46 protein-coding genes and 1 pseudogene (1 of these 47 running past the window's edge) are annotated in these 57,671 nt (G+C 58.9%); 14 read left to right on the top strand and 33 right to left on the bottom strand.

Annotated elements, in window-relative coordinates:
* Both GHO41_RS10025 and GHO41_RS10020 read left to right on the top strand, forming a co-directional pair.
* On the top strand, positions 1-166 hold the final stretch of the coding sequence (locus GHO41_RS10025) for a biopolymer transporter ExbD (RefSeq protein ID WP_048372930.1). The gene continues 236 nt to the left of window position 1, outside the view; only the last 166 of its 402 coding nucleotides appear in the window; the start codon falls outside the window, past its left edge; the stop codon is at positions 164-166.
* A gap of 225 nt (positions 167-391) precedes the next feature.
* The gene (locus GHO41_RS10020; protein WP_153433465.1) at positions 392-1,792 is read left to right on the top strand and encodes a metallophosphoesterase family protein; all 1,401 of its coding nucleotides are present in this window, start codon (positions 392-394) and stop codon (positions 1,790-1,792) included.
* A gap of 83 nt (positions 1,793-1,875) precedes the next feature.
* Here GHO41_RS10020 and garD read toward each other — a convergent pair whose 3' ends face one another.
* The 3 genes from garD to GHO41_RS10005 all read right to left on the bottom strand — a co-directional run bounded on the left by garD (position 1,876) and on the right by GHO41_RS10005 (position 5,211).
* Positions 1,876-3,429, bottom strand: coding sequence for a galactarate dehydratase (garD, locus tag GHO41_RS10015; protein WP_153433464.1), 1,554 nt, complete (start codon positions 3,427-3,429; stop codon positions 1,876-1,878).
* 60 nt (positions 3,430-3,489) lie between these two features.
* Positions 3,490-4,401 (bottom strand): 5-dehydro-4-deoxyglucarate dehydratase, encoded by a 912-nt coding sequence (gene kdgD / locus GHO41_RS10010; protein ID WP_153391155.1) that lies wholly within the window; start codon positions 4,399-4,401, stop codon positions 3,490-3,492.
* A 327-nt stretch (positions 4,402-4,728) separates the two neighbouring features.
* Positions 4,729-5,211: an Lrp/AsnC family transcriptional regulator gene (locus GHO41_RS10005; protein WP_048372938.1), complete on the bottom strand. Its 483-nt coding sequence runs from the start codon at positions 5,209-5,211 to the stop codon at positions 4,729-4,731.
* Positions 5,212-5,347: 136 nt separating this feature from the next.
* Here GHO41_RS10005 and GHO41_RS10000 point away from each other — a divergent pair, with 136 nt between their 5' ends.
* Together GHO41_RS10000 and GHO41_RS09995 are read left to right on the top strand one after the other, a co-directional pair.
* A complete protein-coding gene (locus GHO41_RS10000; protein WP_048372939.1) occupies positions 5,348-5,974 on the top strand; it encodes a LysE family translocator in 627 nt (208 codons plus the stop codon).
* A 134-nt stretch (positions 5,975-6,108) separates the two neighbouring features.
* Positions 6,109-9,285 (top strand): autotransporter domain-containing protein, encoded by a 3,177-nt coding sequence (locus tag GHO41_RS09995; protein WP_153433463.1) that lies wholly within the window; start codon positions 6,109-6,111, stop codon positions 9,283-9,285.
* Here the strand turns inward: GHO41_RS09995 and GHO41_RS30310 are convergent.
* Positions 9,282-9,908: a hypothetical protein gene (locus GHO41_RS30310; RefSeq protein ID WP_256678719.1), complete on the bottom strand. Its 627-nt coding sequence runs from the start codon at positions 9,906-9,908 to the stop codon at positions 9,282-9,284. The genes GHO41_RS09995 and GHO41_RS30310 overlap by 4 nt on opposite strands.
* Positions 9,909-10,384: 476 nt before the next feature.
* Complete coding sequence (locus GHO41_RS09985; RefSeq protein WP_153433462.1) at positions 10,385-10,702, bottom strand: hypothetical protein; 318 nt, start codon at positions 10,700-10,702, stop codon at positions 10,385-10,387.
* Between the two features lie 63 nt (positions 10,703-10,765).
* Here GHO41_RS09985 and GHO41_RS09980 point away from each other — a divergent pair, with 63 nt between their 5' ends.
* Complete coding sequence (locus GHO41_RS09980) at positions 10,766-10,924, top strand: DUF2790 domain-containing protein (protein ID WP_153427880.1); 159 nt, start codon at positions 10,766-10,768, stop codon at positions 10,922-10,924.
* Positions 10,925-11,046: 122 nt separating this feature from the next.
* On the opposite strand, the gene GHO41_RS09975 is transcribed toward GHO41_RS09980, so the two are convergent.
* From GHO41_RS09975 to GHO41_RS09915, 13 genes are all read right to left on the bottom strand, one after another.
* Entirely contained in the window at positions 11,047-11,787 is a 741-nt protein-coding gene (locus GHO41_RS09975) for a hypothetical protein (protein WP_256678718.1), read from the bottom strand.
* 389 nt (positions 11,788-12,176) lie between these two features.
* Entirely contained in the window at positions 12,177-13,052 is an 876-nt protein-coding gene (locus GHO41_RS30305) for a hypothetical protein (protein ID WP_256678717.1), read from the bottom strand.
* 2 nt (positions 13,053-13,054) lie between these two features.
* The gene (locus GHO41_RS09970) at positions 13,055-15,817 is read right to left on the bottom strand and encodes a toxin VasX (protein WP_256678716.1); all 2,763 of its coding nucleotides are present in this window, start codon (positions 15,815-15,817) and stop codon (positions 13,055-13,057) included.
* Positions 15,817-16,713, bottom strand: a complete 897-nt coding sequence (locus GHO41_RS09965; RefSeq protein WP_153433460.1) for a DUF4123 domain-containing protein — start codon at positions 16,711-16,713, stop codon at positions 15,817-15,819. The genes GHO41_RS09970 and GHO41_RS09965 overlap by 1 nt, the downstream gene beginning before the upstream one ends.
* Positions 16,714-16,785: 72 nt before the next feature.
* Positions 16,786-17,298: an Hcp family type VI secretion system effector gene (locus GHO41_RS09960; RefSeq protein ID WP_048372946.1), complete on the bottom strand. Its 513-nt coding sequence runs from the start codon at positions 17,296-17,298 to the stop codon at positions 16,786-16,788.
* Between the two features lie 472 nt (positions 17,299-17,770).
* Complete coding sequence (locus GHO41_RS09955; protein WP_153433459.1) at positions 17,771-18,349, bottom strand: TerD family protein; 579 nt, start codon at positions 18,347-18,349, stop codon at positions 17,771-17,773.
* 112 nt (positions 18,350-18,461) lie between these two features.
* Positions 18,462-19,496, bottom strand: coding sequence for a TerC/Alx family metal homeostasis membrane protein (locus tag GHO41_RS09950; protein ID WP_153433458.1), 1,035 nt, complete (start codon positions 19,494-19,496; stop codon positions 18,462-18,464).
* A gap of 50 nt (positions 19,497-19,546) precedes the next feature.
* Positions 19,547-20,719 (bottom strand): TerD family protein, encoded by a 1,173-nt coding sequence (locus GHO41_RS09945; RefSeq protein ID WP_153391159.1) that lies wholly within the window; start codon positions 20,717-20,719, stop codon positions 19,547-19,549.
* A 192-nt stretch (positions 20,720-20,911) separates the two neighbouring features.
* Entirely contained in the window at positions 20,912-21,586 is a 675-nt protein-coding gene (locus tag GHO41_RS09935; protein ID WP_048372951.1) for an HAD family hydrolase, read from the bottom strand.
* A 9-nt stretch (positions 21,587-21,595) separates the two neighbouring features.
* Positions 21,596-22,543 (bottom strand): HpcH/HpaI aldolase/citrate lyase family protein, encoded by a 948-nt coding sequence (locus GHO41_RS09930; protein WP_153433457.1) that lies wholly within the window; start codon positions 22,541-22,543, stop codon positions 21,596-21,598.
* Complete coding sequence (locus GHO41_RS09925) at positions 22,543-23,637, bottom strand: cysteine protease StiP domain-containing protein (protein ID WP_153433456.1); 1,095 nt, start codon at positions 23,635-23,637, stop codon at positions 22,543-22,545. The genes GHO41_RS09930 and GHO41_RS09925 overlap by 1 nt, the downstream gene beginning before the upstream one ends.
* Complete coding sequence (locus GHO41_RS09920) at positions 23,630-24,388, bottom strand: trehalose phosphatase (RefSeq protein WP_153433455.1); 759 nt, start codon at positions 24,386-24,388, stop codon at positions 23,630-23,632. The genes GHO41_RS09925 and GHO41_RS09920 overlap by 8 nt, the downstream gene beginning before the upstream one ends.
* Positions 24,378-25,514, bottom strand: a complete 1,137-nt coding sequence (locus tag GHO41_RS09915) for a phosphoribosyltransferase domain-containing protein (RefSeq protein WP_153330103.1) — start codon at positions 25,512-25,514, stop codon at positions 24,378-24,380. The genes GHO41_RS09920 and GHO41_RS09915 overlap by 11 nt, the downstream gene beginning before the upstream one ends.
* A gap of 265 nt (positions 25,515-25,779) precedes the next feature.
* Here GHO41_RS09915 and GHO41_RS09910 point away from each other — a divergent pair, with 265 nt between their 5' ends.
* The 3 genes from GHO41_RS09910 (at position 25,780) to GHO41_RS09900 (ending at position 29,304) form a co-directional block, all read left to right on the top strand.
* Entirely contained in the window at positions 25,780-27,075 is a 1,296-nt protein-coding gene (locus GHO41_RS09910; protein WP_153428381.1) for a carbohydrate porin, read from the top strand.
* A gap of 170 nt (positions 27,076-27,245) precedes the next feature.
* A complete protein-coding gene (locus GHO41_RS09905; RefSeq protein WP_153433454.1) occupies positions 27,246-28,712 on the top strand; it encodes a glycosyltransferase family 39 protein in 1,467 nt (488 codons plus the stop codon).
* Positions 28,713-28,803: 91 nt separating this feature from the next.
* Complete coding sequence (locus GHO41_RS09900; RefSeq protein WP_048372966.1) at positions 28,804-29,304, top strand: hypothetical protein; 501 nt, start codon at positions 28,804-28,806, stop codon at positions 29,302-29,304.
* 91 nt (positions 29,305-29,395) lie between these two features.
* Here the strand turns inward: GHO41_RS09900 and GHO41_RS09895 are convergent, their stop codons facing one another.
* Entirely contained in the window at positions 29,396-30,118 is a 723-nt protein-coding gene (locus tag GHO41_RS09895; RefSeq protein WP_371928890.1) for a histidine phosphatase family protein, read from the bottom strand.
* A gap of 368 nt (positions 30,119-30,486) precedes the next feature.
* Between GHO41_RS09895 and GHO41_RS30710 the strand changes: the two are divergent.
* Both GHO41_RS30710 and GHO41_RS30705 read left to right on the top strand, forming a co-directional pair.
* A pseudogene (locus GHO41_RS30710) lies at positions 30,487-31,554 on the top strand (methyl-accepting chemotaxis protein); the annotation flags it as partial.
* Positions 31,546-32,409: a methyl-accepting chemotaxis protein gene (locus GHO41_RS30705; protein ID WP_371928891.1), complete on the top strand. Its 864-nt coding sequence runs from the start codon at positions 31,546-31,548 to the stop codon at positions 32,407-32,409. The pseudogene GHO41_RS30710 and the gene GHO41_RS30705, both read left to right, overlap by 9 nt.
* 36 nt (positions 32,410-32,445) lie before the next feature.
* On the opposite strand, the gene GHO41_RS09885 is transcribed toward GHO41_RS30705, so the two are convergent.
* The 6 genes from GHO41_RS09885 to GHO41_RS09860 all read right to left on the bottom strand — a co-directional run bounded on the left by GHO41_RS09885 (position 32,446) and on the right by GHO41_RS09860 (position 39,064).
* Complete coding sequence (locus GHO41_RS09885; RefSeq protein ID WP_153391168.1) at positions 32,446-33,891, bottom strand: SulP family inorganic anion transporter; 1,446 nt, start codon at positions 33,889-33,891, stop codon at positions 32,446-32,448.
* A gap of 159 nt (positions 33,892-34,050) precedes the next feature.
* Positions 34,051-35,718 (bottom strand): gamma-glutamyltransferase, encoded by a 1,668-nt coding sequence (gene ggt / locus GHO41_RS09880; protein ID WP_048372986.1) that lies wholly within the window; start codon positions 35,716-35,718, stop codon positions 34,051-34,053.
* Positions 35,719-35,871: 153 nt separating this feature from the next.
* Positions 35,872-36,141 (bottom strand): hypothetical protein, encoded by a 270-nt coding sequence (locus GHO41_RS09875; protein ID WP_048391257.1) that lies wholly within the window; start codon positions 36,139-36,141, stop codon positions 35,872-35,874.
* A gap of 357 nt (positions 36,142-36,498) precedes the next feature.
* Positions 36,499-37,410: a LysR substrate-binding domain-containing protein gene (locus tag GHO41_RS09870; RefSeq protein ID WP_371928889.1), complete on the bottom strand. Its 912-nt coding sequence runs from the start codon at positions 37,408-37,410 to the stop codon at positions 36,499-36,501.
* 133 nt (positions 37,411-37,543) lie between these two features.
* Complete coding sequence (locus GHO41_RS09865) at positions 37,544-38,128, bottom strand: NAD(P)H-dependent oxidoreductase (protein WP_153374791.1); 585 nt, start codon at positions 38,126-38,128, stop codon at positions 37,544-37,546.
* A 171-nt stretch (positions 38,129-38,299) separates the two neighbouring features.
* Positions 38,300-39,064, bottom strand: a complete 765-nt coding sequence (locus GHO41_RS09860; RefSeq protein WP_153391170.1) for a sulfite exporter TauE/SafE family protein — start codon at positions 39,062-39,064, stop codon at positions 38,300-38,302.
* Positions 39,065-39,246: 182 nt separating this feature from the next.
* On the opposite strand from GHO41_RS09860, the gene GHO41_RS09855 reads away from it, so the two are divergent.
* The 3 genes from GHO41_RS09855 to GHO41_RS09845 all read left to right on the top strand — a co-directional run bounded on the left by GHO41_RS09855 (position 39,247) and on the right by GHO41_RS09845 (position 42,183).
* Positions 39,247-40,131, top strand: coding sequence for a LysR family transcriptional regulator (locus tag GHO41_RS09855; RefSeq protein ID WP_048372994.1), 885 nt, complete (start codon positions 39,247-39,249; stop codon positions 40,129-40,131).
* A gap of 139 nt (positions 40,132-40,270) precedes the next feature.
* A complete protein-coding gene (locus GHO41_RS09850; RefSeq protein ID WP_048372995.1) occupies positions 40,271-41,674 on the top strand; it encodes an amino acid permease in 1,404 nt (467 codons plus the stop codon).
* 164 nt (positions 41,675-41,838) lie between these two features.
* On the top strand, positions 41,839-42,183 hold the full coding sequence (locus tag GHO41_RS09845) for a cupin domain-containing protein (RefSeq protein ID WP_019410498.1): 345 nt from the start codon (positions 41,839-41,841) through the stop codon (positions 42,181-42,183).
* A 53-nt stretch (positions 42,184-42,236) separates the two neighbouring features.
* Here GHO41_RS09845 and mmsB read toward each other — a convergent pair whose 3' ends face one another.
* Together mmsB and GHO41_RS09835 are read right to left on the bottom strand one after the other, a co-directional pair.
* The gene (gene mmsB / locus GHO41_RS09840) at positions 42,237-43,124 is read right to left on the bottom strand and encodes a 3-hydroxyisobutyrate dehydrogenase (RefSeq protein ID WP_153433451.1); all 888 of its coding nucleotides are present in this window, start codon (positions 43,122-43,124) and stop codon (positions 42,237-42,239) included.
* A gap of 10 nt (positions 43,125-43,134) precedes the next feature.
* On the bottom strand, positions 43,135-44,649 hold the full coding sequence (locus GHO41_RS09835) for a CoA-acylating methylmalonate-semialdehyde dehydrogenase (RefSeq protein WP_048391240.1): 1,515 nt from the start codon (positions 44,647-44,649) through the stop codon (positions 43,135-43,137).
* 129 nt (positions 44,650-44,778) lie between these two features.
* Here GHO41_RS09835 and GHO41_RS09830 point away from each other — a divergent pair, with 129 nt between their 5' ends.
* On the top strand, positions 44,779-45,726 hold the full coding sequence (locus GHO41_RS09830; protein WP_153338177.1) for a LysR family transcriptional regulator: 948 nt from the start codon (positions 44,779-44,781) through the stop codon (positions 45,724-45,726).
* A 63-nt stretch (positions 45,727-45,789) separates the two neighbouring features.
* On the opposite strand, the gene GHO41_RS09825 is transcribed toward GHO41_RS09830, so the two are convergent.
* The 6 genes from GHO41_RS09825 to recC all read right to left on the bottom strand — a co-directional run bounded on the left by GHO41_RS09825 (position 45,790) and on the right by recC (position 57,480).
* Positions 45,790-46,296 (bottom strand): OmpA family protein, encoded by a 507-nt coding sequence (locus GHO41_RS09825; RefSeq protein ID WP_153332114.1) that lies wholly within the window; start codon positions 46,294-46,296, stop codon positions 45,790-45,792.
* 5 nt (positions 46,297-46,301) lie between these two features.
* Positions 46,302-47,573 carry a diguanylate cyclase domain-containing protein gene (locus GHO41_RS09820; protein WP_153433450.1) on the bottom strand — a complete coding sequence of 424 codons (1,272 nt, stop codon included), beginning with the start codon at positions 47,571-47,573 and terminating at the stop codon, positions 46,302-46,304.
* Positions 47,570-48,145, bottom strand: coding sequence for a YfiR family protein (locus GHO41_RS09815; protein WP_153433449.1), 576 nt, complete (start codon positions 48,143-48,145; stop codon positions 47,570-47,572). Before GHO41_RS09815 ends, GHO41_RS09820 begins: the two co-directional genes overlap by 4 nt.
* Before the next feature lie 115 nt (positions 48,146-48,260).
* Positions 48,261-50,345, bottom strand: coding sequence for an exodeoxyribonuclease V subunit alpha (recD, locus tag GHO41_RS09810; RefSeq protein ID WP_153433448.1), 2,085 nt, complete (start codon positions 50,343-50,345; stop codon positions 48,261-48,263).
* On the bottom strand, positions 50,342-54,031 hold the full coding sequence (gene recB, locus GHO41_RS09805; protein WP_153433447.1) for an exodeoxyribonuclease V subunit beta: 3,690 nt from the start codon (positions 54,029-54,031) through the stop codon (positions 50,342-50,344). The genes recD and recB overlap by 4 nt, the downstream gene beginning before the upstream one ends.
* Positions 54,031-57,480: an exodeoxyribonuclease V subunit gamma gene (gene recC, locus GHO41_RS09800; protein ID WP_153433446.1), complete on the bottom strand. Its 3,450-nt coding sequence runs from the start codon at positions 57,478-57,480 to the stop codon at positions 54,031-54,033. Before recC ends, recB begins: the two co-directional genes overlap by 1 nt.
* Positions 57,481-57,671 lie beyond the last annotated feature (191 nt).

Raw genomic sequence — 57,671 nt, 5'->3', positions numbered from 1 at the left:
ACCAGACCTGCTGGAAGTCAGCCTGCAAGATGCCAAGGCGAAAAACCCGGATGTGCGCGTGCAGTTGCAGGCCGACAACGGGGTGAGCTACGGCGAAGTGGCCAAGCTCATGGCCTCGATTGAAAAGGCCGGCATTACCAAGCTGGCGGTGATCACGGCCAAATAAACAGGGGTTGCCTCGCGATCTTTTAGGGACCAAAAGATCGCGGGCACGCTCGCTCCTGCCAATGGGCTTGATCTTAAATGACCCGCCGGAGCTCAACGTTTAATCCTCCCCTGCTTTAAAGCACAAAAAAGCCGGTGAAAACCGAGCTAAATCGACCCCCGACCGTCATCCCGATGTCACGCAGCTTTGTTTCCTTGGGCGCATTTCGCCACTCAAGGAGGCTCCATGATTCGTCCAACGCTGCTCGCCCTCGCGCTGTTTTCTGTGATCAACAGTGCAGCGGCCAGCCCCGCGTCACCCCTGCCCCATTCACCCGGTACACCCTATGCCGCCAGCGGTCTGGCGGACCGGATTGTGCTGACGCCGGGGGCCAATCCTGCGCGGGAAATGGCCGTGACCTTTCGCACCGACACTCATCAGCAAGCCAGCCAATTGCAACTGGCGGTCGCCCTCGACGGCCCGCAACTGGCCAAGGCTGCTAATACGCTGGAAGGGACTCAACTGAGCCTGGACACTGAAAACGGTCCGGCCCTTTACCACCAGGTGCGCCTGCACGATTTACAGCCAGACACCGCCTACGTGTACCGGGTCAAAGGTGCTGAAGGCTGGAGCGAGTGGCTGCAGTTTCGTACTGCTGCCGAGACGTTCAAGCCATTCAGTTTTATCTACATGGGCGATGTGCAAAACGACATTCTGTCACTGGCCTCGCGCAGCATTCGCCAGGCCCTGAGAAGTGTGGCCAACCCTGCGCTGATCGTGCATGCCGGGGATCTGGTGTCGCAACGCGATGACCTGGTGCATGACGACCAATGGGGCGAGTGGAACCAGGCCGGTGGCTATAACTACGGGATGATCCCGCAGGTGGTGGCCATCGGAAACCACGAATACCTGGACGGGACACACCCTGATGGCAGTGAAAGCCGCACCCTGAGCCCGCACTGGAATCGTCAGTTCGCGCTGCCGGACAACGGCGTGCCGGGCTTGAAGAACACCACGTATGTGATGGATTACCAGGGCGTGCGTTTTATCGTGCTGGATGGCACAGCGGCCCTCGACATGGGCACCTTGGCCGAGCAAACAACATGGCTTGAGAACAGCCTGAAAAACAGCCCGGCGCGCTGGAATATTGTGGTCAACCATCAGCCCGTTTTCACCTGCGCCCGCCCCGAAGACACCGAACCATTGAAGGCCGCCTGGAAGCCGTTATTTGAGCGCTACAAGGTGGATCTGGTGCTGCAAGGCCATGACCATTGCTACAGCCGCGTGACCAGCGAAGCCGGGCGTGCGGCCTCCCGCGCCGACCGTGCCAGCGGCAAGGTGCAGGGCCCGGTGTACATGGTCTCGGTGGCGGGGTCGAAGATGTACGGGCTCAATGACCGGGCGCACCTGCAACCGGACCGCAGCGCTGAAGAAACCCAGTTGTATCAGACCATCGACGTGCAGGACTCACGCCTTGAAGTGCGCAGCTACACCGCCGCGGGCAAGCTGTATGACGCGTTTGACCTGGAGCGAGATGCGCAAAACCGTAACCACCTGAGCGAGCCAGTAAAGTCCCTGCCTGCTGAACGGGCCTGCACCGGCACGGCGGGCCCGGATGGTTACCCGTGCAGTTCGCGGGGTAAGTAAACCCCTTCACTTGTCTCGCGATCTTTTGAATGTTTAAAAGATCGCGAGGCAAGCTCGCTCCTACAGTGGGTGATGCGTTGGATTCAGGTAATGGGCGCCGGGTTGAACAGGGTGAGGTCGTTGTGCAGTTTGTGCTGTTCGGCCCAGGTGTGTTTTTTGCCGCTGGCCACGTCCAGGTAATAGTGGAACAACTCCCAACCCAGCTCCTCGATGCTCGCCCGCCCGGTGGCGATGCGCCCGGCGTCGATGTCGATCAGGTCCGGCCAGCGCTGCGCCAGCTCGGTGCGGGTCGAGACTTTCACCACTGGCGCCATGGCCAGACCATACGGAGTGCCACGGCCGGTGGTGAACACGTGCAAGTTCATTCCGGCCGCCAGTTGCAAGGTGCCGCAAACAAAGTCACTGGCCGGGGTGGCACAAAAAATAAGTCCTTTGTGGATAAAGCGTTCGCCTGGGCCGAGCACGCCGTTGATCGCACTGCTGCCGGACTTGACGATAGAACCCAGCGACTTTTCGACAATATTCGACAACCCGCCTTTTTTGTTGCCCGGCGTGGTGTTGGCGCTGCGGTCAGCCTCGCCTTTGGCCAGGTAACGGTCGTACCAGTCCATTTCACGCACCAGTTCCTGGGCAACCGCCTGGCTTTGCGCCCGCGAGGTCAGCAGGTAAATCGCATCGCGCACTTCGGTGACTTCAGAAAACATCACCGTCGCCCCGGCCCGCAACAGCAGGTCCGACGCGTAGCCCAATGCCGGGTTGGCGGTGATCCCGGAGAACGCGTCGCTGCCGCCGCATTGCATGCCGAGGATCAGTTCGCTGGCCGGCACTGTTTCGCGGCGACGCTGATCGAGCTTCTGCAAGCGGGTTTCGGCCAACGCCATGATCTGTTCAATCATTTCGGTAAAGCCGTGGCTCGCCTCCTGCAAGCGGTATAACCACGGCTCGCTGAGGTCCACCGAAGGGTCGTTGTCGTGCATCACCTGCCCGGCCTGAAGTTTTTCGCAGCCCAGACTGATGACCAGCGCTTCGCCGCCCAGGTTGGGGTTGCGCGCCAGATTGCGCACGGTACGAATCGGGATGTAAGCGTCGGTGGCACTGATCGCCACGCCGCAACCGTAGCTGTGGGTTAGCGCCACCACGTCATCGACGTTCGGGTAATGCGGCAGCAGTTCGTCACGGATGCGCTTGACCGCATGGTTCAGCACCCCGGTCACGCACTGCACGGTGGTGGTGATGCCCAAAATATTGCGCGTGCCCACGGTGCCGTCGGCGTTGCGATAACCCTCGAACGTAAACCCTTCAAGGGGCGCCTGTGCGGCCGGTACCTCGGTGGCCAGCGGCAGGCTGTCTAGCGGTGGCGCGGTGGGCATGCGCAGTTGGTCTTCATTGACCCAACGCCCCCGCGCAATCGGCTGCAAGGCGTAGCCAATGGTTTGCCCATAGCGAATCACTTCGCCGCCCTGGGGTATATCGACCAGCGTGACCTTATGGCTTTGCGGCACAAAGTCCAGAGTCACCAGGCCATCCGCCAGCTCGGTACCGGCAGGCACACCCTGGTCATTCACCACCACGGCCACGTTATCCCGCGCATGCAGGCGGATGGTGCGCGGCGAGTCGGCATGTTCAATCAACGTCATAAGCCCGCTCCTTGGTTTTACGCAAAAGGCCGCTGATTGCTCAGCGGCCTTGGGCATTGTTTATTGCGGGCCTTGCTTGTCGATCAAGGCGGCCAGCGCTTCGTATTCTTCCGGCAACAAATCAGTCAGCGGAGCGCGCACCGGGCCTGCGCTGTGGCCAGAAATGGTCGCCCCGGCCTTGACGATGCTCACGGCGTAGCCCGCTTTGCGGTTGCGGATGTCCAGGTACGGCAGAAAGAAGTCGTCGATGAGTTTGCCCACGGTGTCGTGATCTTCGCGGGCAATGGCGTGGTAGAACTCCATCGCGGTTTTCGGGATGAAGTTGAACACCGCCGAAGAGTAAACCGGCACGCCCAGCGCTCTGTAAGCCGCGGCGTAGACTTCTGCCGTCGGCAAACCGCCGAGGTAGCTGAAGCGATCACCAAGGCGACGGCGGATCGAGACCATCAGTTCGATGTCGCCCAGGCCGTCCTTGTAGCCGATCAGATTCGGGCAACGTTCTGCCAGACGCTCCAGCAGCGGTGCGGTCAAACGGCAGACGTTACGGTTGTAGACCACCACACCGATGTTCACCGACTTGCACACCGCCTCGACGTGGGCGGCAACACCGTCCTGGCTGGCTTCGGTCAGGTAGTGCGGCAACAACAGCAGCCCTTTGGCGCCCAGGCGCTCGGCTTCTTGCGCGTATTCGATGGCCTGACGGGTAGAACCGCCGACACCGGCCAGAATCGGCACGCTGGTGGCGCAGGTATCGACCGCAGTTTTGATCACTTGCGAGTATTCGCTGGCCGCCAGAGAGAAAAACTCACCGGTGCCGCCTGCCGCGAACAAGGCAGACGCGCCATACGGGGCCAGCCATTCCAGGCGCTTGATGTAGCCCTCACGGTGAAAATCACCCTGAGCATTGAAATCGGTGAGCGGAAAAGACAGCAGGCCAGACGAGAGGATGGACTTCAGTTCTTGTGGATTCATTATTCGAACACCCTGGGACGTGTTGTGGGGATAAGGATGGCAGCACTTAGCTTTGTCGTACGTCATCGTACAACTATTAACATTATCGTCAATCCCTCTTATTGAAATCACGCCCACAGAGGCGCCTTGGCCGCTCAATAGCCATAGGCCAAGGGCCGTATTAGAGCGGTCAAACGCTGGATGAAATAAATATCAGAAAGGCTAAATCTGCGGATTTAAGTGCGTACAGCGATGATAGCGCTTTGCGGTCCCGCGCAGATTCGTGCCTCGTGAGTGCCAACCGGGCATGCCATTAAACAAGCCGCGATGTTGTACGATCACAACGCCTCATCCCTTGGGGCCTTTGACCGGATACGCCATAAACGGCTTGATTTCCTTGAGCACAAACATGCTTTGCATCTCTTTGATCCCGGTCAGGCGCCGGATGACCGACATGGCAAAGTCGGCAAAGGTGTCCAGGTCCCGCGAGACCACTTGCAGCAGAAAATCCGCATCGCCGCCAATGCTGTAGCAGGCCACCACGTCTTCAAGGGCCATGACCTCCTGCTCAAACTTGCGCGCTTCGACTTCGCTGTGGCGGTCAATGGTGACCCGCACAAACACAAGCACGCCGAGGCCGATCTTGCGTCTGTCCAGCACCGCGCGATAGCCCTGGATGACCTTGTGCTCTTCCAGTTGTCGTACCCGCCGCCAGCAAGGCGAAGCCGACATGCCGATACCATCGGCCAGGGTCTGATTGGTGGTGCGCCCATCCTGCTGCAAGGCGGCAAGAATTTTGGCGTCAATGGCGCTCAAGCTCTGTTCGGTCATAAATACCCCGTGGATTATTTTCAGGGGTAAATTTTACCCCAATTCAGCCAACCGGCAACCGAAACAGACCAATTTATCCAGCGCCTGCGGGATATGCTTATTGACACACACCCTCAGCCAAGGATGAATCCGGATCATGCTCGAACTCTCTCAAGCACTGACATACACCGCCGCACTGGGCGTCGCCGCGGCCATACCGGGCCCCGGCATGGCCGCTCTGGTTGCACGCAGCGTAAGTGGCGGCGCCCTGCCCGGCTTCAGTTTATTGTCTGGATTGATCCTGGGCGACCTGGTGTATTTGTCCTTCGCGGTGTTTGGCCTGAGCCTGATCGCCCACTACTTCGACGCTTTGTTTGTCTTGGTGCGAGCGTGTGCGGCAGTTTACCTGGGCTATCTGGCCTGGCAGTTCTGGTGGGCGAAACCGCAGCCGGTGGTGCTAGGTCGGCCGATCAACAAGCGCGAGCTGTTCAGCGCCTGGCTGTCCGGCCTGACCATCACGCTGGGCAACCCGAAAACCATCGCGTTCTACCTGGCGCTGTTGCCGCTGGTCATCAATCTGGAGTCGGTGTCGCTGCACACGTGGGGCGTCGTGCTGGTGCCGTTGACCATCGCGGTGCTGTTTATCGTCGGCGGTCTGTTTGTGCTGGGCGCGGTGCGCATCCGCCACTTGCTCGCCAGCCCGCGCGCTCAACACTACCTGTTTAGAGGCGCGGCGTTGATGATGCTGGGTGCAGCGCTGGCCATGCTGGCGCAGAATCTGTAAGAAGCGCCCTGAATAATCGTTTTGCCCTACGACACTCCCGGACCTCTCTCCCGGCCAACCCCGCCGCGTCCGATACGCATCCTGTTGCAGATTGCCCACGCTACGCAGCGTCAGCAATCACGCAAAGGATCCCCATGTCGAACGTACCGCAATCTCGGCGGCGAGCACTGCCGAGCGCCTGCTCATTGCCCGCGAACACCCTCACCCTGGGCCTGTTGGCGGGCTTATGGACGCTGCCAGCACACGGTCTTGCCTATCACGAACAAGGCCGCCTGCACGACGCCGCCAGTTGGCACAGCCAGGAATTCACTCAGGATTGGGGCCTGCAAGCCATCGGTGCAGACGCCGCCTATGCGCGCGGGCTAAGTGGCCGCGGGGTGAATCTGGGTATTTTCGACTCCGGTGTCGACCTTCGCCACGGTGAGTTCGCAGGCAAAGACCATCGTGCTACCCGTTTGGCAGACCCCGGTTGCACCCGTGAGAAGCTGCCCACCGAGCTAGCTGATGGCTGCTTTTTCAGCAACGGGGATCGTGCCCAGGTCGTTTATAACGACCTGCCGCCAGACGTATTGGAGGCGCTGCACTACCTGGTTTCCATTGGCGATCTTTCAAGCGATGACTTGAACGATTACCTCGACATGGCCGGCATCGAATATGAAGCGCACGGCACCCATGTGGCGGGCACAATGCTGGCTAATCGCGATGGCGTGGGCACACACGGCGTGGCCTATGGTGCCGCGCTGAACACGGTGCGGATTTTCAGCAACACCTATAACTTTCTTCCTCCCGTGTACAAAAAAACCCAGAGCATTGAACCGGGCCATTTCGACACATCCACGCCCACCTATAAGCAAATGCACGCGCAGAACGTACGCGCGATTAACCATAGCTGGAACCTCTCTGACCGCTTCGCCGACCTTGATCAACTGACGGCAGCGCTGGCAAAACACCGTGCAGGCGTCGGACGCTCCGTGGCTCAGGGCTCGCTGGATTTCGGCCTGCTCCAGGTCTGGGCGGCCGGTAATACAAGCTCGCCAAACCTCTCACCTGAACAAGCCCCCATGGCGGGTGTTCTCGCGACGCTACCGCTGGCCATTGCGGGCCTTGAGCCGTACTGGCTGAGCGTGGTTAATGTGGACAAAAACCTGACCCTTTCACCCGGCTCATTTCGCTGTGGCTACAGCATGGACTGGTGCGTAGCAGCCCCCGGGACCGCTATTGCTTCGTCGGTAGTCAGCGGCGAAATTGACGCCAACAAGTGGTACGACGAAGACGGCGAGGTCAATGGCTTTGAAGTGACAGGCGACCGGCCTGTTTTTGGTTATGAAACCTGGTCGGGTACCTCCATGGCCGCCCCGCATGTGACGGGCGCGCTGGGGTTGTTGATGGAGCGCTTCCCGTACCTGGACAACCCGCAAATCCGTGATGTGTTGCTGACAACCGCTCAAGACCTCGGCGCGCCCGGTGTCGATGAGGTCTATGGCTGGGGGCTGATCGACCTGAAAAAGGCCATTGACGGGCCGGGGCAACTGCGGGTCGACACCCACGTACAGATGGACCGTCGCGCAGGCGGCGCCGTGGTCTGGCAGGGTGGTGCCTGGGACGATTGGCGCAATGATATCGGCGGCCCGGGGCGGCTGAACAAAGACGGTGTCGGCTGGCTGCGCCTGAGCGGCAATAACCGTTTTGCCGGTGCGACCCTCAACCAGGGCATTCTGGAATTCGACGGCACCAACCACCTCACCCGCGACATCACGGTTGAAGGCGGATTGCTGCGGCTCAATGGCGCCTTGCATGGTTCTGCGCTCAACGTTAACGGCGGCATCGCGCAGATCAACGGCCAGGTGACCGACGCCACGACCTGGGTCGGTGCGGCCGGTTTGCTCAGTGGTGACGGCGAACTATCCCACACCCACGTGCAGGGCACGCTCATGCCGGGCAGCGAACACCGGGCCTTGACGGTAAACGGCGATTACCAGCAACAGGCCGGCTCAACCTTGATCGCCCGTCCCGGCTTAAACCCTGGCCTGCCTGCGCTACAAGTCACGGGCACGGCCCATTTGCAAGGCGGTACATTGCGTTTGGCGCCTGCGCCGAATGTGTTCGCCCTGGGTCAGCGCTACCGTGTGTTGCAGGCTGACGCGGGGATTAATGGCCGATACGACGCGCTGGATCATCAGGCGTTTTCACCGTTTCTCGGGTTCACCCAAATCCACGAGGCCGAGCAGTTATCGGTTGATGTCAGCCGTGGCCTGCCGTTGGTGTCGGCAGCCAATAGCGCCAACCAGCGCGCCATGGCCAAGGCTGCCGATGCACTGCCCATGTCTGCACCTTTGGCACAGCGCCTGACCTCACTGTTCCCGGAGCCGGCGCAACGGGCGCTGGACCAGCTCAGCGGCGAACTGTATGCCAGCACCCAGTCGGTGGTGCTGGAAAATAGCCACGTTATACGGGATGCCGCCCTCACCCGCGCATCGGGCCTGTCGCCTTCTGGCCTGTGGGTACAGGCGTTAAATCAAAACGGTCGACTCGACGGCGATGGCAACGCCGCGAAAGTCAGCCACAGCAACACCGGGGTCATGATCGGCGCCGACCATGGGTTCGAACAGGGCACGCGCGCGGGGCTGCTGTTCGCCAACAGCCAAGGCCGTGTCAACACCGGGAGCGCAGGCAAAGCCTCGCTCGACACTGTCCAGTTCGGCCTGCATGCGGGTCACACCTGGAACGCGTTCGGGCTTTACGGCGGCCTGGCCTATGCGCGCAACACGATACAGAGCAAGCGCCGGGTCAGTTTTGCCGACATCGATGAAGGCCTCTCGGCCAATTACCTCAGCCACACCCGACAGCTTTTTATCGAAGGCAATTACCGCTTGAACTACGACGCCTGGGCGCTGCAACCCTATGTGCAACTGGCCCATGTACGAGTGTGCAACGAGGGGTTTAGAGAGCGTGGCGGCCAGAGCGCCTTGCAGGGCAGTAAAAGCAGCAGCGCGGTCAATTTGAGCACCGCGGGCGTGCGTTTCACGGTTGACCTGAGCCAGCGTCAGATCGGCCCATCGTGGTTGAGCTTCAACGCAGGCCTGGCCTACACCCACGCCAGCGGCGACCTGCAACCCACCACCCAGGTTGCCTGGCAGGGCGCCAGCAGCCAGCGCATTGCCGGCGCCCCACTCAGCAGCACCGTGCAACTGGACCTCGGTGCGGTAGCACGCCTTTCGCGGGGCAGCACGTTAAGCCTGAACCTGAATGATCAACGCGGTAAACGCTCACACGAACAAGGCGTCACGGCGCAGTACCAGTACACGTTTTAAGGCCTGTTCACCTCGGCGAAAATCTCCGTTATCGCTCGCCGGGGTGATCGTTTGACCAGCGCCTTGACCTTGGCGCTCAAACGTAGCAACTCGGCACTGGGCTTGGCCCATTGCTCGGGCGGCAGCGGCTCGGACCATTCACGCATCGCCTCGGGCAGCGCTTTACGGCCGACCTTGGCGATGCGTTTTATCTCCCATTCCACCAAGTGGTTGGGCAGGGTCCATAACGTCATGACGTGGTAGACGTACCAAAAAAAGCCGTAGACCCACCCCACTTCTTTCTCCCGTATACGCCGATGCAAACTGGCGCGGGCATTGCGAAACGTGTGCAGGCCTTCATGGGGCGGGTCGCCGGGAGCCTGAAGTTCCAGCGGGTCCTGGATGGCATGCAGGTCGTTGAGTTCGTACTCCATGTAGCCGCGCACGGCCTCCCAATTGGCAATCGCCAATTGCAGAGCGCCGCACTGGAATTCGACACTGACCAACTCGCCTTCATGCATAAAGCCCATGCCCATCCCGTAGTGGCGGGCCACGCCGTATTGCGTCGCGCTTTGGCCTTGAACTACCCAGGCAGACAGGGATTCCCAAGGGACGAACAAGGGTTGTGTGGCGCCGTCGGGCATAAAACAGACTTCACGGCGTTGGCGGTTGAAGCGGGTGGGGATGACTTTGGTGAAGAGTTTGTGGTGGTGGAGCCAGATGGCGAAGCAAAGGGCTGAGGATCCAAGCCACCCACTAATAGCGATAGGCAGTGCTGCGAAGAATGAGTCAATAACTGCATACCACGCATCCTCAAAACCACTGCCGAGAAATGCAAAGCCTAGACCGGCAATTAGTGGGATGCCGAAAGCTATCAGACATAGAAAAGTAAACGGACCGCCTAGATTAACCTGATAAGAGAATACATTCGGCTCCCCTCCCCCAAAGTCCAAGTAAAGGTCGTTGTATTCACTGATATAAGGACAGCAAGGATCTGCCTCTGTGGGCAGCGGCAAAGGAGCCAAGTAGGTTTGTCTCCCGCCAACACAAAGCTCAATGTCACCCGCTTTTTTGGGTGGTTCTTCCACTGGCTGCTGAGGTGATATCGACTTGGAAGTGGTCATTGCAAAAGCTCCAATGCCATGACATCAACCCCCAACAAAGGCATTTCCACGTTCGATGCGAAATGCTGCCTTGACGAGAGAAAGCGTCCGCTTTCAACAGGATTGAAACGAATACGGTAATTACGCCGAACCAATTGCCCCGCGTCATCTAACGACTGGAGCTCAAGCTCAATCAATAACTCCTCGGAAATATTCCCGATAGCACGCTCAGGGTTGCGTGGATAAGTCAGCTTGATCATCAAGGGGGCTGGCCCGCTCTGTTCTTTTTCGGGCGTGCTCACCATTCGATACAACCCTGCCTGCACCTGCTCCACGGCAAAAGCTCGCCCCCCCTCAAATAAACATTTGATTGCACTTACTCCAATGGGGCTGTCTACCTGGACATCACTAAAGTCATTAACGTGTCGCCTGTGACCTATGTAGGTGAAGTAATTCCGGCAAAAATGACTTATGAAGACTATCAAGTGTGGGAGCGGGCTTGCTCGCGATGCTCTCAAGAGCGCCTCATTTACTCGGCAAATACGCATCATCGTTAACGACCATCGCGAGCAAGCCCGCTCCCACAGAGGCAGAAATTGCATAAGTGAACAGCATTGCCGCATACCGGGGGCTCTGTTTGAACACGTTGCAGCCCAGTGATTTGAGTCGTCATAGCCGCTTAACCACGCTGCCGCGAGTTGGGCTCGCTGCGATACGCCTCAGCAAACACCTCAGTAATAGGCTTGCTCGGTGATCGCTTGATCAACACTTTAACCTTGGCACTCATGCGGAGCAGCTCGGCACTAGGCTTGGCCCATTGCTCGGGCGGCAACGGCTCGGACCATTCACGCATCGCCTCGGGCAGCGCTTTACGGCCGACCTTGGCGATGCGTTTTATCTCCCACTCAACCAAATGGTTGGGCAGGGTCCATAACGTCATGACGTGGTAGACGTACCAAAAAAAGCCGAAGATCCACCCCACTTCTTTCTCCCGGATACGCCGATGCAAACTGGCGCGAGCATTGCGAAACGTGTGCAGGCCTTCATGGGGCGGGTCGCCGGGAGCCTGAAGTTCCAGCGGGTCCTGGATGGCGTGCAGGTCGTTGAGTTCGTACTCCATGTAGCCGCGCACGGCCTCCCAATTGGCAATCGCCAGTTGCAGAGCGCCGCACTGGAATTCGACACTGACCAACTCGCCTTCATGCACAAAGCCCATGCCCATCCCGTAATGGCGGGTCACGCCGTATTGCGTCGCGCTTTGGCCTTGAACCACCCAGGCAGACAGAGATTCCCAAGGGACGAACAAGGGTTCTGTGGCGCCGTCAGGCATAAAACAGACTTCGCGCCGCTGGCGGTTGAAGCGGGTGGGGATGACGTTGGTGAAGAGTTTGTGGGCTTGGAGCCAGACGTAAAAGCACATAGCTGATCCAGCTAGCCACATGAAAGCCGAATATTTCCAGGCAAACACGAAGTACTCCAGTGAAAAGTCAAGACTCTCATCAGAGCTATAGCCTAAAGCTAACCCAATTAACCAGAGCAATAGAGGGAAACCAAAAGCAGAAAAACAAGCACAACTAAATGGTCCTCCCAGCCATATTTGATACGAGTAAACATTTGGCTCCCCTCCTCCAAAGTCCAAGTAAGTATCGTTGTAGTCACTGATATAGGGACAGCACGGATCTGCCGCAGTGGGCAGCGGTAAAGGGGCCAAATAAGTTTGTCGCCCTGCAAGACAAAGCTCTATGTCACCCGCTTTTTTTTGGGGGGCTTCAACTGATTGTTGAGGTGATGTCGATATGGAAGACTTCATTACAAAGACTCCATTGCCATGACATCAATCCCCAACAAAGGCATTTGTACGTTCGAATCGAAATGCTGCTTCGCCGAGAGAAAGCGCCCGCCTTCAAGAGGATTAAAGCGAATACGGTAATTACGCCGAACCAATTGCCCCTCGTCATCTAAAGACTGGAGCTCAAGCTCAATCAATAACTCCTCGGAAATATTGCCAATAACACGCTCAGGGTTGCGTGGATAAGTCAGCTTGATCAATAAGGGTGCTGGCACGCTCTGTACTTTTTCGGGCTTGCTCACCATACGATACAACCCTGCCTGCACCTGCTCGGTTACAACCTCGCGCTGCTCCATGGGAACACCCCGATCCCCACGAAGAAACGTTGTAATTCGCTGTGCGCCGATCTTAAGACCATGACTGGCCCGCCCGTCCAGCCTGTCTTGATAATCAGCCAGCGTCAGCCCCGGCAGGATCACGAATATTTCACCCGGATTGGCACCGGCAAGCATGCTTTGCCAAAAAGGTTCATCGTCTGAACGTTTGATTTCTACGAAAGGCGCCTGCTGCTGCAACTTCAAGTAATGCTGAAATTCTTGAAGGCTTAAATTTTCACGTTTATCTGCCTCAAGCCCCCACGGGGTACTTTGCAGCCAACAATCGTGGCCGCTGGTGTTGTAGCGGTTGTACAGCCAAGTACCTGCCAATTCCAATACCGTAAAGAACGCACCGGCCCAGTTAAAGCGGAAAAAGACGCTGCTTAGCCGAGTACCAGCAACTTTCCATGCCGCCTCCCGGGCAGTCCCTTTAGCAGCATTTAATAAATCTAGTCCTGCCCGTACTGTATTAACAACCCCATAAGCATTGCTGGCCGCCAGACCACCTGCGGCAACCATCGTTAGCAAAGCTCCGCTTTGAGCGCCTCGATTCCCGCTACGGACTGCTTGCAACCAATTACTGTGGTAGTTCTTAAGGCTGATAACAGCAGCAATAAAACCAAATAAATAACTACCCCCCCCAATCCAACATGCAACTTGCCCATCGTGACTTGCAGCCGACTGAGCGAGGTTCGAGCCAAACCATCTCCTAGCTTTTTAACCTGAGCGCTTAGCGCCGTATCGAACACGCCTTGAGCAGCTGCAAATCCTGAAGCACCCGTTGCAAATAAAGCACTCGCAAGAGGCATCCAAACTCTCTTATCACTCGAAACAGCCATTGTCTCTTTAATCACCTGCACCAAATTCACCGCCTGCGCCACAAACAGCAACGACGCCGCGCCATCCCCCAGCACGTTCATCACCGGCGCGCGATGGACACCTTTACGAAAGTTATCCATCAACCCGGCCACTTGCCGTTTGCCTTCATTCGGGAAGATCACCGTCAGCCCTGCTTTGCCCTGTGTCGAACCGAAAATCCGTGCATGTTCATCCGGCAATTCCGGGATGGGGCTAAGGCTGGCTGCCAGCCGTCTTTGCTCCAGATCCAGCCGTTGGCTGTCGTATTGAATTTTCTCCAGCAGTTCCCGGGAGGTCTGAGATTTGTGCCCGTGTTGACGATTGGATTGGGCCCGCTTCTTTTTAAGCAGGGCTATTTCCTGGCGCAGTTTGAAGGTTTCATGCAGCGTTTCGCGTAACGCGGCCTGTTCTTGCGGGGTCGCAAAATGAAACGTCACGCCTTCGGTTTTGGCGGCCTGTACTATCCGCGATTTCAGGGCGATGGGCAGTTTGCGCAGCAGTTCTTCAACGTCGGGCATGGCGTTGTTTTTGAAGAACTCGTCAAAGTTAACCAGCACGTTTTCCAACCCGCGATTAAGCGCCGGGGTCAGGGTGTTGAGGGCGGCATTGGCTACTAAGCGGGTACTGTCGGGGAGGTCGTCCAGCGCCGGTAAACGGTTATGTTCAATGCTGCGCAGGCGGGCCAGAAGTTCAGGGCTGTTGTTGAACAGGACCATGCCCGCAGCTAGCAAAAACGCGTAGTGCACCCACAACGAGGTTTGGTCGCTGTAGGGCAAGGTGTAGTACAGCGGGCGGCTGAATTGCGGCTTTCGCTCGCTGTACGCCAGCAGTTGTTCACAAGCGTCGTCGCTGCGGCAAATGTCTTTGAGGCAGGCATATTCAGTGGCAAACGCGTGCCCGGCGTGGCCGATGTCCATCGGGTCGAAGTACCAGCCCGCTTTATGAAACGCGCCCGAGCACATCAGTTTGACCCGGTCGGCAGTGATGGCATCGAGCAGGTGGTTCCAGCGCGCCAGCCCGGCTCGATGGGCGAGTAATTCTCGGTCCATTGCTTCGCGGTCGATCAGGTCATTGACGCCGCGCTGGCCAAATTTTGCGCCGTAGAGCAGGTCATCAACTTGATTGAATCGGTGCTTGCCCAAGGCAACCAGGGTTTCGAAATGCGAGTCGACAAAAGCCACCGGGGCGACCTGGAAATGTTCGCAGGTGTAGAAACGACGGTCGACATCTTCTGCAGCGCTTCGAGCATTTGAGCCCATGGCAGTGCCTTTTAAGCGGTCCTCATTGGCCAGCATCTGCGCCCGTTGACGCAACACCTCCAACTCCGCCGGCACCGGGCTACCCGCGGGCGGGGTCATCAAGCCACCTCTTTCGAGGTACTCAATGATCGCGGCATCGGTCACCCCGTGCTGCGGCTCAGCCATGCACAGCAAATCATCCAGCAGCGCTTTGTGCGCCGGGTCCGTGCTCTCACCGATCAGCGTTTTGATATCCAGCGCATTGAGCTGGCTGAGGGATTCGATGTAGCACCCCAGCACGTAATCACGTTCATTGTGACCCTGTTTCGCCCCGCCATTGCTCCAGTCGTCGATCCAGCCAACCACGTGGTCCTGATAATTGGCCAGGTCGCGCATGACCCCCAAGGTGTCTTCCAGCACCAGATACAGCGTGTCGTGCCGGTACTGCGGATGAATGCAGCCGGTGAGGCGGTTCATGGAGCTTTGGGCGAAACGCGCGGGCGTTTCCCACAGATAAGGCAAACGCTCATGCTCGGGCAGTTCCGCGTCCAGCCGTTGTTGGGTGGTGTTGGTGTGCTCGGCCAGGGTGCTGCCAGGGTTCTGTTGCTCTGCCTCGATTCGTTCGGTCGCGACTTCGGCCAGCCAATGTTCAGTCATGTCCGGGGTCAGCAGATGGGGCCCGCCGGTGTCGCACTTGGCCTTGTTCAAGTCGACCGCTTGCATAAAGTGATTACGCTCGGATGGCGCATTGAGTACTTGCTGGCACTTTTTCGCGGTCCACGGGACTTCGGAATACGTGACGTACAGCGTGCTGGTTTTGGCGTAAATCAGCCTCGGTTCGTGGATCGGTGCTTCACGGTCGTCGTCGAACACCGCCTGACCTTGCCACAGCATGGCGCTGACCAGACCGTCTTCAATACGGTACTCGGACAAGGTGCCGCTGCTGCCCTCAATCACGTACAACCAGCCATCGCGCAACAGCCGGATGCCCAGCGGCCGGGCGTCGAGGCTGTAGGGCATGGCAACCTCGCTCGCGGGATCGAGTGCCGGGTTGTCGACGATGGCGTAGCGCAGCGGGATCAACTGCACGGTGGTTTTCATCAGCGGGCACGTGCCCATACTGTTTCGCGCATCATCGCGGGAGAGGTTGACGTTATTGGGGTTTTTGGGCCAGAAGGCGGTCGACATCAGGCGGGCTCTCTCAGGTGCAGTGCTCGGCAGCGGGCGATTTCGGCCACTGTCTCGATGCGTTGCGCAGGTGTAAGCGCCGAGACGGTGGTCAGTTGAAGGTGTAAATCGGGATGGTCCCGCAGGGCGTGTTCGCCGAGGTAGCCGTGCACATTGGCGTAAAGGGTGATGTCGAGTTCACTGTTAAAGCCGCGCTCATAGGCCATGCTCGCCAACGCGTGAACATGCGCCCAGCGCTCGCTTGGCGAGAGGTGGACCTGGTACGCAGGAAAGTAATGACGTAGATGCCGGTCGAGCCGCAGCACCACATTGCGAAAACTGACGACATCCAGCGCACTCGCCTCTTGCTCCGAGAGTAAGTAAGGCGTGCCTTGTTGCGGGATGGGCGCAGGGCCGGGGCGCTGATGGAGGTGCCAGACACCCTGCGCCGCGTCGGCGATCAGGATCTGCTGGCAAGGGCCAAACAGGGTGGGATCCCCCGCTTCGACCGCCAGCGCAAATAATGCATGCATGACCGAAGGGTCTGCCAGACGCAGAAACACACGCTGTTCGTGGGGCATGCGGACCACGGTCAGCCAGCGCAGATGGGCAATCATGGACGGCCATTCACCGTCACAAAACAGCAGGTAGCCCCACTCTTCTTCGGCCTTGGCTAAAAATTGTTGGAGCACGGGCTGAGCCGGCGTCTCGACTTTCAGCACACGTGGTGACAGCTCTTCAAGACCCGGCATCGTCGAAGCGGTGTACAGCGGCTCAAATACCCAGGGGTTGTTCCACTGCGCCAGTTGTTGGGAGCGTTTGATCAGGCTGACCGCGTCCAGTAATAAACCGCAGCGTCCTTGCCATTCAAGGTCGGCAGGTAGACCTGCCGACAACGAAAGATCACGCGTATCCATTGAATGCCTCCTGCGAACGACATCAGCCCGCCGAGGCGGGCTGATGAAGTTTATGGGTACTTGGGTTTAACCTCAGACCGGGGTGCGCCAGTCATCCGAGCCAGAAGTACCGCTTATTTCGTGAGTCCAGGTGATTTTGCGGTAAGTGAATTGCACGTCTTCCAGGTGGGTGAAATGGCTGTTAGCTGGGTCCTGGCAGTTGTGCATGTAGTCTTTGATGTCGACGATGATCGCGTCTTCAATTTTGGTGGTGTAGTAGTGCTCTTGCGTCCCGGAAGCCGATGTCCGAAACCATTGAATAACGATTTCGGTCATGCGCTCGCCGGAGGTCAATGCTTGCAGCAGCAACGGCGAAGACTTGTCAAAAACCTTGGTGATGCACAGTGGCTTGTGAACACGCTGACCGGTGGCCTGACCCGATTGCGGATCACGCGGGATGATCACCTCGTGGCTGAAACCTTGAACCATGACCTGGTCTTCGTGCCCTTCCTGATAGGTGTTACCCACTGAATCGGCCGTGAACGCGCCGGATGTGATCAGGCCCTGTTTTGCACCGGTGATGGACATATACGCTGGCGTAGCCATGAAGCTCTCCTTGCACAAAAAATGTGATAACCCGGCAAACAAAAACGTTGCGCGGCCATAGGAGAGTTCAATAGTTGTGCCAGTTAACGTTCAGCCCTTATAGATCAACGCCTGTAGACGAACGTGTGTTTATCGACAGGGGATTTAGGCGAAATATCAGGGAAAAGTGCGCAAGGTGTTGCGCACTGCTGCGCAAAAAGTTGCGCAGTTCGCTGGAGCCCTTTGTTGATCAGGCCTACAGCAAAGTATTCGGTGTAAAAACAGCGTTTAAGTGCGCAATTTTTTTCGCAGTTGTTAAGTGCAGTTTTGTGACCGGCTACAGCGATGAAAGGAGCATGTTCTCACGCTCAACAATCAAGAGATCGCGAGGCAAGCTCGCTCCTACAGAGGGCGAAATTTTGGATGGCTGCGGGATTTAACACAAAAAAAGACCCTGCCCGGCGTCGGGGAGGGTCTTTTTTAACGTAAGGGATTAGCCCAGGTTTACGCCGTGAGACGCGGCCAACGGGCCCAGGCCGCCAGCAAAACCCTGGCCGATGGCTTTGAACTTCCACTCGCCATTATTGATGTACAGCTCGCCAAAGATCATGGCGGTTTCGCTTGAGGCGTCTTCGCTCAGGTCATAGCGCGCCAGCTCTTTGTCATTCGCCTTGTTCACTACGCGAATGTACGCATTGGCGACTTGGCCAAAACTCTGCTTGCGCCCGGCCGCTTCGTGAATGGTGACGGCAAACACCAGTTTTTTGGTGTCTGGGGCAAAGCCGGACAGTTTGACGTGCACTTGCTCATCATCGCCATCGCCTGCGCCCGAGCGGTTGTCGCCCTGGTGCACAACGTTGCCGTCCGGTGAGGTTTTGTTGTTGTAGAACACAAAACTGCCGTCGTTCAGCACTTTGCCGCTCTCGCCAACAATAAACACCGAGGCGTCCAGATCGAACTCCTGGCCGTCGGTTACCCGTGGATCCCAGCCCAACCCCACCACGACCTCGGTGAGACCCGGTGCTTCTTTACTCAGGGATACATTGCCGCCTTTACTCAGACTTACTGCCATGTGCGTGAATCCTTATTTAAAGAACTGAATGGGAACGGCTTGAAAGACCAAGCCATCCCCCCTCGACTGCATCGTGTGCTGCGCCTCCTGGCCGTTGAACAAGGCAAAGCTGTCAGCCGTTTTTAACGTCCGATTTTTCTTCTTTGCCGGGGAAAACAACGCTGGCCGCAATGCCGATAGCCAAGACCACCAACACCACCAGCAAGCTGGTGTTTGGCTCAATGCTGATGCCATGGCCAAACAGGTGGTTGGTTGCATTCAACGCCAGCTTGACGGCGATAAAGAACAACAACGCGATAACCGATTTTTCCAGGTGCACCAGATAACGCTTGAGGGCTTCAAGTACGAAGTACATGGTCCGCAAGCCCAAAATCGCAAACATCATGGCGGAGTAAACGATCAGGGGCTCACGGCTGACGGCGATGACGGCTGGCACGGAGTCGAAAGCGAACAGGATGTCCGAGACTTCAACCACCACCACACACAAAAACAGCGGTGTGGCGAACAAGGCGCCTTTGCTGGCCAGGGTCATGCCCTTGTTTTCGGGCTTGGTGATCTCCTGCTCAAGCACGCTGCGCGACACAAAAAACTGATGACCGTGCAGCTTTGGCCACACCGGGAACAGTTTTTTCGCAAACCGGTAGGCGACGTGTTTGGAATAATCTTCGTCTTCGTCGTCTTCATTGCCGCGCAGCATCATGACCGCAGTCCAGGCCACAATCACCGCAAACAGCACTTCTACCCATGGGCCAAAAGCCAGAAGCCCAGTACCGATCGCCACGAAAATCAAGCGGAACACGATGGCGCCGATGATGCCCCAGTACAGAACACGGTGACGCAACGCATCCGGGATCTTGAACCAGGCAAAGATCGCCATGAACACAAACAGGTTGTCGACGCTGAGGACTTTTTCCAGGGCGTAACCGGTGACAAACAGGCTGGCCACGCTCGGACCATGGGCGTAATACAGGTAGCCCGCAAAGGCGAGTGAGATCAGCACCCAAAAAATCGACCAGCAGGCCGCGTTGGTCAGCGTGACGGGTTTATCGCTTTTGTGGGTAAACAGATCGATTGCCAGGGCAATGACCGCAAGTGCTACAAATACAGCGATGGTCGTTGGCGGAAAGCCAATTGCCGTGTTTTCCATGGTGTCCTCAAAAATCAAAATCGCCAGCTTCGGCGGTCGTTATATCGCGGTCATTTAGACCCGGCAGCCCAGCGCATGCCCCAGCCAAAGGCCGTGTCCATGTCTGAGTGGCCATTGTAGAACTCAACCTTGCGATTGACCTTGACGCTGCCGCCAATGTTTTCAAGCAAGACGACAGCGCACATGCCTTTGGTACCGCCCTCTTCGCTCAAGCGCACTTCGACGGGCGGTTCGCCCGGCATGTGCAAAGTGATGACGCCGTCAGTGGCCTGCCAGTTCGGCGCGCCTTTGTAGATGAACGCGTAGACCAGCACCCGTCGTACTGCGTGCCACTGTTTGCCATTGATGCGCAGCCACTCGCCATCGCTGGCGGCTCCGGTACGGTCATCGCCCATCAGTTGAATAAACGGCTCATCGGCAAATTCGCCAAACGCATTACCCAGGGCCTGGACGGCGCCTTTGCGGCCGTTTTGCAGCTCGTACAGGCAACCCACATCCAGATCGATACCGCCTGATTTGCCGAGCAACGCTGCAAAAAAGCCACCGCCGCCGCTGTTTTGCGGAGCCCGGTTCCAGTTGAGGTTTATTTTGATCTCGCCGAAATCCCCGTCATTTTTAACGAGGCTGATGGAGGGGCGCTGCTTGTCGAGGGTGACCTTTGACAGGTTGACTCGGGTTGCCGGAGCCGGCACCACAGGCGCAGGGGATGGCGTGACCGGGGCGTCAATTTCCATACCGAAGTGTTCCGCCAAGGGGGCCAGGCCGCCAGCAAAGCCCTGAGCGACACAGCGGAATTTCCACGCGCCCTGGCGACGATAGAACTCACCCAAAATCAATGCGGTTTCCGCCATGCCCTGCGTCGGAATCGGCGCCTCTATGCCGCCGCTTACCGCCACGGTCAGATGGGGAAATGCCGAGAATTTAGCCTTGTTTTCATAAACGGTGGCGGTCAATGCGACTTTGTCGACTGCGGGATCAATTGCCTGCAAGTCGAGGCTGAACACTGCCCGACCGGGGCCGGACTCAAGCAGTTTGACCGCGCCATTGTTGACCGCTTTCTGGCCGAAGAAGCACATGTCGTTGTCGCCACGCACCTTGCCCGACGCAGTGAGCAGGAATGCCGAAACGTCCAGCTCCGCGCACGGCACAGGGCTGTAGCTGACGGTCACGTTCAAGGTTTGCGTATTAACGCCCGTGTTGGCGCCCGGCGCCAGAAGGGTCATAAACACACCACCAGGGGCGCGTTGCAGGTCAGGTTTGACCCAGTAGATACTTTTTTTAGCCCCGCCCCGGCCTCCATTTCCAGGGATATCGCTTGGTTCTTTGACAACGAAATAGCCATGTAGCGTTTCCTTTCCTTGTCTGAACTCAGGGACGGGGGCCGACAGTCACTGCTGAGTCTTGGTCTGTTCTGCTCAGAGCTCCTCTCGCAGACACACATCCAATGGCCGCTTGCGACGCCACAGCGCATGAAACTCGCGCCAATGTGGCTCTTGGGCTGCCCCCAGCATTTGCTCGTCGCCCCGGGTGTCTCCCCAGGCACGTAATGTGTATTGATCCAAAGGCCCGTACCGGGCCTCCAGCCGAATGACTTTTTGCTCGCATCGGCAGTTGGTGCCGTCGATCTCTCCGGTCAGCACGCCATCAACCGATTGCAGCCGGGTGCCAATGAGCGCGATACCGAGCTTTTTGGCAAAGGGCTTGAGCACCAGCTCTGGCGAGGCCGAACAGATGGTCACGATGGCCTTCTGTTCAAGCTCGGAGGCGACCGATACTAAGCCCAAAGGTCGCATCAGTTGCTGCCAGGAAGCGTCACAAAATGCTTCGGCACGCTCGGCCACCCATGCTTCCTTGGCTCCGGTGAGATAGACCGTGATGAGTTTTTCTTTCAAATCATTTCGGCTGATCCGGCCCAGCAAATAAGCGGTTGTCGCCGGGATCATTCGCAAGAGCCGCATCGCGAACAAGCGGTTGCCAAACGCGAAGCGCAAAAAGGGCACAAAGCTGTCGTGATAGGTCAACGTGCCATCAAAATCGAAAGCCGACAGGACCTGTTTGCCCTTCTCAGGCGTATTTAAAACTTCATTCAACCGATTGCTTCAGCCCATCGCAGGCTGCCTCCAAAAAGGGTCTATCGAGCGGGTCATTTCGGGGCGAACCCCTTGCCAATGCGCTCGTTCAATAATCATTTGCGCCCATTTGCCATGGGTCGCAGGTTCACACATTGCATCGTTGAACTTGAACACCGCAGGCGCCGCATCACTTTGTATTTGGCGCGCACTGTTGAAATCTTCAAGGCTGACTTGCAGCGCCCTGTGGATAACTGCAATTTGCCCCGGATGGATCGCGGTTTTACCGACAAGCCCGTGGGCGATATCCAGCGCCAATTCATGCTCCAGCAACTGCGGCGCGTTGAGCTGTTCAAACACCGGCGCCGTCAGCGCAAACCCCGCAGAGCCCATGATCCCGCATAACATCGGGATAACGTAACCCATCGGTGTGCTGTAAAGCGTCATCGTCGGTGAACGACGCAGCCCCAAAGAGCCCATCAGATCATTACCGCCTATGCGCAGGGCAATGATACGCCCCGGCAGGTGTTCGAGCAGGGCACTGCGCAATTCAACCATGGCGCCAGGGTCAAAGACCTCAGGTGTTTCAAGGGTTGGCATCAACATCAAGTCGTCGCAGGTCACGGCCTGTTGCCACTCGCGCAAGTTGCTCAGACACAGTTTAGGCACAACAAATCCATCGACGTGGCGCATTAATGGCCATTCATTGAGCTGCGCCGCCATGCGGCTGTCACGCGGCCGGATAAACAGAATCGGCCCGCCGAACGGTCGACCGCCCCGCGCCTCGATAGCCTCCAGCAGGTGTTTGAGATTGGTCAGTGCCTGTTGCACATCGGTGGCGGCCACGGCGTCTTCGAGGCACAGCACCAGCGAACGCAACCCCTGGATTTTTTCACCAGACACCACGTCCAGGAGGTCAGTCCGGGTGGCCGGCATGTACAGCGTGGCACCCAAGGCATAGGGAGAATGCTTGATCATCAGCGCATGCTCCTGATGACGGTGAGGGCGCGATACGGCCCCAGTTCGTCACCGACTTCGCGGACCTCGATGTTGGCCTGACGGCTCAGGTGCATCAGCAGTTGCACGTCCTGATCGTCACGCCGGCGCACCAGCACCTGCTCGGGCACGCGGCGCATGACGGCACGGGTCGCCTCGGCAATGCCAGGCTTGATCCGGTTGCTGTTAAGTACCGAAAAGCGCTCCGCGATACCGTCCAGCACATTTTGCGCGCGGCGTTGCAACGCCCAGCTCTGTGCCAACGTCCAGGGTTGAGCGCTGGCGGGCCTGGTTAACCGGGCACGTTCGGTTTCGATACTGTGGATAAAACTCATGGTCACGTCATGCCCAGCCAAATGGGGGTACATCACGCACCCGTGCAAGCCGGGTTCTGGCGACCAGATTGAGCGTGATACCAGACCGGACACGGTGGCCCCCAGAATCCCCGAGGGGATCAGCCAGTCTTCGGCAGACGCTGCCAGCCAAGCACGCCCACACGGGTCAGCCAACACCACCAGACGCGGCCGGGGCGCAAAGCGCGAATCGGCGGCCAAGCTCTCACGCAGTTGCTCGCTGATCGCTCCTTTGCCCGTCCAGCCATCAACGAAGACAATGTTTTCGGCCCCATGGGCCTTGATGACCGCTTCGAGGGCCACGCTGTCGATGCCACGGTCGCGGACAATGCTGACCCCGTAATGCCGGGCATCACGACCGGCTTCAAGCAATGCCCGGCGCAGCAATACCCCCAGCGGTACCCCGGCGCGCACAAATGACACCAGCGCAAGGGTGCTGCCGGTGCAACGTTCGTTCAAGGCGTTGGCCAGGGCCTGAACATCCGTGGCCATGCGCGCCGCATTGTGCGCCAGGGCCCGTCGATAGAGGTTTTGATGGGGTTGGGAGGGCGCATGCTCCTGGCTGATCATTTCGGAGTAGTGGCGCTGCCGGGTCTGGATCAGGTGCTCTTTTTCCTGCACATCGGTGGCTTTAATGTCCATCGCACGCAGTAAAAAATGCACATCATCACGACCGTAACTGCCGCTGCCGACGGTATTCAAACCCGCACAAACATTACGCATGGTCCACGCTCGCACACACATGACTGGCCAGTTGGCCGCGTTTTGGGGTGCCCCACCAGTCGCACTCGGCCATAAAGCCCAGGTCTGACACGCTGTCGCCAAAGCCGAGCAATGGCCGTTTGCCGTTGAGTGCCTGATCGCGGCGAATCCACTCGCGCACCGCTTTACGCTTTTGCAGCGCCAACGGCAGGAAGGCCAGATTATTGCCGTTGCCCTGCACGTTGAGGCCGTTTAGCAACCCACGCGCCTTGGCCTCTGCACACACGACCAGCAGCGCCTGATCGGTTTCATGGCTGTGTTTGGTCACCACGTAAGTGGCCAGGCCTTGCTCCTCCACCACCCAACTGCGTAGCGAGAAGCCCAACTCTGCGCCAATCGACCGGGTTTGCTCGCTCAGGCGGTGCAAACGCGCCTGCTCCGGCGCCAGTTCGTGGCACATGAGCGCATGCCAGTCGCCATCGGGCACACCCTGTGCGCTGAGGATGACGCCACCGTGGGCACAGATGGCCCCGTGCGCGAATGGAAGCTGCACCCGCTGATACGCCTCAACGCTGCGCGCAGTCACCGGCACCACGTCGGTGGTGGCCAGCAACCACTCGACAAAGCCCTGCTGCGTCGCATTCATAAAGCCATTGGGCTGGCCAAAAGCATCAAGCGTAGCGGTGCAGCGCGGCCCTTCGGCCATTTTGCGGGCGGTTTGAAACAACGTGTCGTCGAGGTCAACGAATACCAGCGGGCGATTAATGGCCATAAACAATGACCTGCGCATTCAATGCCCGTAGCAACGCCGGATCCAGCGCAGCCGCCGGGGTTTCGCTGCAAATCAGCACACGGTCAAACTGTCCGGGGGCAACGTTGTACAAGAAGTTGGGAATGCCCAGACCATAGTTGTCGCGAAATGACAGCGCATGGTCGATGGCGTGCCCCAAGGCGATGGGTGAACGGCTGGTGGCGCTGAAATGCACATCAGCGCCCGAACGCTCCAGCCGCTCAGCGAGCAAAAAAGGCGGCCAGACAAACTCACTGGTGCCGATCACAACGACCCGCTCGCCGGGGGCGACGTGCAGATCAGGGGCCAGCGTGTCGCGGTGTTCGCACACGCCCATGCGCCCCCAGTCTCGATCAGGCTCAAGTGGCCAATGACCTTGGCCCACTGTACCGACGCTGGGCATTTCTGGCAGCTCGGCGTGTGCATCTTCGGCAAACGTGTAGCGCCCGGCGAGCAGTGAAACGCTGCTGGCGTGACTGCCCTTGGCCTTGCGCAACGCACCCTGGGACCAGTCGGTGAGGGTTGCGCTAACGATGCGTTCAATCGACTCAAGCCCGGCGTCAGCCAGGGCGTTACACACATTGATAAAGGTCGTGCCGGTAGACGCCTCGTCATCCACCAGCACCAGTGAGCGGGCCGTCAACATGAGGGCACGGGCCTGCGCATTCTGCGGCAGGTGCAGTAAATGCGAAGTGGCGTGGCTGTGTTCTTCTTCAAAACGGGCAAAAACCGCGCTGCCCGTCGGATGCCGGGTGCTGCACAGATAAACACTGTCGTTGCGCGTGCGGGCCAAGGCGCGGTGCACGCCAGCGCCAAGGCCGACAGCCGTTTCGGCCATGCCGATGACCAGCACCGGGCCGGGCAAGTCAGTTGGGATTTGCGCAGCCAGCGCATCGAAACACTCGGCCATCAACGACGGCCGGGCTGGAATGTGCCGCCCCAATACACACGAGACAAACAAAAAGGCGCGCTTGGGGTTACGCCGTTCAGCGAAACGGAACAGGGCCTGTGGCTCAAAAGTCGATGCATTGACTTCAACCTCCAGGCGACCGCGCTTAAGGTTTGCGGACAAAGCCTTGGTGCCGATCATGGGTTTAGCGCTGCTCATCAGAGTCTATTACCTGGGAATACGTCGAAAGAGCGCGGACGATTCGCCAGTGACCCGGCTAAAACAAGCAGAAAATCGTTACCTAACATGCCGGCATATGCGCCGAAATCTCGCTAAAACTGCGCGTTTTCACCTTCACAGCGAACCGCATCCTCTCGTCGCGGCAATATGACGAAATATTAATTTTATGAACTAACTAGTTCATACTGTGCGACATCGTGTCGCCCCCTGCTTTGCGACACCGCTTTTGAAGGAGCACTTTTAGATGTTTTTTTCTTCCCGCGCCTTGCTGGCTTCCGGCCTGTGCAGCGGCTTGTCACTCTTGGCCCTCGCCCCCGTTTGTGCGCTTGCAGACACTTCTGACGACCTGATGAATCGCTCAACGCTGACCGGCGATTGGGGCGGCGAACGCCAAAAGCTGATCGACAAAGGCATTAAGCTGACCGGCGACTACAACTCCGAAACGTTTACCAACCTGCATGGCGGGATCAAGCACGGCACGCGGTATTCGCAGCAAGTGCGCATCGGCGCCCAGTTCGACCTGAGCAAGTTGCTCGACACCCCGGACGCAGGTCTGGTGCAGATCACCGTCAACGACCGTCGCGGCCATAGCGCCTCGGAAGACTTGGTGGGCAACCGCCTGCCGGTGCAAGAAAACTACGGCGGCCAGTACACGCGGCTGTCTGAATTCAGCTATCAGCGCACGCTGTTCAGCCCGGCGCTGACCACCAAGCTCGGCTTTCTGGCGATGGGCAACGACTTTGGCGGGATGCCGCTGCTGACCAGTTTTGTTAACGCCGGTTTCTGCGCCCACCCGTTGACCATGTCTAACGGCAGCGGCTGGAGCAACTACCCGACACCTCATTGGGGCGCTGAACTGCGCTACACCGTGAGCCCGGCGCTGACCTTGCAAACCGCTGTGTTCCAGGTCAACCCGGAGTACAACAGTCGCTCCTCCGAAGCGTTCACCATGACCACCCGCGGCACCACCGGCGCCATCCTGCCCTTGGAAGCGATCTACAACCACAACGCCTGGCTGAGCGGCCAATACAAAGCGGGCTGGTACTACGACACCTCCAACACCACGAAAATTGGCAGCACGCAAAAAGCCAACAATCGCACCGGGGCTTACGTACTGGTCGACCAGGCGATCTGGCGTGATGAGCAAGACCCCGAAAGCGTCCTGCGCGCCTTTGGCCAGGCCGCCACCAGCAATGCCGCGACCTCGGCCATGCGCCGTTGGTACGCAGTGGGCCTGGTGAAACAAAAGCCGTTTGCCAGCCGCCCGCAAGACAGCATCGCCTTCGCTTACGGGCGCGCCGTGTTCAACTCACGCTCGCGTGACGTGCAAGAAGCTGCGGCTGCCAACCCGGAGCAAGCCAACATGATTGCCAACCTCGACAGCGGCGAGCAGTTGCTGGAACTCAACTACGGCGCGCAAGTGACGCCGTGGTTGCTACTGCGTCCGGATGTGCAATACATCATCGAACCGGGGGCGTTCTACGGCAAAAGCCGGGGCAATGCACTGGTCGCAGGCCTGCAGGTCAAAGCAACGTTCTGAGAGTGATCCTGACCCGGTCATCGCCGGGTCAGGAATAAACATGAAGCCTGCAAGCACTGCGGTGCCTTCACGGGGCAAAAAGTCCTGAATCGGCCATTTTTCACATTTTGTTAAACTTTCCCCTCCTATACTCCAGCGCATTATTCACTGAAATATTGCCTGGTAACCCAATGCGTCTGACTCGTCCCGCTCTGCTGTTACTGCTGCTCGGTTGTGTGTTGATGTTTTTTGCCTTGGGTAACCACCATCTGCAAGGTTCCACCGAATCCCGGGTCGCCGGGATTGCCATGCAAATGCACTTGAGTCAGGACTGGGTCACCCCGTCCCTGCTGAATGAACCCTTCCTTGAAAAGCCCCCCCTGAGCCTGTGGCTCGATGCGACGGCGATCCAGCTGTCTGGCGGCCAACTGTTTGCCGTGCGCCTGGCATCCGCCATCGCCGGGCTATGCAGCATCATGCTGCTGTTCACCATGCTGCGCCGTTTTGGTCGGCCGACAGCCATGGCCTGGACGGCTGCCGCGATGCTGGCCACCATGGGCAGCTTTTGGGCGAATGCGCGCCAGGTCGGTGAAGATTCGCTGCTGACCTTGGGCGTCAGCATAGCGCTGCTGGCGTTTTACCAGGCCAGCCGCCAGCCGCGCTTTGCGGCCGGTAGCTGGTTACTGTTTGCCGCGGGGATTGCCATTGCCACCTTGAGCAAAGGCGTGTTCGGCCTGGCCTTGCCGGGGGTGGTGATTTTTACCTATCTGCTGTGTGACAGCCTGATCAACAAACGCTTTGCCGTGAATGACTGGCTGCGTCCGGCCCTGATGACCCTGGTGGGTTTGATCCCGCTGCTGATCTGGCTGTGTGTGCTGTATCAACGTGGCGGGCTGCAAGCGGTCAGCGAAGTGGTATTGACCAACAGCATTGGCCGTTTCAGCGGCTCCTTTGTCGAAGCCGGGCACTACGAGCCCTTCTACTATTACCTGCGCAAACTGCCCGAAAGCTTCCTGCCGTGGAACCTGCTGACGTTCCTGGGGCTGTGGCATTTTCGCAAGCAATTGCGCAGCAACCCTTACCTGCTGTTTTTCTGCGTGTGGCTGCTGGCGCAATACCTGATGCTCAACATCGCCTCAAGCAAACGCGCGGTGTACTTGATGTCGCTGACCCCGGCGGCCGCCGTGATCGCTGCCGAGTACGCCGGGGTGGTACTGCAATGGCTGCGCAAGAAAAGCCAGGACTCGGCCATCGCCAAGTTTTTGAGTGACTATCATCGCTCGCTGGCCATCGCGCTGCTGGCCGGGGTTGTCACCACCTACCTGATCGCTGCGGCTGTGTGGGCGCCGCGCGCCGATCGCAGCGAATCCTTCCAGCCCGTGGCCGCGCAGGTCATCAGCCTGCAAGCCAGCGGCAAACATATCGCCCTGCTGCAACCGGACGAGCGTCTGGGGGCCGTGGTTTTTTATAGCCAGCAACTGCCGCACACGTTGAACTCAGCCGCCGAGTTGCAGGCGTTTTTGGCTGAGTCGCCCGACAATATCGCGGTTATCGATAAAACCGAAGTGCCGGGAGTGGCGCTGAAGGTGCTGGACACGGTCAGTGTTGGTCGTCATCACTTTTACTTCGTGACGCTGGCGCCCGCTTCAGAAGATTGATCCGCGGCAATAGAACGACACTTGGCGTGGCCGATTACGACACATTGGCTACGCTCCCTGTGCTGGACGTTACCCAGTCAAGGAGCTAGCCATGACCATCAGCATTACCAGCCAGAGCCTGAGCGACTATGACGCTCAGTTGGCCTACAAGACCGCGACGGCGTACCTGCGCCAATCCGGCCTCGCCCGTTATCTGATTGACCAACTTGAGCACCAACATTTAAAGCTGAGCATCGAGGTCAGCGCCGACCCGGCACTGGCCGACAAAGACGTCTCGAACAACGGCGCGCTGGTCTGGAACCTGCGCAGCAGCGCGTGGCCAAACCCGCAGGTGACAGAGGTCACCGCCCTGCTCAACCGCAGCCCGGTGCAACAGAAGGCGTACCTCACCAGCCAATGGGTGCTGATGCACTTGCTCGCGCTCGCGTGTCAGCAGTTGAACGACCAGCTCAACTTTCGCGATGCGGATGCCACGTGGCCGTGGCTTGATGAAAAAGAGCTCAGCGCTGACGACATCGAAAAAGCCGTTGCCCAGGAACTCAGGGACGTGCCGCTGCCTGTCGAAGACAATTGGAATCGTGTGTTGGCTTGAGGGTAGCCAAATTGTAGGAGCGAGCTTGCCTCGCGATCTTTTTAAAAGATCAAAAGATCGCGAGGCAAGCTCGCTCCTACACGTTGAGGTGTTAAAACCGTGAGGCTTCGAGGCTATGGCCAGCTGGCAGGGTGCCTGACGGCATGATGGCGTTCCAGTCTTTGGTTTCGACATAGCCGAGCATTTGCGGCTGTGCGCTGGCGCCCTCTACGTTGAGAAACAACGAAGCGCCATAGCTGAAGGTGGTCTCTGTGGGCACATGCATCTGGCTCTCAAGCTCGTCCATGCATTCGCTATGGGTGACCAGCACCAGGTTGCGGCCCGGGACTTTGTGCTTGAGCACGTCGCTGAGCATTTTGCCTCGGCAGTTGAACACCCAGTCTTGAGCCTCAACCGGGCGAACGAACATCGCGTCTGCCGTCTGCCGTGAGCGTGTCAGCAAGCTGCTGTAGATATCGGCATGGGCCAGCCCCATTTGACGGAACTCATAGCCCAGCGCCTGGGCAACGGATTCGCCGTGCACGGTGATGCCGTCTTCAGGCCCCAGGCAGAGGGTCGAGGTGCGGTCGCAACGTTCGCCGTGACGAACCAGCGCAATCACATCGCCTTTAGCCCAGCTTTGTTTAAGTGCCAGCACCCGGCTGGCATTGCCGGGCAACGCCAGATTGGGCGCAGGTGCAGGCGCCAGCAATTGAAGGGTAATAAATACGGTCAACCCCGTCGCTACGACCACCACCAGTGCATTTCGATAACGCGCGAACGCTTTGCGCAGTAATGCGCGCTTAGCACCCGCTAAACGAAGACTCAAAATCACGTAGAACGCCCCTATGGCAGTCAGTGAACAACAGTCGCTGCCACCCTATAACGCGAATATGACAATGGATGGGTGAACAATCCCGCTGGTAAGAAAACAGTCTTGCATAGCAAGGCTTTTCCCAAACTGAACATAGTCTAGAAATCCGGGTGTAGGAGGCAGGTGAAGCAAATGTGAAAAAAGTCTTTAAACACACCTTTGATTGCCGTTTTGGAGGACCTCTTTAACCACTGATCATTGCGCATCAAAAAACGTTTCAGCTCTGCTCAACGCCGCCGATACAGCTCAACACACGTATTTTGCTGGGCCAAAAAAACAAAACCCTCCAGCGAGAACAGATCCTGCGCGCACCGTTCCTGGAGATTGAAATGAACAGTTGGCTGAGCAACATCAGCGTCAACATGAAACTGGCCTTGGGCTTCGGCCTGGTTTTGGCCCTCACCTGCCTGATGGCAATCAGCAATTGGTTCAGCCTGGGGACATTGATTGACCGCAGTAACTGGATGACCGATATCACGCAACTCAACAGTGCGCTGACCAACCTGCGGGTTGCACGTTTGCAGTACATGCTGACCAATGGCGATGAAACCGCCGCACAGAACGTGCAGACCAACCTGGAGGCCTTTGAGGCGCAGCAAAAACAACTGCTGGGCACGTTCAAGAGCCCCGAAAACCTCAAGTTGCTGAACGAGCAACACGACCTCATCACCCGCTACCAAAGCGCCCTGGTGGCGATGCGCAAGGCTTACGTTGAGTCTGCGGTGTCGCGTGAGCGCATGGATCGCAGCGCCAAAGCGACGCTGGCCGACATCGCCACGCTGGATGCCCGCACCTTGCAACGCCCGGCGGGCGAAGAAGGCCGTTTTGAGCAGTACCAGGCGGTCACCAAGGTGCGCGAACAGTTCCTGATGGCCCGTGATCTGGGCCGGGCTTACATTGCCTCGCCAACACCTGCGACCGAACAGGCTGCACGCAGCCAACTGGCCGCTGCGACGGCCAGCCTTGCGGGGTTGAACGCTTTTTTCAGCGCCAACGCCGCTGACACCTTGCGTGCGTTAAGCGATGCAATGGCTGAGTACACCCAGGCGTTGCAGGTATTCACTGACACTGACAACAGCATTATCGACCGCCGCAAAGACATGACGGACTACGGCAACGGCATCGTTAGCCGCAGCACCGAGCTGTACAACATTCAGCTGGAACGCCGTGACACCGACAGCGCCAGTGCCAACCGCCTGCAATTGATCACCACCTTGCTGGTCTTGCTGCTGGGCGTGGTGGCGGCGGTCGTGATCACCCGCCAGATCACCCGCCCGCTGCGTGAAACCCTGGAAGTCGTTGAGCGCATTGCCAGCGGTGATCTGAGCCACAACCTGCAGGTTACTCGCCGCGATGACTTGGGCATCCTGCAACAAGGCATTGCACGCATGGGCACGACCCTGCGTGATTTGATCAGCGGGATTCGCGACGGCGTCACGCAAATCGCCAGCGCAGCTGAAGAGTTGTCTGCGGTCACCGAGCAAACCAGCGCCGGGGTCAACAGCCAGAAGGTCGAAACTGATCAAGTGGCCACCGCCATGCATGAAATGACCGCGACCGTGCAAGAAGTCGCACGCAATGCCGAGCAAGCGTCCCACGCCGCAGCGGCCGCCGACGACGAAGCCCGCGCCGGTGACAACGTGGTCAATCAGGCCATTGACCAGATCGAGCGTCTGGCCGTGGAAGTCGGTCGTTCGACCCAGGCCATGGCTGTGCTGCAAGAAGAAAGCGACAAGATCGGCAGCGTCATGGACGTGATCAAAGCCGTGGCCGACCAGACCAATCTGTTGGCGCTTAACGCGGCGATTGAGGCCGCACGTGCCGGTGATGCCGGGCGCGGGTTTGCGGTGGTGGCCGATGAAGTGCGGGCCTTGGCGCAGCGCACGCAAAACTCCACCGAAGAAATCCAAACCCTGGTCGCGGCACTGCAAAGTGGCACCCAGCAAGTAGCCGTGGTCATGAACAACAGCCGCACCCTAACCGACAGCAGCGTAAACCTGACCCGCCAGGCCGGCACTTCGTTGCAGGGCATTACCCGCACCGTGTCGAACATTCAGTCGATGAACCAGCAAATTGCCGCAGCGGCCGAGCAGCAAAGTGCCGTGGCAGAAGAGATCAGCCGCAGCATCCTCAACGTGCGTGACGTGTCAGAACAAACGGCGGCGGCCAGTGATGAAACCGCCAAGTCCAGCGTTGAACTGGCGCGGCTGGGGACACAACTGCAAGCAATGGTCAGCCACTTTAAGGTGTAACCGACCTTTAGAAACCCTCTCCCACGGGAGAGGGTGTTAAACGTGAAGGACGCGGGCGCGTTTAAGCAGTTTTTTGCAGCGCTCCGACACGTGCACAACGCGCAAATGCTTGCCCGCTTTGCGGTAGCGCTCGCGCAACGTGTCCAGCGCGGCAATCGCCGAGTAATCAACAAAGCTCAACTGGCTGCAATCCAGAGTCACACTGGCGGGGTCTTCGGCCGGGTCAAACAGCTTGAGAAACGCCGTGGTCGAGGCGAAAAACAGGGTGCCGTGAACCCGGTACAGTTTGCTCTCGTCGCTTTGCACCGGCGTCTCGGCATACAGCTGCCGCGACTGTTGCCAGGCAAAGTTGAGCGCCGCGATGATAACCCCGCACATCACCGCAACCGCCAGGTCGGTAAACACGGTGATGACCGTGACCGCAATAATCACCAGCACATCGTTCAACGGGACTTTGTTCAGCACCCGCAAAGAGGCCCAAGCGAAGGTCTGTTGCGACACCACGAACATCACCCCGACCAGCGCTGCCAGCGGAATCCGCTCAATAAACGGCGACAGAAACAGCACGAACAGCAAGATCATCACCCCGGCCGTCACCCCCGACAGCCGCCCTCGCCCGCCCGAGCTGAGGTTGACCACGGTTTGCCCGATCATCGCGCAGCCGCCCATGCCACCGAACGCCCCCGACACCATGTTCGCCGCCCCGAGCGCCACGCACTCGCGATCCGGGTAACCCCGGGACTCGGTGATTTCGTCGGTCAGGTTCAAGGTCAGCAGGGTTTCCAGCAGCCCCACCACCGCCATCACGATCGCGTACGGCGCAATGATGCGCAGGGTGTCGAGGTTCCACGGGATATCTGGCAGGGCAAACGTCGGCAAACTCCCGGCAATGTGCGCCATGTCACCGAGGGTACGGGTCGGCAGACCCAAAAAGTACACCGCCAGCCCCACGCTCAAGATCGCAACCAGCGCAGGCGGCGCGGCGCGGGTCAGGCGCGGTAATAAATAGACAATGGCCATGGTCAGCGCCACCAGGCCGATCATCACGTACAGCGGCATGCCGCTGAGCCAGGTGTCGCCATCTTTGAAGTGATCCAGTTGCGCCATGGCAATGACAATCGCCAGCCCGTTCACGAACCCGAGCATCACCGGGTGCGGCACCATGCGCACCAGCTTGCCGAGTTTGAGCAGCCCGAACGCCAGCATGATCAGCCCGCTCAGCAGCACGGTCGCCAACAGGTACTGCACACCGTGTTGCACCACCAGCGCCACGATCACCACCGCCATCGAGCCCGCAGCCCCGGACACCATGCCCGGTCGACCACCGAACAGCGCGGTAATGGTGCAAATAATGAACGCGCCATACAGGCCCATCAGCGGGTTGAGATGAGCCACCAGGGCAAAGGCAATGCACTCGGGCAGCAAGGCAAATGACGTCGTGAGCCCGGCCAGGACATCAGCGCGCAGACGTGAGAATTTCATGGGTTACCTAAAAGACGGGAGACGCGAAGGGAGAAAACGAGAAATGGATGGTAACAAATTGCGCAGAAAGTGAGAAAACTGTAGGAGCGAGCTTGCCTCGCGATCTTTTAAAAAGATCAAAAGATCGCGAGACAAGCTCGCTCCTACAGAGTTAAGAGGTTACTTCACGACTTGCCCTACGCCACGGCCACGTGGGTCGGAGGCGGTTTCCAGGGCGGTGCCGTTAACACGGATGGCCTGGATGTCGCCCATGTTCCAGCCCTGATCTTCCAGGGTGTAGCCCATAGCTTTGAGCTCATCCGCGACTTTGCCGGTCAGCGGTGCGTAAGCGTCGTAGTAGATGGTGTCTTTAGGCAACAACTGGTGATGCACGCGCTGCGCTGCCACAGCTTTTTCCAGCGGCAGGTCGTAGTCGTAGATGTTGTTCAGCACCTGGAAGATCGAGGTGAATATCCGCGAACCGCCCGGCGTGCCGAGTACCAGTGTGACCTTGCCATCGCGTGTGACCAGGCTTGGGCTCATCGACGACAGCATGCGTTTGCCCGGCTCGATGGCGTTGGCATTGCCGCCCACCACACCAAAGGCGTTGGCCACGCCCGGCTTGGAACTGAAGTCGTCCATTTCATCGTTGAGCAAGAAGCCCGCGCCTTTAACCACAACGCCGCTGCCGTAATCCCAGTTCAGGGTGTAGGTGTTGCTCACGGCGTTGCCGTCTTTATCGACGATGGAGAAGTGCGTGGTCTGATGCGGTTCCAGGCCCGGTTTGACCTTGGCGGTTTCGGAAATCGCTTTCGGATTAACTTCTTTCGCACGCTTGGCGATGTACGCCGGGTCGGTCAGCTCAGCCACCGGCATTTTGCCGAAGTCCGGGTCGCCCAGGTAATCGGCACGGTCAGCAAACACGCGCTTTTCGATTTCCGCCAGCAGGTGAATGTACGGGGCCGAGTTCAGCTCCACACCTTTAAAGTCTGCCGCACGGTCTTCTTTAATACCGATCAGTTGCGCCAAGGCGATGCCGCCCGAACTGGGCAACGGCGCGGTGTACAAGGTGTTGCCACGGAAATCGACACGCATCGGCTCACGCCAGCTGACCTTGTAGTCATTGAGGTCTTCTTTGGTGATCAGGCCTTTGTCTTTTTGCATTTGCGCGACCAGCAGGTCGGCGGTTTCACCGTGGTAGAACTCTTTGGCGCCTTTGTCAGCGATGCGCTCCAGGGTCTTGGCCAGTTCTGGCTGCTTGAAGGTTTCGCCCGGCTTCATGGTGCCGAAGTAATCGCCGAAGTTGGTGGTGCCGTTAAACAGCGCCAGCGCATCTTCGCGGTATTGGAATTGCTGGTCGGCCACCTTGAAACCATTTTTTGCGTAACCCACGGCCGGGGTGATCAGCTCGGCCCATGGCAATTTGCCGAAGCGCTGATGCGCCTCCCACAAGCCCATGACAGTGCCCGGCACGCCCGCCGCACGGGAACCTACCAGACTGAGGTTTTCAATGACTTCGCCTTTGTCATTGAGGTACATGTCGCGGCTAGCCGCTTTGGGGGCTGTCTCGCGGTAGTCGAGGAAGTAGGGTTTGCCATCAATGAACAAAGTCATGAAACCGCCGCCACCGATGTTGCCGGCTTCGGGGTAAGTCACGGCCAGGGTGAAGGCCGTCGCGACGGCGGCATCGACCGCGTTGCCGCCTTTTTTGAGGATTTGCGCTGCCACTTCAGCGCCGTATTGATCCGGTGCAGCCACTGCGCCGCCTTCCAGAGTGACGGCATACGCCGAGGAGCTGGCGGCAATGGCCGCCGTCAAGGCCAGGGTTTTGAACCACACAATACGCATTCGCTACTTCCTTTTATTGTTATCAACTGTTGCCGAACCTTGTCTGATTTCGTCAAAAATTTCAAACAGCAAAAGGAAAACTGCGCAGCGCTACACAAAAGCCGCAGACGGCGAAGGTGTTCAACCTCTACACCTTGCCGCCTGCACCCGCACCTAAGCGGGTGGTTGGTCCGCCAGCAGTGCATCGACCACGCCACGCGCCAGCTCGACGCTGTGGGTAATGCGCCAGAGTTGCTCGGCTTCAAAGCCGCTGAGGTGCGAGCCAATATCGTCGGCGTTGAGTTCAGCGCCTTTAAGCAACAGCGAAACCTGCGTCAGCGCGTCACGCGCACCAATGCCGGAGTTGATACCGAACAGTGAGGTACAGGCGTGAGCAGCGGTATTAAGGGAATTTAGGGGTGGATCGGGGACGATTTTACTCATGCTAGGGCTCCAAACGTGTGGAGCTACCATCCCCCCCGCTGTCAAACGGAACAGGTGGCAGCTATGTGCGGTTTGACAGACCGGGGGAGCTAGCAAAACCCGGCGCACTCGAAAGTGCCCCGCACACAGCCGCCATAACACGATGAACTGTTTATGACGCCGCCCAGCTAGTTCTGTTAGGCCTGTCAAAGCCGGTCACTGATTGTCAATGACTCAGCGAGACTATCCACGCCTATCGAGCGCCGCAAGGCGGTCGGGATTCTCTCGGAAACTTCACTCAATAGAAAGCGATGCGTCAGGTGCAGACGTTGCTATATGTGTGGGTGCTGGCCTTAAACGTCTGTAGGAGTAAGCCCGTCAGTCTTTGAAATACGGCGCTGCATAGCTCGCCAGCTTGGTCTGGATAAAGTCCAGAAAGCATTGAATGCGCAACGCCAACTGCGAGTTGCGGTAGTACACGGCATGAATGGGCTGGCGATAGCCGCTGTTGAATTCGCCCAACAGCACCTGCAAGCGCCCGGCGCTGATGTCTTCGTGGGTCATGAAGTGCGACAGGCAGGCAATGCCCTGCCCTTGCAGCGCCAAGTGGCGAACGGTTTCGCCGCTGGAAGCGCTGATGGCCGGCTGAATGGGCCAGCGATCACCTTGGGCAAACCGCAACGGCCATTGGTTGAGGCCGTCGTTTTGGGTAAAGCCGATCAGGGTGTGGTTGGCCAGCTCGGCCACGCTGTTGGGTACACCGCGCCGGGCGATGTACTCGGGGCTGGCCAGAATGTTGAGCGGGCTGCAGCCCAATGAACGGGCGTGCAAGGTCGAGTCAGCCAGCGTGCCGATGCGGATCGCGATGTCGGTGCTTTGCTCTAGCAGGTCGATGATCAGGTCGTTGCTGTTGAGTTCCAGCTGGATCTCGGGGTACAGCGCCCGGAATTCAGGGAGGTACGGCACGATGGCGTGCAGCATGAACGGCGCCGCTGCGTTGATGCGCAGACGCCCGGACGGTGTGCGCTGGTGCGAGATGAGGCGCTCTTCGAGCTCGTCCATTTGCTCAAGAATCAACTTGGCCTGCTCGAAGAAGAACTTGCCCTCTTCGGTCAGGTCCATGCGCCGCGTGGTGCGGTTGATCAGCGTGGTTTCGAGCTTGGCCTCCAGCCGTGACAGCGTGCGGCTGACGGCCGAAGGCGTTTGCCCGGCTTGCTCGGCAGCGGCGGAGATCGAACCGCACTCAATCACCGAGACAAATATTTGCAGCTCATCGGATCTGGCTTTCACACGTGCCCCTCATTGGTAACGACTGCATAGTAGTCGCTGACGAGGTACGAGGCTGCGATCGGCTGCAAAGCCGTCGTGAAATAAGGTGGCACCCTCGCTCCTCGACAGCGACCACGAGCAGCTTTCAGGCAGGTTACAAGCCGAAGACTTCGCTCAAGTGTTGCTCGTAACGCGCCGCGTCAACGTCAGGTTGCGGGCGTTTCATGACGTCGACACACAGAAAGGTCGGCAAGCCGGTCATGCCCAAAAACTGGTTGGCTTTGTGGAACGGAAAGTACACCGCGTCCACGCCCTTGCCTTCAAAGAAGTCGGCCGGGTCTTCAAACGCTTGCTGCGGTGCATTCCAGGTCAGCGACAACATGTACTGTTTGCCTTGAATCAGACCACCGCTGCCATAACGCTGCGACGCGTCGGAACGGGTGCGGCCATCGCTGGCGTAGAGCTTGCCATGCCCTTGGGTGAAGACTTCGTCGATGTATTTTTTGACGATCCACGGCGCGCCCATCCACCAGCCCGGCATTTGGTAAATAACCACGTCGGCCCACAGGTATTTTTCGACTTCTTCGGCCACGTCGTAGCCTTCGTCGATGTGGGTGACTTTGACTTCAAAACCCTGACGATCAAAAAAGGCCAGCGCGGTGTCGTGCATGGTCAGGTTGTAGCGGCCATCGGAGTGGGCGAATTTTTTAGCACCATTGAGTAACAGAATTTTTTTCATGAGCAGCCTCTTCAGGAGTTAACCCTCAGCGCTGTTGAGCGGCACGGGGGTCTTAAAGGATTAAAACGTAGGGCCACGATATAGAGCCCAGCCTTTAGGAAAAACCCGCGCTAAAGCAAATTACCTTTGCGTGCAGATCACGAATAACTATCGGATTGTTGCAAAGCAGCTTTAGCCGCTGATCAATAAATGAGCACCCAACACCGCCATGCCGACAAAGAACACGCGTTTGAACAACGCAGCGCTGATGCGTTGACGCAAACATTGCCCCAGCCACATGCCCAGCATCGCGGGCAACAGCGCCAGCACCGAGGCATTCAGTTCGCCACCGCCCAACGCGCCGCGCCAATAAAGCCCGGCCGCCAGGGCCAGGGTCGAGACGCTGAAAGACAAGCCCAAGGCCTGGACCAATTGGTTTTTGTTCAAGCTCAGGGCTTGCAAGTACGGCACGGCAGGAATCACAAAAACGCCGGTGGCCGAGGTGATGATGCCTGTGATCAACCCGCAGACCGGTCCCGCCCAGCGCTCGGCAGACGCCGGCACGTGCAGGGCTGGTAGAAACAGCCCGACCAGGGCGTACAGCAACAAAGCCGCGCCCAGTGCGCGCACGGCCCAACCGCCACTGTCGACGCTCAGCCATAGCACGCCCAGACCGGTGCCCAGCAAGATGCCCACTTGCATGGGCCACAAGCGTTTGATCAGCTCGCGCAGTTGCCCGCCGGCCACCAGTTGCCAGGTGTTGGTAACGATGGAAGGGATGATCAGCAACGCCGCAGCCTGCGCCGGAGCGATAGCCAGGCCGAGCATGCCCATGGCGACGGTGGGCAAGCCCAGGCCAATCATGCCTTTGACCGTTCCCGCCAGCAGAAAGGTCATCATCACCAGCAGTGACAAGGCCCAGCCCAAGTGTTGGTAGTACGCGATTAATGTATTCATGTGGCCATGCTGGGGGATGGCGCAAGGTTTGAAAATGCGTCATACATTGAGCCAGGCTCTTGTTTAGCAATAGGCAGGACAATCCCCCCTGTAGGAGCGAGCTTGCCTCGCGATCTTTTTAAAAGATCAAAAGATCGCGAGGCAAGCTCGCTCCTACAGTTGAATTGAGGCGTACTCGGAATATGCATTTCGACCTGATTGATCTGCGCTTGTATTTGAATGTGGTGCAGGCGGGCAATATTACGGCGGGCGCCAGCCTCAGCCATTTGTCGCTGGCAGCCGCCAGTGCGCGCATTCGTGCCATGGAGGCCGCGTTTGGGGTTGAGTGTTTGCAGCGCAGCCGCCGAGGCGTCAGCCCGACACCCGCCGGGCAAGCCCTGGCGCAACATGCCCGGCTGTTGCTGCAACAGGTCGAGCGCGTGCATCACGACATGGCCGAGTACGCCCATGGCTTTAAAGGCCAGGTGCGCCTGTTGTGCAATACCGCCGCCCTCACGGAGTACCTGCCGGAGTTGCTGGCCGATTTTGTGCACCAGCACCCGGCCATCAGTGTCGACCTGCAAGAACTTACCAGCCTGCGCATTACCCACGCCTTGCGCCAGAACGCCGCCGACATTGGTGTGGTGTCCACCGCGGTGGATACCCACGACCTGTACACCCGGCCTTTTCGCGACGACCCGCTGGTGCTGGTGATTCCGCAGGACCACCCGCTGGCCCAAGAACCCGCGCTGACGTTTGCAGACACCCTGAGCCATGATTATGTCGGGCTGTCGGCCAATAGCGCGCTGGCGGTGTATCTGGAGGAACAAGCGCTGCATGCAGGCACGCGCATGCAGGTGCGGATCCGCGCAGAAGGGTTTGACGGTGTGGTGCGCATGGTGGCCAGGGGCGCCGGGCTGGGCATTGTGCCCAAGGCCACGATTGAACGCTGGCAAGCGCCGCCCACGTTCAGCGTTTTGCCCCTGAGCGAGCCGTGGGCGGCGCGCAAATTGTTACTGTGCGCCCGTTCGTTTGAACAATTACCGGCTTACGCCAAGGCCTTGTTTGAGGCGTTATCGACGAATTAAATCTGTAAGAAATCTCCCAGAGACGCCTTCGCCTGTATGCCTGAATTTTTACCAAGAGTAATATCCCCGGCTTGCTGGCACCCAAGGCATCCGGGTGATGGCATCAACACACTGAATACACCAACCAACAGGGCAACCGATGGCTGACGCTAACTCCCCCCCGGTCACACTCAAACGCGGCTTGAAAAACCGCCATATTCAGCTGATTGCCTTGGGCGGCGCGATCGGTACGGGGCTGTTTCTGGGCTCGGCAGGCGTGCTCAAGTCGGCGGGACCGTCGATGATTCTCGGCTATGCGATTGCCGGTTTTATCGCCTTTCTGATCATGCGCCAGCTGGGCGAAATGATCGTTGAAGAGCCGGTGGCGGGATCGTTCAGCCACTTTGCGCACAAATACTGGGGCGGTTACGCGGGCTTCCTGGCGGGCTGGAACTACTGGGTGCTGTACGTACTGGTGGGCATGGCCGAGCTGACGGCCGTGGGTAAATACATCCAGTTCTGGTGGCCCGAGGTGCCGACGTGGGTCAGCGCCGTGGTGTTCTTTGTGCTGGTCAACCTGATCAACACGCTGAACGTCAAAGTCTTCGGCGAGATGGAGTTTTGGTTCGCGATCATCAAGGTGGTGGCGATTCTCGGCATGATCGTGCTCGGTTGCTACCTGCTGTTCAGCGGCGCCGGTGGCCCGCAAGCGTCGATCAGTAACCTGTGGAGCCACGGCGGGTTCTTCCCCAATGGCGGCACCGGGCTGCTGATGGCCATGGCGTTCATCATGTTCTCTTTTGGCGGCCTGGAGCTGGTGGGTATCACCGCCGCCGAAGCCAGCGAGCCGAAAAAAGTCATCCCCAAAGCCATCAACCAGGTGGTGTACCGGATTCTGATTTTCTACGTGGGCGCACTGACCGTGCTGCTGGCGCTGTACCCGTGGGACCAGTTGCTGGTCACGCTGGGCGCCGGTGGCGATGCCTACGGCAGCAGCCCGTTTGTGCAGATTTTTGCTTTGATCGGCAGCGACACCGCCGCGCAGATCCTTAACTTTGTGGTGCTGACCGCCGCGCTGTCGGTGTACAACAGCGGCGTGTACTGCAACAGCCGCATGCTGTTTGGCCTGGCCGAACAAGGTGATGCGCCGAAAGTGCTGATGAAGCTGACCAAAAATGGCGTGCCGCTGCGCGCGCTGGGCGTGTCGGCGCTGGTGACGTTGTTGTGTGTAGTGGTCAACTACGTGGCACCGCACAAAGCGCTGGAACTGCTGTTTGCGCTGGTGGTTGCCTCGCTGATGATCAACTGGGCGCTGATCAGTCTCACCCACATCAAGTTCCGCAAGGCGATGGCCCAGCGTGGTGTGGAGCCTGGCTTCAAAGCGTTCTGGTCGCCGTTCAGCAACATGCTGTGCCTGGCGTTTATGGCGGTGATCGTCTCGGTAATCTGGATGATCCCCGACGTTCGCCCTTCGGTGTATGCGATGCCAGTGTGGCTGCTGATCATTTACGTGTTCTACCGCGTGCGCCTGCGCATGGGCAAAACGCTGGTTAACCGCCACTAATCCCGACGCGCAATTAAAAAGCCCCGGCACTTGCCCTCAAGTGCCGGGGCTTTTGCGTATCTGGGGGTGCGTATTCGGGCCGCTGAGTGTCGGAACCAGGCATCTGCCCACGCGCAAGGCCCGTTAGGGTGAGGTTTGTGTCTCACACCCTCAACGGAGTTCTTATGTCTGCGCCGATTACCGTACTTCGCGACACGCATCCTTTGCCTGTACTGGATGCCTGCAAATGGGAAAAGCTCGAAGGCGACCCGCATACCGTCAACCTCAATGCCTACACCAGCGAGGACGGCGACAAAATCATGGGCACGTGGATCTGCACGCCCGGCAAGTGGTACGTGGAGTACGTGAAGTGGGAATACTGCGATTTCCGTGAAGGCTATTGCATCATCACCCCGGAGGGTAAAGAGCCGATCCATCTGCGGGCCGGTGACATTTTTGTGATTGAGCCGGGGATGAAAGGCACGTGGGAAGTGGTTGAAACCGTGCGCAAGTATTTCGTTTTTGCCTGATCGCATCCGGTAAAACCCAGGGAATCCGCCCGACGCGGATTCCCTGGAAAACCCTATTCGGGTTTGCGGTAGCCGTTGATGATGGCCGAGAAGTCTTTGCCACCCTCTCCGCGCAAGCTCATGGCTTGATACAACTGTTGCGCCACGGCGCCCAGCACCACCGGCTGATGGGCCTGACGCGCGGCCTCCGTGGCCAGCCCCAGATCCTTGAGCATCAGTTCGGCGCCAAAACCACCGGTGTAACCGCGTGATGCCGGGGCCGTCTCAACAATGCCCGGCCACGGGTTGTACACCTCGGAACTCCAGCAGCGCCCGGTGGAGCTGTTGATCACCCCCGCCAGTACTTGGCTGTCGATGCCCAATGCCGCGCCCAACGCCATGGCTTCGCTGACCGCGATCATCGAGATCCCGAGCACCAGGTTGTTGCAGATCTTGGCCACTTGGCCGGTGCCCACTTCACCACAATGGACGATGTTGCGGCCCATTTGCGACAGCACCGGGTGCAGCGTGTCGAACAACGCTTTGTTGGCGCCGACCATAAAGGTCAGGGTGCCCGCTTGCGCGCCGCCGGTGCCGCCGGACACCGGGGCATCCGCCATGTGCACGCCCTGCTTGGCGGCTGCGGCGGCAACGTCGCGCACGGTTTGCGGGTCGATGGTGCTGCAATCCACCGCGGGCACGCCTTCGGTGATACCGGCCAATACGCCGTCTTCACCCAGCCACACGCTGCGTACATGGGCCGCCGCTGGCAGCATGGTAATCACCAACTCAGCGCCCTGTGCGACTTCACGTGGCGAGGCGCTAATGTGCCCGCCCTGCGCCGCCAGTTCGGCGAGGATGTCTTTGTTGAGGTCAAACAGGTTCAACGAATGCCCGGCCTTGAGCAGGTTGCGGGCCATGGGCGCGCCCATGTTGCCGAGGCCAATAAATGCGATGTTCATGGTAATGTCCTCAACGAAGATTGATGGTGGTGTTGACGCCATCATTCACGCTGTCATCGTCGAACCAGCGGCTGGTGACCGTCTTGGTTTGAGTATAGAACTGCACCACTTGCTTGCCGTACGGGCCCAGATCGCCGAGTTTGGAGCCGCGCGAACCGGTGAAGCTGAAGATCGGCACCGGCACCGGGATCGGAATGTTGATGCCGACCTGGCCCACGTCGATTTCGCTCTGGAACTTGCGCGCCGCCGCACCGCTTTGGGTAAACAGGCCGGTGCCGTTGCCGAACGGGTTGGCGTTGACCAGAGCAATGGCCTGGTCGAGGGTATCGACCTCGATCACCACCAGCACCGGGCCAAAAATTTCCTGGGTGTAGATTTGCATGTCAGTGGTCACGCCCGAGAACAGGGTCGGGCCGACGAAGTTGCCGTCTTCAAAGCCCGGCACGCTGATGTTGCGACCATCGAGTTCCAGTACCGCGCCTTCTTTGACCCCGCTTTCGATCAGCCCCAGGATGCGTTCTTTCGCACGCTTGGAAATCACCGGGCCGACATCCGTACCCGGCTCGCTGCCCGCGTTGACCTTGAGGTTTTGCGCCAGCGCTTTGAGGTCCGGCAGCCATTGTTTGGCCGCGCCCACCAACACCACCACCGAGGTGGCCATGCAGCGCTGACCGGCCGCCCCAAAACCGGCGCCGACCAGTGCATTGAGGGTTTGCTGACGGTTGGCGTCAGGCAGTACCACGGCGTGGTTTTTCGCGCCCATCATCGACTGCACACGCTTGCCGTGCTTGCCGGCCAGGTCATAGACGTGAGTGCCGACGGCGGTTGAGCCGACAAACGACACGGCCTTGATGTCGGTGTGGGTGCAGAGCGCGTCTACCACCGCTTTGCCGCCGTGCACCACGTTGAGCACACCCGGTGGCACGCCCGCTTCCAGCGCCAGCTCGACCAGCATCAGGGTCGACAGCGGGTCTTGCTCGGAAGGTTTGAGAACAAAGGTGTTACCGCAGGCAATGGCCATCGGGAACATCCACAGCGGGATCATGGCCGGGAAGTTGAACGGGGTAATGCCCGCACACACGCCGATAGGTTGGCGCAGGGTGTAGGTATCGACGCCGCCTGCGACGTTTTCTGCGAATTCGCCCATTTGTAAGGTGCCGATGGAGCACGCGTGTTCGACCACTTCCAGGCCACGGAAAATATCACCCTCGGCGTCGGCAATGGTTTTGCCTTGTTCAGCACTGAGGACGGTGGCGATGCGTTTGGAGTGTTCGCGGATCAGCGCCTGCAACTTGAGCATGATGCGCATCCGCGCGCCGATGGGCGTGAGCTTCCAGGTCTGGAAAGCGCGTTGCGCGGCCGCAATGGCGGCGTTGACTTCATCGGGGGTGGCAAACGGGACTTTGGCCAGCACTTGCTGGGTGGCCGGGTTAACGATGTCGTGCCACTCGGTGGTCTGCGACTCGACCCATTCGCCATCAATCAGCAGGCGGGCATTTTGGTACGGGGTGGTAGAAACGTTCATGGAAGTCTCCGAATTTATTTTTATGAGCCCGTAAACGACAGGGGCGGGCGTCCAGATTGGTCGCAGGAGTGTTTTTGGAGTATAGGTGTGCGTTCTTCTAATAAGAACGCACATAAAAGCCGGTCAAACATGCAAAAAAACATCACATCGTTAAGCGCATTGAACTGGGACGACCTGAAGTTTTTTCTCGAGGTAGCCCGAACCCGCAAGGCCAGCAGCGCGGCCAAGCGCCTGGCCGTGGACTACACGACGGTGTCGCGGCGCATCAGCTCGCTGGAAGCCGCCCTGGGCACGTTGCTGTTCGAAAAGTCGCGCACCAATGGCTTTACGCTGACCAGCGAAGGCCAGCGTTTGCTGGGTTATGCCGAGTCCATTGAAAGCACGCTGCACATGGCCTGCGAGCAAGTGTCCGGCTCTGGCGTGGCGTTATCGGGGCACGTGCGCATGGGCTGCACCGAGGGTTTCGGGAGCTTTTTCATCACCCCGCAACTGAGCCATTTTGTCGACACCTACCCGGCCATCTCGGTGGATATCCTGCCGCTGCCGCACTTCATCAGCCTGTCCAAGCGTGAGGCGGATATCGTCATTGCGCTGGAGCGCCCGGAACACGGGCCTTATGTGTGCTGCAAACTGTGCGACTACCGTTTGCAGTTGTACGCCACCCAGGACTACCTGGACCAGCACCCGCCCATTCGCCGGGCTGCCGACTTGGCCGAGCACCCGTTTATCAGCTACGTTGACGACTTGGCGTTCAGTTCCGAGCTGCTGTACTTGGCCAACGTGCTGCCCGGCGCCAGCGCCAACTTGCGCAGCACCAGCGTGATCGCGCAGTACGTGGCAGCGCAACAAGGGCGTTCACTGGCGATTTTGCCGTGTTTTCTGGCGGCGCAAGACCCGCGTTTATTGCCGGTGCTGCCCGATGAAATCAACCTGACACGGCAGTTCTGGATGTACTGCCGCGAGGACTTGAGGAAGTTGAAACGGATCACGCTGCTGTGGGATTACATCCGCAACGTGACGGAGCTGAATGCGCCGCTGCTGCTTGGGGAGACGCGGGCGTTGAGGTTTGCGGACTGAAGGTTTGCCTCGCGATCTTCTGAAAGATCAAAAGATCGCGAGACAAGCTCGCTCCAACTAGGGCTAGTCGGCAATGACGATGATCGAGACGCGGCGGTTTTCGGTGCGCCCGGCGCGGGTTTTGTTGGAGGCCACGGGGGCGCTGCTGCCCAGCCCACGGGTCTGGATGTTTTCAGGCTGCATGCCGACTTTGGTCAGTGCCTTGACCACGCTGTTGGCACGGCGCACGGACAGTTGTTGGTTGTAGGACTCTTGCCCCGAAGAGTCAGTGTGCCCGTCTACCCGCACGCGCGGGATGTCGGCGCCCAGCAAAGCACGGCCAATACGCTCAACGACTTGCTGGCTTTGCGGGTTGAGCGCGTCCAGGTCACTGCCAAACAGCACCTTGCCCGACAGGTCAAACGCCCAGCCTTCGTCGGTCAGTTGGAAACCTTGTTCCTTCAACACGGCGATCTGCGCGGCGCTCAGGCCTTTTTGCGGGGCGGCGGTCTGGCAGCCGGTCAAGACCAGCACGGCCATTAACCAGACCACGCCGAACAGCTGTTGGTAGCGACGAGTGACTGTATGCATGGGGGTTAAGCTCCTGGTAATAGCGGGGTTGGCGAGTACTCCGACTCGGCAAGTTGTTGTCCGCCCCGGGCGAGGCGTTTGGCTTGGTACATCGCCGCATCCGCTGCGCAGAGCAGCAAGTCCGGGGTTGCACCGTGTTCGGGATAAACGGCGATGCCGATGCTGAGCGAGGTCACGATGCTGATGTGACCGGGCAACTCGACCGACTCCTGCATGCTGGCAATGATCTTGTCGGCGATGCGCTGGGCGTCTTCAACGTGATACAGCGGCGCCAGGAGGATGGCGAATTCGTCACCGCCAAAACGCGCGACCACGTCGTCTTCGCGCAATTGCGCACGCACGCGGGTGGCCACGGCGACCAACACGGCATCACCGGCGGCATGGCCGTAGGTGTCATTGATGTTTTTGAAGCGGTCGCTGTCGAGAAACAGCACGGCGACTTTATCGTTGACCGGGTTGGTCGAGCGCAGGGTTCGCGCCAGCCGCGCAGCAAAGTAGGCGCGATTGGGCAGATTGGTGAGCGAGTCATGGCTGGCCTTATGCGCCAGCGCCTGATTTTCGCTTTTCAGGTGGCTTTGCCAAGACTCCAACTCGTCCAGCAATGCATTGAAGTCATTGCCCAGGCTGTCCATTTCAGCAATCTGCGCAGAGGGCACGCGGCGGTTGAAAGCTCGTTCACTGCGTGCAGCGTGGGCCACTTCAGCCAGTTTGTGCAAAGGCCCGGTGATGCCATTGAGCAAGCGCCGCGACAAGTACAGCGCACTCCAGGCGCTGAGTGCGGTACAGACGATGACGCCAAACAATCCGCTGAGCAAAAAGCGCAACACATTGGCACCGTGCCCGCTGACGATAACCGCCCCTACCTGCTTGCCCTGATGCTCAATCGGCACGCTAATAGGCTGTTCGAGCAAACCATTGGCCAAGAGCATTTCGACCCGCGACAGAAAGCCGCTTTCCGGACGGCGCCAGTAGGCCAGCAACTCACCCTCGACGTTGTAGATTTTGGCTTCGGCCACGGCTTCGGTGGACGCGATCATGGCCAGCGCTTCGGACGCGGCTGTTTTGTCATCAAACACCACGGCGGCCTCGACGGTGTAGTTGATGGCCCGCGCAATCAAATGCAGGTTGTGGTCGGCGTACACCTTGAGCGCAAGGATGCCCAACAGCGTCAATGAAAGGCTGGCCAGCACCACGGCGACCAACGCCACACTCAAATGCCCGCGACGCAACACCGAGCGCAACCTGCGACGGTTACGAGAACGCTTGATCAGGCTCATGGCTGTTCGACCCGACGGCGTGACAGTTGCAACACGCTGGGGTGAATACGCACGCCGCTGCGGGCAACCGAGTCGAGGTTCACTTCAAACGCTACTTGATCATCGCGCACGTTCAGGCAAAACAAACTGCCGACCGTGCACTGGCTGACCTCTTCACTGATGCTCAGCACGGCTTGGCCAGCCAGGATGTCGAACACGTAGGTGCGCTCTTCTGTGCTTAATTTGCCCAGATAGACGGCGTGACAGGCGGTGGCAATTGCCGGATTGTTCGCCAGCAAACGAGTGACATGCACCGGCCTGCCGCTGGATTGAGTCGTACCTTTGAGTAAGTCGTCGGTGTATTCGGTAGGACCGATCACGCACAGTTCCAACTGGGCGGGCTCGGCAGGCCAACGCGCATAACTGAGGATGCCGAGCACCACTTGGGTCACAGCCTTGGCGCGCTGATCCGCCAGATTAACGGAAGCGTCAGGTTGGGCCAGGCAGGGAGTGCTGAACAGCAACAGGCAAAGAGAAAGGCATCGCAGCCACCCTCCAAAACGCTGCTCTGTCGATGAGACAGCCACATCCATGCAGGAAATCTCTGTATTCATTCCAAGAATAATGTCGAAACGATACCACAGCCCGTCTAGGGGCTGTGATACCGGTCGCCTTATTGCCGGCTCAGTTCGTCCCTTTTCAGGGCGCTCACCCCAAGCCCAACATCAGGCCACTCAGGCGTTTGACCTTGCGCTGCACAGCCTCTTCGAAGACCCCGGCACGAGGTTCAACCAGGCTGAACCAGTGTTTGGCACGGGTGATCCCGGTGTAGATCAGCTCTTTGGTCAGCACGGGGTTAAGCGCTTCGGGGAGTACCAGCGCGGTGTGCGAAAACTCAGAGCCTTGGGATTTGTGCACGGTCATGGCGTACACGGTTTCCACATCATTCAGACGGCTTGGCAGCACAAAGCGGATGCCGCCCTGCCCGTCATTACGGGCAAAGGCCACACGCAAGACGTGGCGTTGGCTCTGGCCGTCCAGCTCGGGCAATTTGAGTGCAATACCAATGTCGCCGTTCATCAGCCCCAGGCCATAGTCGTTACGGGTCATCAGCACCGGCCGCCCCTCGTACCAATGCTGGTCGCTGTCAATCAGCTTGCGGGAGAACAAGGCTCGGGTAATTCGCTCATTCAGGCCTTCAACCCCCCACGGACCTTTGCGCACGGCGCACAGCACCTGAAACGCTTCGAAGGCTTCCAGCACTTTGCCGGCCCACGCGGCCCAGCAGGGGTCTTCAAGGCCCGCCGCCGCGAGCGGACGCTGATCGCGTAGAACCTCAAGATAATGCCGATAGCCTTTGGCTTCTGCCCCTCGGCCCTCCAGCGCCAGACGCTCGAAGGCCCGGTCTTGCTCGCCCTTGAGCGCCAAGGCGAAGAGGTCGGGGTAGGTACCCGCCGTCAACAGCGCCCGAGCTTCTTGCGGCAGTTGCTGGTTGACCCGGCGCGACAGTTGGCCGATGCCGCTGCCTTCACCAAAGCGCCGCGAATGGCGCAGCATGACCACCTGCTGAGCCAGCGGGTGGGTGCCGTCGAGGTCTTGTTGCAAACCGCTGGCGGCAAGGTTTTCGCCGCTGACCGCCTCCAGCCATTGACGGGTGTGCGGGGTGTACCAGCCCGCTTCGGCATCGCGGCACAGATCGCCCAATACCGCACCCGCCTCGACCGAGGCCAACTGGTCCTTGTCACCCAGCAGCACCAGCCGGGCATGTTCGGGCAATGCGTCCAGCAGGTTGGCCATCATTTCAAGGTCGATCATCGAGGCCTCATCGACGACCAAGACGTCCAGCGGCAGGCGATTGCCAGCGTGATGCCGAAAATGCCGCGTACCGGGGCGGCTGCCCAGCAAGCGGTGAACAGTGGTGACATCGCTGGGGATTTTTTGCCGAACCTTGTCGTCCACTTCCAACGATTTAACTTGCAGGCTGATGGACTCGGTCAAGCGCGCAGCCGCTTTGCCCGTGGGCGCCGCCAGACGAATCCGCAAGGGAGCGCCCGCTTCAACCGCCGGGGCCTGAAGCAGCGCCAGTAAACGCACCACAGTGGTGGTTTTGCCGGTGCCCGGGCCGCCCGTGACGATGCTGAAGGCACTGCGTGTGGCCAACGCGCAGGCCAGCTTTTGCCAGTCAATCGGCGCATTGCCCTGCGCAGCACCGAAAAGCCCGTTCAGCCGCGCAGGCAAATCGGCCGGCGTGGGTTCGGAAGATGAAAGACGCTGGCGCAATGCGCTGTCGATTCGTCGCTCATAGGCCCAATAGCGGCGTAGGTACAGGCGGCGTTCGCAGAGCACCAAAGGGCGGCTCGACGAGTCGGCCGATGGCTCGCCCGCCTGCTCAACCAACGCGCTGTTCTGTAGGGCTTTGCACCAAGTATCGCCATCCAGCGCCTCAAGCAGTTGCGAGGGCAACAACATGGCACCGGTTTGCGGGTCGCCTTCGGGCGGCAATGACAGCGCGAAGTCCGGTTGTTTAAGGGTTTCAAACAGGTCGAGGCAGACGTGGCCGTGGCCCAACTGGTGACTGGTCAGGGCCGCGGCCAACAACACCAATGGGTCGCCCTGCGGGTCGCGTTCATGCACAAACGCAACAAAGGCTTTGTCCAGTGCGCGCAGCCAGCCGCGCTCAACCCAACGCTCAAGCAACAGCAGCAAATCGGCGGCGTGTTTCAAAGGCTGGAGCTCGGCCAGGCTTTCGGCCGTTAATGGCGTGGGCAACAGTTCGGCAAACGAACGACTCATAACAACACTCCCTGTTCCCACGCCGGTTCAGCGGGTTTGAGCTGCGGTTTGCCCTGGAACAGCAAGTCCAGGCTTTCGATCAATTGTTTGGGTGGTCGGGCAAAAAACACCCCTTGGCTTTGCGAGCGCGTGCCACGCAAGAACAGGTACAGCGCGCCGCCCATGTGCTGGTCGTAGTCGTAATCCGCCAGGCGGGCCTTGAGTTGACGGTGTAGGGCCAGCAGGTACAAGACGTATTGCAGGTCGTAGCGGTTGTCCAGAATCGAGGTGTTCATTGCCTGTTCGGTATAGGCCGAATCGTCAGCACCCAGCCAATTGGATTTGTAGTCCGCCACGTAGTACCGGCCTTCGTGTTCGAATGTCAGGTCGATAAAGCCTTTGAACATGCCATTGAGCAGGCTCGGCTCAGCAGCCGCTCGCGCCGCGCCGCCGTGGGTGTGTTCACGTACGAGCTGGTCCAGTTGCAGGACATCAACTTTGTGGCTGGCGAACCAGAATTCCATTTCGATTTGATACTGGTTCAGTTCACTCAGTACCACAGCAGGCTGGCCGTTATTCAGACGCAACGGCTCATGCTGCAGATGCTGCAACCAGTCGCTCAGGGTGTCGATCCAGCCTTGCCAGCCGCGTCGGTTACAGCGCCGGGCTACGGCGTCTTTGACGGTGTCGGCATCGGCGTTGAAGCCTTCACTGCCCGCCCACTCCAGCAAGCCGTGGAGGAAGGTCCCGGGATTCGGCCCACGCGGGAATCGGTGGATATCACCACCGCTGAGCAACACATCACGCGGTGCGTCCGGGTCCAGTCTTTCATCGTCCGAGAGCTTTTGCGCCAGGGCGCTGTCAGGGGCTTCGGCAGGGCTGAGGCTGTCACCAATGCGCAATGCGCTGTAAGACGCAATCCACCAGTTTTCTGCCGCACGACGGGTCGGCACCAACGGTTTGAGCAAGGTGGCCTGATTGAGCGGTGGGTAAAAACGGTCATCATTGACGGCTGGAACGGGGCCGTACTGGATCGCCGTGCAGTCTTGCTGCAAGTCCGCCAGCCAGCGTTCCAACGCCGTGGACTCGGCCAACAGCGCACCACCGCCCAGCAGGTAGCCCAAAGCTGAAAGGTGCAGGACCGAACGATTGTTGTTGCCGCGTTTAAGATCGGCAACGCCCAGCCAGCAAGCATACTCGGCACGCGTCAGCGCCACGTAAAGCAAGCGTAGGTCTTCGGCCAGACGCTCGTCATCCGCTTGAGTGATCAGCTCGGGCGTCGGCTTCAGGCTGACGTGAGCGTTGCCCTGCGCATCGTGGTAATGCAGCGGTAAACGGCTGCCATCCACAGGTTTGGTCGAGCAGATAAACGGCAAAAATACCAAGGGGTATTGCAGACCTTTAGATTTGTGGATGGTCACCACTTTGACCAACTGTTCATCGCTTTCAAGGCGCAGGATTTGTTCTTCGCCCGCTTGCCCGGACAAGGCCAGGTGTTCGGCCAAGTGCCGGATCAATGCTTGCTCGCCATCCAGTTCCGCAGCGGCTTGCTGCAACAGTTCCGACAGGTGCAACAGGTTGGTCAGCACGCGCTCACCGTCCGGGCAGGCGATCAAGGCCTGAGGTAATTCAAAGTCATGCAACAGGCGGCGCAACATGGCGAGTACACCTTGTTTACGCCAGGTTTCGCGGTAGCCACGGAACTGCATGACGCGCCGCTCCCAGGCCAGTTCGTCCTGGTTCAGGCGTTCGAGTTCAATCAGCGGCAAGTCCAGGGTGATGCAGGCGAGAGCGGCGCGTAGCGGGCGCTCAACGTCCGGCTCGGCGCAGGCTTTGAGCCAGGCCAAGACATCGTGGGCTTCTTGCGCGGCATAGACCGAATCCTTATCCGACAGGTAAACGCTGCGTACACCCCGTGCTGATAATTCTCGCCGTACGGCCTGAGCTTCCTTACCGTCGCGGACCAGAATGGCAATGTCAGCGGGCAATAGACCTTTTAAGGTCTGGCCTTCTCTGGCGAAGCCACAGCGACCTTGTTGCCCGCCATTGAGCAACTCAACAATTTGGCTGGCGCACACCGCCGCTAGTTGCTGGCGATACACGATGCCCGAGACGGGCTGCTCGGATGGCAATTGCCAAAATGTTAAAGGCGTGATGGGCTGGCCATCCAGTTGCAACGTGTCTTTGCGCCCCGAGGATTTAACCGGAGCAAAAGGTACCGGATTTTCAGCGCCGTCACGGAACAAAAAAGCGCCGCGCCCGGTGTCTCGCTGCTCGGCCCGCTCAAAGACCAGGTTGACCGCTTCGACCATGGCATGACTGGAGCGAAAGTTGGTGTCCAGCGTATGCAGCCGGCCACTGGTGGCCTGACGGGCGCGCAAGTAGGTGTAGATGTCCGCGCCACGGAAGGCATAAATCGCCTGTTTGGGGTCGCCTATGAGGAACAAGCCCGTTTCCGGGGTGTTGTCTTCGATGCGGTAGATGGTTTCGAAGATGCGGTACTGCACCGGGTCGGTGTCCTGGAACTCATCGATCAACGCGACAGGGAATTGCTCGCGGATCAAGGTCGCCAATCGCTCACCGGCCTCAGCCTGCAGTGCGGCATCCAGCCTGAGCAGCATGTCATCAAACCCCATCTCGGCACGGCGGCGCTTTTCTGCTTCAAAGCGTGCGCTCACCCAGCGGGCTGCGTGCTCCAGCACGGCAGCATCAGGGCTGGGCAATGCATCCAGCGCTGTTTTCAGCCCTGCCATGGCGTCCAGCCCAGGGTGATGAGGGGGGTCGCCCTTCCAGGCTTCGGCCATGCCGTCTGGTGTCAGGCGGGTAAAGCCGGTGCCCAGATCAAGTTGCTCTTGGGACTCGTCAGACGCCCACGCGCTGAGCTTTTCAAACCAGGGTTCGAAGTAACGCGCTTGCATTTTCCGACCATCAACGGCTTTGGCGGCCACGCCTTGCAGGCAGATATCGCGTAGCTCTTGAGCCCATTGCAACCATGGGGTTTTGAGCTGTGACAGCGCCTGACGACGCTCTTGCAAGCAGGCTTCAATGATCTCAGCCGGGGTTTGTTCTGCATTTGCACTAGGACGAGAGCTGCCAAACAAGGCGCGAACACGTGGCATTAAAGCGCCAGGGCCGCCCCAGTTAGCTCGTACCCAGTTCAGCGCGTCACCGTGCATGGGGTAGCAGAACAGTCGCCAGTAATCGCGCAGCACTTCGCCGAGCAAATCGCTATGGTCGGTTTCGAGGGTTTGGGTGAACAGGCTGCCACTGTCGAAGGCGTGCTCGCGCAGCATGCGTTGGCACCAACTGTGGATCGTTGAAACGGCAGCTTCATCCATCCATTGCGCGGCGATGTCGAGGCGGCCAGCACAGGCGGCCCACTGCTCAGGCGGGAACTCGTCGCGCAGTTGTTCAACCAGCGCATCCGGGGCCTTGATTTCGTCACGGAAGAACCGCGCCGCTTCAGCGAGCCGAGTGCGGATGCGATCACGCAGTTCTTTGGTGGCGGCGTCGGTGAAGGTCACTACCAAAATTTGCGGGGGCAATAACTCACGGCCAAACCCGGTCTCGGCGCCGCCATGGCCCAAGATCAGGCGCAGGTAGAGGGCCGAAATGGTGAAGGTTTTGCCGGTCCCGGCGCTGGCTTCGATCAGTTGGCTGCCACGTAGGGGAAAAGCCAACGCTAAAGGTACTTTTTGCTCGCTCATTAGCGGGACTCCTCGCTGTTTAATGAGCGCCAAGGCGCATCAAAGAGTGGGCGATAGAGTGCATCGCACCAGTCTTCAAATTCACCGTCGGCCATCAATGCGGCGTAATCGGGGAACTGGCGCGCCAGTGCTGCACTTTCACGGCGCTCGCCGTCGCTGGTTTGACCGTCACCTTCGTAGGCTTTTTGCGCGGCGGCATCGGCCTTGGCCGGATCGCTTTGGGCCAGCCAGGCGAACGCCGTTTTTACTGCAACGGGCAGCGGACGGCCCATGCCGACCTTCCAGGCCATGAGTAAATTACCCAGAATATCGCGGGCCTGGTCGGGGGTTAGCGGGGCGAGCAGCAAGGTGTCATCACTGGCAACCAGGGCAGTGGACATGTCCAGGCCACTGGCGCAGGCCACCAGGTGATTGACCCATGAGCGCGTCAGACGATGCCATTTGCGCGTTTTAATCGCCCCAATGCTGTTAGGAATCGTGGTGATGGACAGTAGGCCGTTGTCACTGCGTTGATGCAAATTGCTCAGCCACCCTTCCAGCATCAACCCGTGACCTTCAAAACTCACCGGCAGCGCGCTATTGAGCGGCGTTGGCCACAAAGCCAGAAGCTGTTGGTAGCGCTGCAAAACATCGGGGAGTGGCTCAATCAGTTCGTGTTGCAGGCACTCACCAAAGCCTGCCATCGGTAACAAACCGCTGCCTTGAAGACGTCGGGCGCGGTGCTCTAAAGCCTGTCCCGGCTGATCTGGCTGAGCGAGGGCCGCTTCAAGCAGGCTGTCGCTTAGGGTGTAACGCTGCAGCGCGTCGAGCACGAAAGGTTCTTCATCTTCCAGCGGCACTTCAGCCGCTTCAAAAAACACTTTCAGACGCTGACTAAAGAAGTGGCGCACAGGGTTTCGCAAGAAGTCCTGCAACTGAGTAAGGTTTAAAGGTTCTTCCTGCTCGTGGGCCGCGAGTGTTCCGGGCGGCACCGGGACAGTCTGTGGTTCGTGCAGTTGTTGCCACTCACGGGCATAGCTGAACAGGCGAGGATCACCTTCGTGAAAGTAACGCGTGCTGAAGGGCTGCAGCGGGTGCTCTTGAGTCATGGCCTCAAGCAGGTCATGGCCCGCTTGAAGGTGCCAGCCACTGGCAAGGTGATCGCGCAATTGGCCAATCAAAACGCAGGCCGGACGCTCGCTGTTGTCGCGAATACTGCGCCCTACCCAACTGATATAAAGCTGCTCGCGGGCAGATAACAGCGCCTCAAGCAGTAGGTAACGGTCATCCTCGCGGCGGGAACGATCGCCCGGGCGGTAGTCACTGCCCATCAAGTCGAAGTCCAGCGGCGGCTGCGCACGTGGGTAGTCACCATCATTCATGCCGAGCAGGCAGACGAGTTTGAATGGGATCGCACGCATCGGCATGAGGGTGCAAAAGTTGACGGCCCCGGCGAGAAAGCGCTGAGACAACTTGCCTTGGTCAAGGCCCGCCAACCAAGCTTCACGTACCACGGTTAACGGTAATTCGTCTTGCAGGCCAACCAGTTCACAGGTTTCGAGCCAGGTCTCACGCAGCTCCTCGAGCTGGGCCAGCAAGTAGTCGTCGTGCTCGGTTTCGGCCAGGAAGAATAACTGCATCAACGCTTGCAGGCGCTCGCCCCATTGCTGCGGTAATGCCGGTTGCGACAGTTCTTGGTGGGCGATTTCCAGAGCATCAAGCAGGGCCACCAACGGGCCGATCAATACCGCATCCAGGCCGCCGATTTCATCGTAAGGCTCAATACCATCACACGCTTCACCACTGCCGACGGCATAACCCAACAGCATGCGGCGCAAGCCGAACCGCCAACTGTTTTGCTCCAGGTCAGTCGGCAAGCCGAGACCTGCACGCTGCTGTGCATTGAGCCCCCAGCGAATACCTGCGCCCTCGATCCAACGGTGCAACGTCGGTAAATCACGCTCTTGCACGTTGAAGCGGGCTCGCAAGGCCGGAACGTCCAGCAGGTCAAGAATTTCGCTGACCGGGAAACGGCTGTCAGGCAATTTGAGCAGGTGCTCAATGGCAATCAGTAGCGGGTCTCGGCCGCGCTGACCTTGGTCGGCCAGGGTGTAGGGGATGAAGCGACGGTCGTCGCGCTCGATCTGACCAAACACGGCGCGGATATGCGGAGCGTAGCTGTCGATGTCCGGCACCATCACGATCACATCGCGCGGTTGCAGGTCCGGGTTGTCGCTAAATCGCTTGAGCAACTGGTCGTGAAGTATCTCGATTTCTCGTTGCGCACTGTGGGCAATGTGAAAGCGGATGGAGTGATCTGTTTCTAAATCGACAGCGGGCCACAGTTCACGGGTTTCGTTAAGGGGGCGCAACTCAAGAATGTCGTCTTGCAATTGATTGAGCAGGTTGCGTGGCTCGACTTCACTGAACAGGTCGATGCGGCCATCACGAAACGCACTGCGATAGCTGTTGGGATCGTCGTAGCTATCGAGCAAGTTGATGTAGTCGCGACCTTGTTTACCCCACGCGGCAAGCAGCGGATGCGCGTGTTGGTGAAGGATGTCGAGATCCAGCGCTGTGGGCATCCCGGCTTTGCGTGCTTGGCGTTTGTACTGATGGCGTAACAGATCTTTGTCCGCAACGATGTCAGACCAATGGTGGCGACAAGGATTGTGCACACACAACAGGACTTGGCTAAAACGTGCGAGCCCTGCCAAGGCTTCCAGCGCTTGAGCGGGCAGTGACGAAATACCGAAAACGATCACCCGTGCAGGCAGGCCGGGCGGTGCTTGTTCGAGGCTGTTTATCTTCTCGATAAAACGTTGGTGAACCCCGGCACGGCTTTGCGACATGCCTTCCTCGCCAACGTCGAGCAGCAAGGCTCGCCATAGTTCGGCTTGCCAGCAGTTGGCAGGGCTTAAGGCTGGGCTTTCACCTCGAGCATTGCGTAATTGATGGCGACCGGCGGCCCAGTCCTCCAGCCAGTCTGCGCGATAAACCTGATATTGGTCGAACAAATCGGCCAGGCGTTCTGACAGTTGATAGCGTTTACGCAGATCGGTGTCGTGGGTCAGAAAGCGCTGTAAGGGCTCGAAGTGCGGCTGATCAATAAGGGCCGGGAGCAAGCGCATAAGACGCCATGTCAGGGGCGCTTTATCGAGCAGCGATTTGGCGGGGATTTCCTCGCTGCCTAATACCATCCGATACAACTGCCACATGAAACTGCCGGGCAGTTGCACGTCTACTGCCGCCGCAATACCGCAGCCGCCCAGATCATCATCTTGAGCATCTTCGGCCAGAGCCAGCTTTAGCCATTGGGCAATACCGTTGCTCTGCACCAGAGCAATTTCGTTCTCCAGAGGCGCCAAGGGGTAAAGGCGCATCCAGCTAACGACCAGACTGCGTAACTCATCAAGGCGGTTACCGTGGACCACCATAAAACCTGCATTGAGAGACGTAGTAACCGGCATGACGGCATCCTTAGGAGAAAACAAAATCCAAAGGCGAACCTTAACATTGCTCGGGGGAATTGGCGCATTGCAAGCTGCAAGCTGCAAGCTGCAAGCTGTGAGCTGTGAGCTGTGAGCTGCAAGGTAAGCGTCCGGGCATCCCGTCTTGCGCAACTAAGCCGGTTGCCATCGATGCGGCAACAACTCCCCAA

The sequence above is a fragment of the Pseudomonas sp. FSL R10-0399 genome, from assembly GCF_009600165.1.
Classification (GTDB): Bacteria; Pseudomonadota; Gammaproteobacteria; order Pseudomonadales; family Pseudomonadaceae; genus Aquipseudomonas; species Aquipseudomonas helleri.
Note: the sequence above shows the minus strand (reverse complement) of the source record. Positions and strands in the feature narration are given on the sequence as shown.

What these genes read in the sequence shown, in the direction of transcription:
- GHO41_RS30705 (WP_371928891.1), top strand. Translation starts at nt 31,546, where the DNA reads ATGGGCACGACCCTGCGTGATTTGATCAGCGGGATTCGCGACGGCGTC.
- GHO41_RS09955 (WP_153433459.1), bottom strand. Translation starts at nt 18,349, where the DNA reads ATGGCAGTAAGTCTGAGTAAAGGCGGCAATGTATCCCTGAGTAAAGAA.
- GHO41_RS30310 (WP_256678719.1), bottom strand. Translation starts at nt 9,908, where the DNA reads ATGCCCGACGGCGCCACACAACCCTTGTTCGTCCCTTGGGAATCCCTG.
- GHO41_RS09925 (WP_153433456.1), bottom strand. Translation starts at nt 23,637, where the DNA reads ATGCGTAATGTTTGTGCGGGTTTGAATACCGTCGGCAGCGGCAGTTAC.
- GHO41_RS10005 (WP_048372938.1), bottom strand. Translation starts at nt 5,211, where the DNA reads ATGACCGAACAGAGCTTGAGCGCCATTGACGCCAAAATTCTTGCCGCC.
- GHO41_RS09915 (WP_153330103.1), bottom strand. Translation starts at nt 25,514, where the DNA reads ATGAGCAGCGCTAAACCCATGATCGGCACCAAGGCTTTGTCCGCAAAC.
- GHO41_RS09905 (WP_153433454.1), top strand. Translation starts at nt 27,246, where the DNA reads ATGCGTCTGACTCGTCCCGCTCTGCTGTTACTGCTGCTCGGTTGTGTG.
- GHO41_RS30305 (WP_256678717.1), bottom strand. Translation starts at nt 13,052, where the DNA reads ATGGTTGCCGCAGGTGGTCTGGCGGCCAGCAATGCTTATGGGGTTGTT.
- GHO41_RS09885 (WP_153391168.1), bottom strand. Translation starts at nt 33,891, where the DNA reads ATGAAATTCTCACGTCTGCGCGCTGATGTCCTGGCCGGGCTCACGACG.
- GHO41_RS09975 (WP_256678718.1), bottom strand. Translation starts at nt 11,787, where the DNA reads ATGTGCTTTTACGTCTGGCTCCAAGCCCACAAACTCTTCACCAACGTC.
- ggt (WP_048372986.1), bottom strand. Translation starts at nt 35,718, where the DNA reads ATGCGTATTGTGTGGTTCAAAACCCTGGCCTTGACGGCGGCCATTGCC.
- recD (WP_153433448.1), bottom strand. Translation starts at nt 50,345, where the DNA reads ATGAGTCGTTCGTTTGCCGAACTGTTGCCCACGCCATTAACGGCCGAA.
- mmsB (WP_153433451.1), bottom strand. Translation starts at nt 43,124, where the DNA reads ATGAACATCGCATTTATTGGCCTCGGCAACATGGGCGCGCCCATGGCC.
- GHO41_RS10020 (WP_153433465.1), top strand. Translation starts at nt 392, where the DNA reads ATGATTCGTCCAACGCTGCTCGCCCTCGCGCTGTTTTCTGTGATCAAC.
- recC (WP_153433446.1), bottom strand. Translation starts at nt 57,480, where the DNA reads ATGCCGGTTACTACGTCTCTCAATGCAGGTTTTATGGTGGTCCACGGT.
- GHO41_RS09835 (WP_048391240.1), bottom strand. Translation starts at nt 44,649, where the DNA reads ATGAACGTTTCTACCACCCCGTACCAAAATGCCCGCCTGCTGATTGAT.
- GHO41_RS09845 (WP_019410498.1), top strand. Translation starts at nt 41,839, where the DNA reads ATGTCTGCGCCGATTACCGTACTTCGCGACACGCATCCTTTGCCTGTA.
- GHO41_RS09815 (WP_153433449.1), bottom strand. Translation starts at nt 48,145, where the DNA reads ATGGATGTGGCTGTCTCATCGACAGAGCAGCGTTTTGGAGGGTGGCTG.
- GHO41_RS09900 (WP_048372966.1), top strand. Translation starts at nt 28,804, where the DNA reads ATGACCATCAGCATTACCAGCCAGAGCCTGAGCGACTATGACGCTCAG.
- GHO41_RS09830 (WP_153338177.1), top strand. Translation starts at nt 44,779, where the DNA reads ATGCAAAAAAACATCACATCGTTAAGCGCATTGAACTGGGACGACCTG.
- GHO41_RS09850 (WP_048372995.1), top strand. Translation starts at nt 40,271, where the DNA reads ATGGCTGACGCTAACTCCCCCCCGGTCACACTCAAACGCGGCTTGAAA.
- GHO41_RS09945 (WP_153391159.1), bottom strand. Translation starts at nt 20,719, where the DNA reads ATGACCCTTCTGGCGCCGGGCGCCAACACGGGCGTTAATACGCAAACC.
- GHO41_RS09860 (WP_153391170.1), bottom strand. Translation starts at nt 39,064, where the DNA reads ATGAATACATTAATCGCGTACTACCAACACTTGGGCTGGGCCTTGTCA.
- GHO41_RS09960 (WP_048372946.1), bottom strand. Translation starts at nt 17,298, where the DNA reads ATGGCTACGCCAGCGTATATGTCCATCACCGGTGCAAAACAGGGCCTG.
- GHO41_RS09865 (WP_153374791.1), bottom strand. Translation starts at nt 38,128, where the DNA reads ATGAAAAAAATTCTGTTACTCAATGGTGCTAAAAAATTCGCCCACTCC.
- kdgD (WP_153391155.1), bottom strand. Translation starts at nt 4,401, where the DNA reads ATGAATCCACAAGAACTGAAGTCCATCCTCTCGTCTGGCCTGCTGTCT.
- GHO41_RS09875 (WP_048391257.1), bottom strand. Translation starts at nt 36,141, where the DNA reads ATGAGTAAAATCGTCCCCGATCCACCCCTAAATTCCCTTAATACCGCT.
- recB (WP_153433447.1), bottom strand. Translation starts at nt 54,031, where the DNA reads ATGAGCGAGCAAAAAGTACCTTTAGCGTTGGCTTTTCCCCTACGTGGC.
- GHO41_RS09825 (WP_153332114.1), bottom strand. Translation starts at nt 46,296, where the DNA reads ATGCATACAGTCACTCGTCGCTACCAACAGCTGTTCGGCGTGGTCTGG.
- GHO41_RS09930 (WP_153433457.1), bottom strand. Translation starts at nt 22,543, where the DNA reads ATGATCAAGCATTCTCCCTATGCCTTGGGTGCCACGCTGTACATGCCG.
- GHO41_RS09820 (WP_153433450.1), bottom strand. Translation starts at nt 47,573, where the DNA reads ATGAGCCTGATCAAGCGTTCTCGTAACCGTCGCAGGTTGCGCTCGGTG.
- GHO41_RS09950 (WP_153433458.1), bottom strand. Translation starts at nt 19,496, where the DNA reads ATGGAAAACACGGCAATTGGCTTTCCGCCAACGACCATCGCTGTATTT.
- GHO41_RS09855 (WP_048372994.1), top strand. Translation starts at nt 39,247, where the DNA reads ATGCATTTCGACCTGATTGATCTGCGCTTGTATTTGAATGTGGTGCAG.
- GHO41_RS09920 (WP_153433455.1), bottom strand. Translation starts at nt 24,388, where the DNA reads ATGGCCATTAATCGCCCGCTGGTATTCGTTGACCTCGACGACACGTTG.
- GHO41_RS09910 (WP_153428381.1), top strand. Translation starts at nt 25,780, where the DNA reads ATGTTTTTTTCTTCCCGCGCCTTGCTGGCTTCCGGCCTGTGCAGCGGC.
- GHO41_RS10000 (WP_048372939.1), top strand. Translation starts at nt 5,348, where the DNA reads ATGCTCGAACTCTCTCAAGCACTGACATACACCGCCGCACTGGGCGTC.
- garD (WP_153433464.1), bottom strand. Translation starts at nt 3,429, where the DNA reads ATGACGTTGATTGAACATGCCGACTCGCCGCGCACCATCCGCCTGCAT.
- GHO41_RS09965 (WP_153433460.1), bottom strand. Translation starts at nt 16,713, where the DNA reads ATGGATACGCGTGATCTTTCGTTGTCGGCAGGTCTACCTGCCGACCTT.
- GHO41_RS09995 (WP_153433463.1), top strand. Translation starts at nt 6,109, where the DNA reads ATGTCGAACGTACCGCAATCTCGGCGGCGAGCACTGCCGAGCGCCTGC.
- GHO41_RS09970 (WP_256678716.1), bottom strand. Translation starts at nt 15,817, where the DNA reads ATGTCGACCGCCTTCTGGCCCAAAAACCCCAATAACGTCAACCTCTCC.